We start from the raw sequence: 57,458 nt of genomic DNA on the forward strand, positions 1-57,458 counted from the left end.
TTTGCCGCTTAGTTTCTATTTTGCGTAGGGCTGAACGTAAAGTTCTTCGCCTGAGCGCCGATAACCTTTGACGAGTCCGGTCAGTCACACTCTTATTTACAGGACATCTCAGATGATAAAGCAGGTTACCCAGTAGCTAATTACGCTCGATGCGAGTATTGAAAACTTGCAGGAGAGACGCTATTGGCTGCAGTGCGAGCGTGCTTACACCTACCAGCCGATTTATCAGACCAACGGACGGCTGATGGCCGTTGAGCTGCTGACCGTCGTGAGCCATCCTGAAAACCCCTCCCAACGTATCGCGCCGGACCGCTATTTCGCCGAAGTGGCCGTACGACATCGTGTAGATGTGGTGAAAGAGCAGCTTGTACAGCTTGAACAAAAAGGGGCGTTTTTCAAAGCCCACGATCTGCTGGCATCCGTGAATGTCGACGGGCCAACGCTGATTGCAATGCGCCAGGATCCCGAAATCCTGAAAATCATCGAATGTCTGCCGTGGCTGCGCTTTGAACTGGTGGAGCATATCCGCTTGCCGAAAGGTTCGTCGTTCGCCTCAATGTGCGAGTTTGGCCCGCTCTGGCTGGATGATTTTGGTACCGGAATGGCAAACTTCTCGGCTCTGAGCGAAGTGAGTTACGACTATATCAAAGTGGCGCGGGATCTGTTTGTCATGCTGCGCCAGACGCCGGAGGGCCGCAATCTCTTTACGCTGCTGTTACAGCTGATGAACCGCTATTGCCGCGGTGTGATTGTCGAAGGCGTTGAAACGCTGGAAGAGTGGCGTGATGTGCAAAACTCACCGGCTTTCGCTGCGCAAGGCTATTTTCTCTCTCGTCCAGTGCCTCTGGATACCCTTGAAGACGTAATTCTGTCGCTTTGATAAGGATGTAGAACGCCTCCTTTTCCTCTGCTGGACTATCTTTAGGACAGGCAAGGAAGAAAGTAAGGAGGTTAAACATGACGAGAACAGGCAAAATAACCACTTCAGTAATAGGGGTTTTCTTGTTGTTGATCGTCGTACTCATCATCGTGATTGCGACATTTGACTGGAACCGGCTCAAACCGACCATCAACCAGAAAGTCTCTACAGAACTCAACCGGCCCTTCGCCATACGGGGTGACCTGGGCGTGGTTTGGGAACGCCAAAAACAGGAAACCGGCTGGCGTAGCTGGGTTCCGTGGCCGCATGTTCATGCTGAGGATATCATCCTCGGCAACCCGCCGGACATTCCTGACGTCACCATGGTGCATCTCCCGCGCGTTGAAGCCACGCTCGCCCCACTGGCATTGCTGACAAAAACCGTCTGGCTCCCGTGGATCAAGCTGGTAAAACCCGATGCGCGGCTTATCCGCCTGTCGGAGAAAAACAATAACTGGACCTTTAACCTGGCAGGGGATGAAAACCGCGATCCCAATGCGCCGCCATCAGCCTGGTCTTTCCGGCTGGATAACATTCTGTTCGACCAAGGTCGCATCGCCATTAACGATAAGGTGACGAAGTCAGAGATTGAGATCCTGGTCGATCCGCTGGGTAAGCCGTTGCCCTTTAGCGAAGTGACTGGCGCAAAAAGTAAAGAGAGCAACGCCCACATTGAGGACTACGTGTTTGGCCTGAAAGCGCAAGGCCGATATAACGGGGAACCGCTAAGCGGTAGCGGGAAGATAGGCGGAATGCTGGCACTGCGCGGTGAAGGAACTCCTTTCCCGATTCAGGCTGATTTCCGTTCGGGTAATACGCGTGTGGCGTTTATGGGTACGATAAACGATCCGATGAATATGGGCGGGGCGGATCTGCGGCTTAAATTCTCGGGAGATTCGCTAGGGGATTTGTACGATTTGACCGGCGTGCTGCTCCCGGATACGCCGCCGTTTGAAACCGACGGACATCTGATCGCGAAAATTGACCCGGAAAAATCCTCTGTTTTTGATTACCGCGATTTTAATGGACGAATTGGCGACAGCGATATTCACGGAACGCTGGCCTATACCACCGGTAAGCCGCGCCCAATGCTGAAAGGGGATGTTGAGTCACGCCAACTGAGGCTGGCTGATTTGGGGCCGCTGATCGGTGTGGATTCAGGCAAAGGGGCCGAGCGGGCCAAACAATCTGAACAGCGCAAAGGTGAGAAGAGCGTCCAGCCCGCGGACAAGGTCTTGCCGTATGACCGTTTTGAAACCGACAAATGGAACGTGATGGACGCTGACGTACGTTTCAAAGGACGGCGTATTGAGCACGGCAGTAGCCTGCCGATCAGCGATCTCTCCACCCATATCATCCTGAAAAATGCCGACCTGCGCCTGCAGCCGCTGAAATTTGGCCTCGCGGGAGGCAGCATTGTCTCCAGCATCCATCTGGAAGGGGATAAAAAGCCGATGCGGGGGCAGGCGGACATCCGGGCTCGCCGCCTGAAGCTAAAAGCGCTGATGCCGGATGTGGAGCTGATGCAGAAAACGCTCGGTGAAATGAACGGTGACGCCAGGTTTAGCGGGAGCGGAAACTCGGTAGCGGCGCTGCTTGGTAACAGCAATGGCAACCTGAAGCTGCTGATGAACGACGGTTTGATCAGCCGGAATCTGATGGAAATTGTTGGCTTGAATCTGGGCAACTATCTTGTTGGACAGATATTTGGTGATGACGAGGTGCGGGTGAACTGCGCGGCGGCGAATCTGGATATTGTTAACGGCGTAGCCCGCCCGCAGATTTTTGCCTTCGACACGGAAAACGCGGTCATTAATGTCACTGGTACGGCGAGTTTTGCGTCGGAGCAACTGGATTTAACCATCGATCCGGAGAGCAAAGGCATTCGTATTATTACCCTGCGTTCGCCGCTGTATGTTCGCGGCACCTTTAAGAATCCGCAGGCCGGTGTGAAGGCCGGGCCGCTGATTGCGCGCGGTGCGGTTGCTGCCGCGCTGGCAACGTTAGTGACGCCCGCGGCGGCCTTGTTGGCGCTGATTTCACCTTCTGAAGGAGACGCTAATCAATGCCGGACCATTTTGTCGCAAATGAAGAAGTGATTTTTGCCGTTGTCGGATGGCGCTAACGCTTCACTTCTGCGGCCTACATTTCATGCTCAACGTAGGCCGCAGACGGTGGTTACAGCCAAAGAATCACAATGACTGATGGCGGGTTTCGTGGGTTAACAGCAGCGCAATCAGCGTTAACGCCGCCATTGATGCCAGATACGTACCGACCGCCGCCAGACCGTAATTCGCCTGCAGCCATGCGGCAATGTAAGGGGCAACGGAAGCACCAAGAATCGACGAAACGTTGTACGAGAACGACGCCCCCGTGTAGCGCACTTCGGTCGGGAACAGCTCCGGCAGTAGCGCGCCCATCGGACCAAATGTCAAACCCATCAGGCTCAAACCAAGCAACAGGAAGGCGAACACCAGCACCGGATTGCCAGAGCCGAGCAGCGGTTTAAAGGCAAACAGCGCAAACAGAATAATAAGCGTGGTGATGATGAGCATGCTCTTGCGACGACCAAACGCATCGGCCAGCAGGCCCGCCACCGGCACCATGACGCCAAAGCCAATAACCGCCATCATCAGCATCCACAACACTTCATTACGCGGCAGGCCAAGCCCTACAGGCGCCGCGGCGGTGCTGAACGTCATGGAATAGACGGTCATGATATAGAACAGCGTATAGGTCGCCAGCATGATGAACGTGCCGAGGATCGTCACGCGGACATGTTTTGTCAGCAGGGTACCCAGCGGGATTTTCACCTGTTTTTTCGCCGCAGCCACTTTGGCAAAGACCGGGGATTCATGCAGCGAAACGCGAACGTACAGACCGATAATCACCAGCACCGCAGAGAAGATGAACGGTACGCGCCAGCCCCAGCTCATAAACTGCTCGTCGGTCAGCAGCCAGGAGAGCAGCAGGAAAGTGCCGTTGGCGAAGAAGAAGCCGATAGGTGCGCCCAACTGCGGGAATGATCCGTACAGCGCGCGTTTACGCGGCGGTGCGTTTTCCGTCGCCAGTAACGCCGCGCCGCCCCATTCACCGCCCAGTCCTAAACCCTGACCAAAACGCGCCAGCGCCAGCAGCAGCGGGGCGAAAATACCGATAGTTTCATAACCCGGCAGCAGGCCAATGACAACCGTCGAGATCCCCATAGTGAGCAGTGAGGCAACCAGCGTGACTTTACGCCCTACGCGATCGCCAAAATGCCCGAACACAGCAGAACCGATAGGCCGTGCCACAAAGGCGATAGCAAAGGTGGCGAGGGACTGCAGCGTTGCCGCGGTCGGATCCCCCTGCGGGAAGAAGATATGGGGGAACACGATCACCGCGGCGGTGGCGTAGATATAGAAGTCGAAGAACTCAATGGCAGTGCCAATGAGTGAGGCGACGACGACTTTATTGCGCGAGTTGACCGGGGTGTGTTCCTGTTCGTTGTCGAGCGTTGTGGCTGTTGCTTGCATAATATTTTCTTATTTTTGGTCGAACGAAAGGTCATATTACGCACAGCAAAAGAGACATTTCAATCTGTAACAAACCTTGCGATTGGTCAAAAACAGAGCAAAAAGGGGATAATTTTTAGGCTGGAGATTTCACTTCCATGAAATGCTTCACATAATTTAAAACTTGGATGATAAAACTGGTTTTTGGTTAAACAAAAGTTACGGGCTGGATTTTAATTCTGATAATGCGCAGAATTTCGACGTAAGCATTGGGTTGGCCGGATAAGCGCAGCGTTATCCGGCAGTTAACAAAGATTAGCGGTGGGTTTTCCCCGGCATTCGCGGGTCGTCTTTGTATTCCGCTGTGGCAATCCAGGCAGCGCAAAACAGAGTCAGACGGGCGAAGAAGTAGAAGAACGCCATCAAGCCAAGTACGGAACCAAACGCCGCGCCTGACGGCGATTGCACCAGTGATGGCAGCGTGTACGTCATGATCATTTTGATGACTTCAAACCCCAGTGCCGCGATAAACGTGCCGCGAATGAGCGCTTTTTTGCGCGGTCGGTGACGCGGTAGCCGCCAGAAAATCCAGAAGAACAGCAAGTAGTTGGCGAAAATAGAGATGGTCAGGCCGATCAGCCGCCAGGCGGGCTTCAGCCATTCGATGCCGTCGAGATACAGCGCAGAGATAATCATCTGCTGGGCGGAACCGGCGATGGAGGTAATGGACAGCGTAACAATCAGCGCAATCAGTAAACCAATCAATGAGACAAAATCACGCAGATATTTGACCCAAATTTTTTCCTGATCCTGTGGGGTCCGCTCCCAGACATCCCGCGACTGGGCACGAATAGCTTCGCGCAGGTTTCCCATCCAGTTAATTCCGGAATAGAGCGCGATGGCAAGACCCACCAGACCGACGGTGGTGCGTTGCTGAACGGCGGTATTGATGGTGTTTTTCAGCGTGGAGGCGAGCGTCGGATCGCTGACGTTGAGCAGGATTTTGCTGAAGATATCCTGCAACAGCGTAGGGTGCGAAGCGAGAATAAAACCCGCGGCGGCAAACGACACCATCAGGATAGGGATCATCGACAGAAACGAGAAGTAGGTAATGGCGGCGCCAAACTGATTTCCCATACGATCGTTAAATCTCTCCGCGGCGCGAATCAGATGGGCAATCATGGGCTGGCGTTGAATTTTATCGGCGAAGGTCAGGGCGGTTTTCAGCGCCTGGTTGGTCTTACCGTTGGTTTCTGTATTTTTACGCTCCAGGGTCTCAATTTTTGGGATTGGTGCGTGCTCAAGTTCCTGAATGGGGCGTTTAATCTCTTTTTCCTGCGTCATCAGGGCAGTAATCCTTGTTCTGTTCATTCTCAGGACAGTATAGCTTGTCAGTCCACATAGTCTTTCATCACGCCGGTCAGCCATTCCATAAACAGATGTACGCGGCGGGAGAGGTTACGGCGATGCGGATAGAGCAATGAAACCGGTAATGGTTCGGCGCGATATTGCGGCAATACTTCAATCAGCGTACCGGCGCGCAGGGCATCACGCACGCCCACGCGCGGTACCTGAATAATGCCCAGACCGGCAAGACATGCCGCATGATACGTTTCGGTACTGTTCACCGTCAGCATGCCGCCGGTTTTAACCCATTTAGCACCGTTGTCTGTCGCCACTTCAAAGCCTTGCGCACGTGTTCCCAAATTGACTGAGTAGTGCACCACCGCATGCGAGGCTAAATCCTCCAGGCTTTCCGGATAACCAAATCGGGCGAGGTATTGCGGGCTGGCGCAGTTAATCTGCGTGAGTTTTCCCAGCGGGCGCGCAATCAGCCCTGAATCTTTCAGCGTCCCCACGCGTACCACACAGTCGAAGCCTTCGCGGATCAAGTCTACCAGGCGGTCGCTGCTGCTAAGTTCGAGCTCAAGCCCCGGATACTGATGCAAGAAGGCCGGTAAGCGGGGCATCACCAGATTTCTCGCCACACCAACCGGCATATCGACGCGCAGCTTGCCGCTGATGCTGGCCGGGTCGTGATGGAATAGCCCATCCAGTTCATCGAGATTGCTCAACAAATCTTTCGCTCGTTCGTAATAGATCATGCCGTCTTGCGTGAGCTGAACGCGGCGGGTTGTGCGGTGCAACAACTGTGTGCCCAGGTGATTTTCCAGGGCCTGGATTTGACGCGATACGCTACCTTTAGGAAGTCCGAGGGTGTCTGCCGCGCGCGAAAAGCTCTCCAGTTCTGCGACGCGGATGAACAACTGCATTGCGTGAATTTTATCCATTCTCATGCCCTATTGTTGTTCTAAATGAAACAGTAATGCGCAGTTAGCGGTATTTATTGTTTTTCTACCACCTAATAAGCTTTGTCTCAATCTTCACAACACCTGAAATGAGGTTTCTTATGACGCAACGTATCGCATTGGTGACCGGCGGCGGCCGTGGACTCGGTAAAAACGCGGCGCTAAAGCTGGCGAGTAAAGGCATTGGTGTCATCCTGACGTGGAACAACAATGAAAAAGAAGCGCAGCAGGTTGTAGATGAAATTCGCCAATCTGGCGGTAAAGCTGCAGCATTACCGTTGAACGTCGGAAATATTTCCACTTTCCCTCAGTTTGTCAAACAGGTGCAGGAAACCCTACAAACGCACTGGCAAAGCGACACCTTTGATTATTTATTGAACAATGCCGGAGTTGGCATTAACGCACCGTATCCGGCGTTCACTGAAGCGCAATTTGACCAGCTTTTGGACATCCATTTTAAAGGACCTTTTTTCCTGACACAGAACCTGCTGGCGCTGATCAACAACGGCGGACGCATTCTTAATGTCTCGACCGGATTGTCGCGCTTTGCGCTACCGGGTTACAGCGCTTACGCTGCCATGAAAGGGGCGATGGAGGTGTTAACCCGTTATCAGGCGAAAGAGCTGGGAGAGCGCGGCATTACGGCGAATATTATTGCGCCTGGGGCAATCGAGACGGATTTTAGCGGCGGAAACGTGCGGGATAATGCGCAATTGAATGCCTACATTGCATCGCAGACGGCGCTGGGGCGTGTTGGGTTACCGGATGATATTGGCGACGCCATTGCTGCGTTGCTCAGCGATGAGCTGGCCTGGATGACGGCACAGCGTATCGAAGTCTCTGGCGGGATGTTCCTGTAATCGACCGCCTCTTACTTAGCCTTTTGAGCAAGAGAAAACTGGCGCGCTATCAGAGGTCAAAATATAGCTGATGGCGTTTGCCGGTATTATTTGGAATCTGATACCGCGGAAAGAGATCGGGGATAAACGTTCTGAAGAGTTCATTCTTCTTCGGGAGTGGATTTGTTGTATCAGAAACCATGATCACCTTCCCATTCTCATGCCCGAATGATCATTTAATGCGATATTTTGTTTTGTAACATATTTGTCTGTTATCGTGAGTTTCTTATTTTTAGCTAAGAATATAAACTCCGGGTTATTAATATTAGTAATCCAGTTTTGAACGTCAAATATTAAGGATTTTCTGAACATTTGACCCCGATTTTGATCCTTTGTGTGATTCTTTGGTTTCAGCTGTAACTATTTATAACGTCTGCTTCTTTCTTCTCCGTCTATCGGTAAAATGGCCTCCGCCAAATGGTGACTTCATATTTTGCCCCTCGGATAATACCCTTCCGCGTGTTAAGGCTAATATCTTATTCAGACGGAGATAAATAATGCAGTTAATAATGTTTGACAGGCAGTCAATATTTATTCATGGAATGAATGTAATTTTGCAAGAGCGTATTCCAGGAGTGAATGTTCAGGGTGTCAGTCAGGCAGATGATCTTTGGCGGACGCTGGAAGACAATCCTGATGCACTGGTAATGCTGGATGGAGATTTTGACGCTGAATTCTGCCGTAGCTTGCTGCAACAGATAGCAGAGCGCTTTGCGAAGGTAAAAGTGCTGGTAACCGCAACGGACTGCCGTAAAAAATGGCTACAGGAAGTCACGCAATTAAACGTGCTGGCCATTGTTCCGCGCGATTCTGATGCGGAAACCTTCACGCTGGCACTCAATAGCGTCGCGATAGGTATGATGTTTATCCCCAGAGATTGCATCACAGCGACCGAATGTGGCGGGCAAAATATCAGATTGCTCAGCGCGCGTCAGCGGGAGATTCTGACGATGCTGGCCGCCGGAGAATCTAATAAACAAATTGGTCGATTATTAAATATCAGCACTGGAACGGTAAAAGCCCATCTTGAATCGCTGTATCAGCGCCTGGAGGTAAAAAACCGTACGCAGGCGGCAATGATGCTAAACGACACCCTATAATGGGAAAATATTTCACAGTCAGACTGTTTCTGGCTGTGAAATAGCCCCCGGCCAGAATTCAGCAGTGCAAAACCGGCTAATCCCCACGCTGAGCATCCATGCAATTAACGCTTCCTGTTGAAACCGATCTTGTATTTGCGGCATTTCCTTATGGATGAATGCCTCGCAGATATTTATATCCGCGAGCAGCAATGTTTCGGCTTGCATTAGCATAATTGGGGCATCAAAGGATTCATCTGCGGTGATTTCGTGCCCGTAGCCAATGACCCAGATCCCCTTTTTGTCCTGATACTTTTCCAGCGACAGGCCCTGCCATTGCTTAATAAATGCGATACAGGCGGGCGTGAAATGCGTCGAATGCAGCGGCATAATAATCTCTGTACAAAGAGACCTATTTTAGGAAACACACCCCGTTACGCCAGCCGCCATCCAGCCATTTTTTACAGCAAAACGCCTGATGGCGCGGGCGGCTGATATTCATGTTTTAACAGGCCGAAAATCCAGTCATCATGCCAGGTTTGATGTAGCCAGTAGTTTTCGCGCAGCGTGCCTTCGAGAATGAACCCGACCTTTTCCAGTAGACGCCGTGAGGCATCGTTTCCTGCGGTGACGCAGGCCGTCAGTCGGCGTAGTCCTCCGGCGGTAAACGCATAATCGCAAACGGCATGCAGGGATTCAGCGCCATAACCTTTGCCCTGCGCCTCGGGAGTGAGCAGAAAGCCGACCTCGGCACATTCATTTTTATCCTGAATATATCCGGTTACCCCAAGCGGTACGCCCGATGCCTTATCGCACAGGACCAGGCACAGCCAGTGTGGACTGCCGGGAGACCATTCAGGCAAGCGGGAGTCAAAGACTGTCCGTATCTCCTCTTCGATACGCGAGTCAGCGATAAAGCGCATCACATCTGCGTTCTTCTGTAACGTTAAGAAAAACGCCCAGTCGTCATGTGTGAGCGGGCGGCAGATCAAACGCGAGGTTTTCAGTACAGGCACAGGCTTATCTCCAGAATAATTTTCAATGATTGTGTGGAAGTCACTGTAAAACATATTTATTTGCTATATGAATGTGTTTTAGTCTGTGGCGGCACAGCGCTGCATTTAAAAAAGATAACTACACACCATTGTGAGGCCGCACTTTTTGGGTCCTTTTAGGGAAGATAATGACCAATAGCGCGTTACAGGCGACATGTACACCATTCGAACATTGTTTGGGGATAATCCGGCAGGCCTCGGTAGAAATTTTGCTGATGCTTGGCGTGCGCGTCGCAGAGGGTAAAGATCCACGCTGGTTTCTCGAGCAGCTTGACCAGGCGCGATTGAATCTGGGAGGTTGGGGTGTTGTCGCCAGGCGGTTGCAGATGAATGACGCGCAATTGAGTCAGTTCACGTTGCGGCTACGCCATCTTCAGCAGAGCGTGCCGCAATATGAAAATGGCCAGGACGTCAGTGAAAACCAGCTGATTTCTGCGCTGCGCTTTGTCGCTTCTCTGGAACAGTTGCGCCAGCAACAGCCCCTCCTGAAGTATCCAACCGAGATTGAACGTGCAGAGCCGGATGCGCAGATGCGGGCGCAGCGTCAGCTTCGCGCAATAGAATTAACCCTCAAATCGCTGATTGCGCGGGTATGGCCGGATCAACATCCGCTCAACAGCTTCCTGAAACAGCACTTTGGCGGTGAACGTCTGCGTCGCTGGTTAAAGCTGGGGGAAAGTCGGGATGCGCTGGACGGCATGATGTTTAGCGAACTGGCGCTGATGGTTGTCGATAAGAAGTTATTCGTTCGGCATTTTAGCGAGATTTTTAACGATACCTCGGTACTCATGTCGTTTGTTGAGCCACGTATCACGCTGAGGATGTTCCTGGATGACTGCCGCCTGGCCCGTAACTGCGTTATCGCGCAGCAGCCGCTAACCTCAGTACAACTGCTGTTGCTGGATTGCCAGTACCGACAGATTACTCACCCTGTGCAGCGGGCATTTGAAGAACGGCGTACGCGCATTAATCCTGCGTCGTATCTGGCGTCCGATGAGGCGACGGTTCGCCAGTTTTGGGAAAACGCAAAGCAAAAAGACGAGCAGGCAGGGGGCGATAAACAGGAAATCGCAGACAGTATCGATCCGCCGGAGAAGCGCGCCAGGCGCACGGCGGAAGAACGTGAACAGCTGATTTCCGGCATGTTGTGGGTAGCGGTCGGCGTGATGGTGCTGGTGATTTCGCTGGGCGCGTTCTGGTTATTCACTTCGCCAGCGCCACAAGCGTCTTCCGGACAATCTGTTGAAATCGTGCAGGAGGAGCCACGGCGTGATGCCCCTGGTGCGCGGGAGTCGGTGACCCGAATGGGCATCACCTGGGATGCCTTTAACATGCGCGCGGCTATCGAGCGCAACGACACCCGTGTGACGTCACTTTTCCTGCAGGGCGGGATGGACTGGAAGCTGGCGTGGACGGAGCAGGCATTCTCGGCAGGCAATACCGAGGTGTTGAGGCTGCTGCTGCGTTACCCTTCGCAGATGAGTGAGAGTAAGCCATGTCGGCAGTTTATGACCACGGTCAGCCATGCGATGGCGAATGGGGCGTCACTCACATCGCTGCATAAAAGCTATCTGCAAAGTTTTTGCTCGGTGCCGGCGGTTGTCGCGCGTCAGCAGTATGACCTTGAACAGGCCGAGCTACGCGTTCGCGCGCAGCCAAGCCCAGAGAACAAGAAATGGCAGAAAATTCACGCCGAACTGTACGATGCGATTAACTGACGGTCTGATAATTCAGACTGTCAGCTGCTAGGGTTCGCCATACAGACCGATGAGTCGGCGCACCACGCCATTGGTCCAGCCAAAGCCGTCCTGTAACGGATATTCTCCGCCGCCGCCTTCGCGCGGCGCGGCGTCGGCGATGTGGTATTTTTCGATAAGCTTGTGGTGTTCCTGATAAAAGAGATTCACTGTTTTCAACCAGTTACGGGCGATTTCATCCCCAAGATGGTCGTCGCCGTAAAGTTTGAAACCCTGGATCGCCATCCACTGCAGCGGCGCCCAGCCGTTGGGTTTATCCCATTGCTCACCCGTTTCATGCTCTGTGGCTAAAATCCCTCCGGGGGTTAGCAGGCGACTGCGGACCGCATTGGCAAGTCGGTCGGCTTGTTCATGCGTTGCCATGCCGACATACAGCGGCACAATACTGGCGGCAGAGAACAGGGCCATTTGTTCGCGCCGCCAGTCGTAATCGCGATAGCAGCCGTTTTCATCGTCCCAGAGATAGCGATTCACCGCATCGCGGCGGTCATTGGCTTTCTGGCGAAACTGCGCTTCAGTGTCTTTGTCGCCTTTCAGTGCGGAAATATTGGCGATAGTGCTCTCCAGCTTGTAGAGGAACGCGTTCAGGTCAATAGGGATGAACTGAGTGGTGCGTATGCTGGCAAGACGGCCTGCATCGCGTAGCCAGCGCGAGGAGTAATCCCAGCCGGAGGCCGCGCCCGCGCGCAAATCCCGATACACTTCATTGGGTGGGCGACCCGAATGCTTGGCGGTCTCGACGTCTTCAAGCCACGACTCATCGCGCGGCGTATCACGATCGTCCCAATAGCGGTTGAGCAGGGAGCCGTCCGACATTCTGATCACGTGACGGTAGGCTTGGTTGAGTACCAGGGAATCTGCGCCATCCATCCAGAACGCGTACTCCATTTTTAGATGATCAAGGTAACGACGCGCGCCGCGTACGCCATCCTCTTCAAACAGTTCGACCATCAGCGCAAAGACCGGCGGCTGCGAGCGACTCAGGTAGTAAGTACGGTTACCGTTCGGGATATGACCATAGTTTTCAATCATCCAGGCAAAGTTATCCGCCATACATTTCAGCAGATCTTCGCGACCGCTCTCCGCCAGACCCAGCATGGTGAAGTAGGAATCCCAGTAGTAGGTTTCACTAAAACGCCCGCCGGGCACAATATATGACTGCGGTAACGCCAGTAGCGAGGACCAGGGAATGTGGTCCTGTGGTTCGCGCGTCAGCACCGGCCACAGTTGATCGATATGCTCTTTCAGCGAATTTGCCGGGTCAGAAACATATTCACTGGAGGGCGTTTCCGGGAGCCAGAAGTGGTTCTCGACGAAGCGTCGCAGATCAAAGTCGCGGTGGCGTTTAACCTTGCGATAGCGGATCAAAATATCCAGCGGATCCATTTTCGGCGCACAGTCGGGGAAGGTTTTGCTATCGGCAAACAGTTTCGACGACTGAACGTGTTCGAACAACTCGAGGTAACGATCGGCGGGAGTTAACGCATCTGAGGCGGGTAACCCTTCAATCATCTCCGGTTCAGGCTCCGCCTCAATCATTTCATCCAGCTTTAACTCGCACGGATCCATTTCATAAAGCAGATCGATGTCGATCGTCATTTCTTCAGAAGGGGCGTGGGGTAGTTTCTGGTTGAGCATAATGCGAAAGACCTCCGATGGACGTTGAAAGATTAAGGCTATTGCCCGCTCGTCAATTAAGCGTAGACATTCGCTTCGGTATCTGGTGAGTAAAGCGTGCGGTCGATCACATTTTAGTGCTGCGCAATATCCAAAAAATAAATCTATCCCAATGAAAATAATGCAGAATTCCGAATTCTGCACAACCTGAGGATATTCCATTTTCAGAACATTCGATTGCAACGAGGTGTGAACACAACCTGGTAACGTTTAACTCTATAATAGGCACAGGCTATTCTATCGATAGTTCTCCTCCATGTAATTGCTTGATACTTATCAAAATAGTAATCCCCTCATTTCCTATGATGGTCAGGTCTGACAAAGACTGTCTATTAATTATTCTAATTTTCTGGGTCACAATAACTCACAACGGTGAGGGTAAAATAATGAAAATCATTACCCGTCTTACCGTGATTGCCATAGCTGGCGTCGCGATTTGTTATTTTGGATTATCCGGTTATGTGTGGTATCACGATAATCAACGGAGTAAACAGGCTGATGTTCAGGCCTCTACGCTGGAAGAAAATAATAAAGTACTAGGGTTCTTACGTGAAAAAGGATGCGATTATTGTCACACTCCTTCGGCTGAATTACCTTTCTATTCTTCTTTTCCCGTCGCTAAGCAGTTGATGAATTACGATATTCAACTGGGATACAAATCATTCAATCTGGAGGCCGTTCGTGCGGCGCTGGTCGCGGATAAACCCGTTTCGCAAAGCGATCTGAATAAAATTGAGTGGGTGATGCAGTACGACACCATGCCGCCGACGCGTTATACCGCATTGCACTGGGCTGGCAAGGTAAGCGATACGGAGCGAGCAGAGATCCTGGGCTGGATTGCGAAACAGCGTGAGCAGTACTACGCCAGTAACGATACTGCCACGCAGCATCGTAATGAACCTGTACAGCCGATACCGGAAAGCATCCCGACCGATGCCCGCAAAGTAGCGCTTGGTTTTACGCTTTACCATGACCCGCGTATTTCCGGCGATAGCACGATTTCTTGCGCGCACTGTCACGCCCTGAATGCGGGCGGCGTGGATGGCCGGAAAACGTCAATCGGTGTAGGCGGCGCGGTTGGCCCTATCAATGCGCCAACGGTATTTAACTCGGTCTTTAACGTTGAGCAATTCTGGGATGGCCGTGCGCCAACATTGCAGGCGCAGGCCGGTGGTCCACCGTTGAACCCTATCGAAATGGCGTCTAAATCCTGGGATGAAATTATCCAGAAACTGGACAAGGATCCGCAACTTAAGCAAGAGTTCATTGCCGTTTATCCGCAGGGATTCAGTGGGGATAATATTACCGATGCGATTGCTGAGTTTGAGAAAACGCTGATTACGCCAAATTCGCCGTTTGATAAATGGCTGCGTGGTGATGAAGCGGCCTTAACCGCTCAGCAAAAACATGGCTATCAGTTGTTTAAAGATAATAAGTGCGCGACCTGTCATGGCGGTATTATTTTAGGCGGACGTTCATTTGAGCCATTGGGTCTGAAAAAGGACTTTAATTTCGGCGAGGTCACTGCTGCAGATATTGGCCGCATGAACGTCACCAATGAATTACGTGACAAGCTGCGTCAGAAAGTCCCTGGATTGCGTAACGTTGCGCTGACTGCACCTTATTTCCATCGCGGTGATGTGCCTACGCTCGACGGTGCGGTAAAACTGATGCTGCGTTATCAAGTGGGTAAAGAACTGCCGCAGGAAGATATCGACGATATCGTGGCATTCCTCGAAAGCCTTAATGGGGTATATACACCGTATATGCAGGGTAAATAATTACTCTCTGGTCCAGATTCGGACGTAAAAAAACCGACTTCGCGTCGGTTTTTTTACGCTTCAGCCCGAGTTGGTGGTTCTGGCCGAAGTGAGAGTTCCATCATCTAACGCTTCAATCGTATTACCTTACCGGTAGTATTGCAAGAATACGCTGGTTGTTTTGATTAAAATAACTGTATACTTATCCAGTTAGCTCTGAAGCATTTTCATTCCGGACGCGCGCTAAACGCTTTCTAAGTCCTGATCGGCTGTACGGGTGGTGCCGTTGGCCGATGCTCTGGCCGGAGTGAGAGTTCCATCATCTAACACTGGGACATGCGCCGTGACAGGCAATGGATGAGTAAGCGGATGCATTCTCACTCCATCTGATGGAGAAAACGGGTGATTGATAAAGCAATCATCGTTCTGGGAGCGTTAATCGCGTTGCTGGAGCTGATCCGCTATCTGCTGCAACTGCTGAACTGATAGCGGAAACGTAACTAAGGGCAAAGAGCTAACCCCTCTTTGCCCTTTAACATTCCTGAAGCGCGATTAACGCATGGTCACGAACTCTTCAGATGCCGTTGGGTGAATGGCAACGGTGTTATCAAAGTCTTTCTTGGTTGCGCCCATTTTCAGAGCGACCGCGAAGCCTTGCAGCATTTCATCCATCCCAAAACCAATGCCGTGAATACCGACAATCTTCTCTTCCGGGCCGACGCAAACCAGCTTCATGCGGCACGGCTGACGGTGGGTGGTGACAGCGGTATACATCGCGGTAAACGATGATTTATACACTTTCACCTGATCATCGCCGTGCTGTTCGCGAGCCTGCTGCTCGGTCAGGCCCACGGTACCAATAGGCGGATGGCTGAAGACCACGGTCGGGATGTTGCTGTAGTCCAGATGTTCGTCCGGCTTATTGTTAAACAGACGCTCGGACAGACGACGGCCCGCGGCAACGGCAACCGGCGTCAGCTCAACGGCCCCGGTGTTATCGCCGACGGCATAAATACCCGGCACGCTGGTGTTCTGGAATTTATCAACGACGATGTAGCCTTTTTCGTTGGTTTTCACGCCAGTAACCGCCAAGTTGAAGTTGTCGGTGGCAGGTTCACGACCGATCGCCCAAATCAGGCAATCTACCGTTTCGCTACGACCATCTTCCAGTTGCAGGGTCAGGCTACCATCAGCGTTTTTAACGACCGCTTTTGGAATCGCGTGAGTATGCAGAGTCGGGCCTTCGGCGTTCATCACCTCAACGAGCGTGTCGACGATCATCGGGTCGAAGCTGCGCAGCGGCGCGTGTTTACGAACGAACAGATGCGTTTGTGCGCCCAGACCGTTAATTACGCCCGCCAGTTCAACGGCGATGTAGCCTGCGCCAACAACGGCCACGCGTTTTGGCAGCGCGGGCAGCTCAAAGAAACCGTCGGAGTCGATACCGTATTCCACACCCGGAATGCTCGGATGGCTCGGGCGACCACCGGTAGCAATCAAAATATGATCGGCAGTAATGGTTTCACCGTTCACTTCAATGGTTTTGGCATCCACAAAGCGGGCAAAGCCTTTAATCACATCGACATTATTTTTGCCCAGCACGTTGTCGTACGAGGTATGAATGCGATCAATATAAGCGGTACGCGTGGCGATCAGTTTATCCCAATCGAACTTATTGATGGTGGTGTCGAAACCGTAATCCGGCCCGTACATGTGGATTGCTTCGCGGACCTGTGCGGCATGCCACATCACTTTTTTCGGTACGCAGCCAACGTTAACGCAGGTGCCGCCTAGCTCTTTGGCTTCAATCAGCGCGCATTTCTGGCCGTACATTGCTGCACGGTTAATGGAGGCAATACCGCCGCTGCCGCCGCCAATAGCGATGTAATCATAGTGCTTGGTCATGACCGCTCCTTCATGTTCATTGTAGGGCGGAGAAGCGTTACGCCATCCGCCAAAATATTCGCGATTGTATACCTGAAATTAAAAGGTTCCACCGATGACTGCGATTACTCCGGCACGATCCAGCTTACCGACGTATGACCGGTTCCTGCCGGAACCAGTTTGCTGTGCAACCACGGCAGGACACTGTTCATCTGCTGCTCCAGCTTCCACGGCGGGTTTATTACAATCATACCGGACGCCGTCATGCCGCGCTGATCGCTGTCCGGACGCACCGCCAGCTCAATTTGCAGAATTTTGCGGATACCGGTGTCTTCCAGGTCGTGGATCATGCGTTTGATTTGCTGGCGCAGAACTACCGGATACCACAGCGCATAGGTGCCGGTTGCGAAACGCTTATAGCCTTCGTTAATACCGGTCACCACCGCCTGGTAGTCGCTTTTGATTTCGTAGGGGGGATCGATAAGGATCAGCCCGCGACGGGAAACCGGCGGTAATTTTGCTTTTAGCTGCTGATAACCATCGGCTTTGGCCACGCGTGCGCGCTCATCTTTCTGGAATTCGCCGCGCAGCAAAGGAAAGTCGCTCGGGTGCAGTTCCGTTAATTGCAGGCTGTCCTGTTCTCGCAGCAGCTGGCGAGCAATTAACGGAGAGCCGGGGTAATAGCGCAACTGGCCGCTACGGTTGAAGTGCTTCACCACGCCAATGTAGGGTTCCAGTTCGGCAGGCAAATCGTCCTGCTGCCAGATACGGGCGATCCCTTCCAGATATTCACCGGTACGTTCGGCATGCTCACTGCTCAGCTGATAACGGCCTGCGCCAGCATGGGTATCCAGATAGAGAAACGGTTTTTCTTTCTCTTTAAGCGATTCGATGATCAGGCTCTGGACGGTGTGTTTAAGGACGTCGGCGTGGTTGCCAGCGTGATAACTGTGGCGATAACTCAGCATGGGTAAACGTGTTCCAGGTTATAAACGTAGGCCCGAAAACAGCGCAATATCGGGCGAAAATAAAGCGTATCGCCACAGTATACAGAAAAGTCGTCACTGCCGCGAAAGCGCAACGCCTGGCATTGAAATCCTCTACACTTAACCCCATTGTACAAATTAATATGCACAGCGCCGGATACGCGCTTCATTCACTCTTTTCAACAGGACCGCGCTAATGACCAATCCATTGCTGACCCCCTTCGAACTGCCGCCGTTTTCTAAAATTCAGCCTGAGCACGTCGTGCCTGCCGTGACTAAGGCGCTGAACGATTGCCGCGAAAACGTTGAGCGAGTGGTTGCGCAGGGCGCGCCGTACACCTGGGAAAATCTTTGCCAGCCGTTGGCGGAAGTTGACGATGTGCTGGGGCGTATTTTCTCTCCGGTTAGCCACCTGAACTCGGTGAAAAACAGCCCGGAATTGCGCGAAGCCTACGAACAAACGCTGCCGCTGCTGTCTGAATACAGCACCTGGGTTGGGCAACATGAAGGTCTGTACAAAGCGTACCGCGACCTGCGTGACGGCGATCATTACGCCACCCTGAACACCGCACAGAAAAAAGCGGTCGATAACGCGCTGCGCGATTTTGAGCTTTCTGGTATTGGTCTGCCGAAGGAAAAACAGCTGCGCTATGGTGAGATTGCCACCCGCCTGTCTGAGCTGGGCAATCTCTACAGCAATAACGTCCTCGATGCCACGATGGGCTGGACTAAGCTGGTGACTGATGAAGCTGAACTCTCCGGCATGCCGGAAAGCGCGCTGGCGGCTGCAAAAGCCCAGGCTGATGCTAAACAGCAGGAAGGCTACCTGTTAACGCTGGATATCCCAAGCTACCTGCCGGTGATGACCTACTGTGATAACCAGGGGCTGCGTGAGGAGATTTATCGCGCTTACTCCACTCGGGCGTCTGACCAGGGGCCAAACGCTGGTAAATGGGACAACAGCCCGATAATGGAAGAGATCCTCGCGCTGCGCCACGAGCTGGCACAGCTGCTGGGCTTTGAAAGCTACGCTTTTAAATCTCTGTCCACCAAAATGGCGGAAAACCCGCAGCAGGTACTCGACTTCCTGACGGACCTGGCGAAACGTGCCCGTCCTCAGGGCGAGAAAGAGCTGGCTCAACTGCGCGCCTTCGCGAAAGCGGAATTTGGTGTCGATGAGCTGCAGCCGTGGGATATCGCTTACTACAGCGAGAAACAAAAACAGCACCTCTATAGCATCAGCGACGAGCAGCTGCGTCCATACTTCCCGGAAAACAAAGCCGTTAACGGCCTGTTTGAAGTGGTTAAACGTATTTACGGCATTACCGCTAAAGAGCGCACTGATGTTGACGTCTGGCACCCGGAAGTACGTTTCTTCGAACTGTATGACGAAAACAACGAACTGCGCGGCAGTTTCTATCTTGACCTGTATGCCCGTGAACATAAACGTGGCGGGGCGTGGATGGACGACTGCGTCGGCCAAATGCGTAAAGCCGACGGTACGCTGCAAAAGCCTGTTGCCTACCTGACCTGTAACTTTAACCGCCCGGTGAACGGCAAACCCGCGCTGTTTACCCACGATGAAGTGATCACCCTGTTCCACGAGTTCGGCCACGGTCTGCACCATATGCTGACCCGTATCGAAACTGCCGGTGTTTCAGGTATCAACGGCGTGCCGTGGGATGCGGTCGAACTGCCGAGCCAGTTTATGGAAAACTGGTGCTGGGAGCCCGAAGCGCTGGCATTTATCTCTGGTCACTTTGAGACCGGTGAGCCGCTGCCCAAGGAGCTGCTGGATAAAATGCTGGCGGCGAAAAATTACCAGGCGGCGCTGTTTATTCTGCGTCAACTGGAGTTTGGCCTGTTTGATTTCCGTCTGCATGCGGAGTTTAACCCACAGCAAGGGGCGAAAATCCTCGAAACGCTGGCGGAAATTAAAAAGCAGGTCGCCGTGGTGCCGGGACCAACGTGGGGCCGCTTCCCGCATGCCTTCAGCCACATTTTTGCTGGTGGCTATGCGGCGGGTTACTACAGCTACCTGTGGGCCGACGTGCTGGCGGCGGATGCATTCTCTCGCTTTGAAGATGAAGGGATTTTCAACCGTCAAACCGGACAATCGTTCCTCGATAACATTCTCACCCGTGGTGGTTCTGAAGAGCCGATGGAACTGTTCAAGCGCTTCCGTGGCCGTGAGCCGCAACTGGATGCAATGCTGGAGCATTACGGGATTAAAGGCTGATTATTCACGTGAAAATCTGCTTAGTAGATGAAACAGGCGCCGGAGACGGCGCCTTATCTGTTCTTGCCGCCCGCTGGAATCTTACGCACGATGAAGATAACCTGATGGCGCTGGTGATGACACCGGAACATCTGGAACTGCGTAAACGTGATGAGCCCAAACTCGGCGGTATCTTCGTGGATTTCGTTGGCGGTGCGATGGCCCATCGGCGCAAATTTGGCGGTGGTCGCGGCGAAGCAGTGGCTAAGGCGGTTGGCATTAAAGGCGATTACCTGCCGGATGTGGTTGATGCGACTGCAGGGCTGGGGCGCGATGCGTTTGTGCTGGCCTCAGTAGGCTGCCGCGTGCGAATGCTGGAACGTAACCCGGTCGTGGCGGCGCTGTTGGATGATGGCCTGGCGCGAGGGTATGCTGACCCGGAAATCGGTCCGTGGCTGCAGGAACGTTTACAACTGATCCACGCTTCAAGCCTGACGGCGTTAACCGATATCACCCCGCGTCCGCAGGTGGTGTACCTCGACCCGATGTTCCCGCATAAGCAGAAAAGCGCGCTGGTGAAAAAAGAGATGCGCGTGTTTCAGTCGTTGGTGGGGCCGGACCTGGATGCGGATGGGCTGCTGGAGCCTGCGCGTCAGCTAGCCACTAAACGTGTAGTAGTGAAGCGCCCGGATTACGCGCCGCCGCTGGCGGATGTCGCCACGCCGAACGCGGTAGTCACGAAAGGGCATCGGTTTGATATTTACGCGGGGACCGCGTAGTTTGTAGGCCGGATAAGGCGTTAGCCGCTATCCGGCATTACTGCTTAAACAAACGGTGCGTATGGGTCAGCCATCTCAAATGCGACGGCTCTTTCCGCTTTCGGCGGATAAATCAGTTCACTGACAATCGATACTTTCAGTTTCTTCGCTTCTGCGCGAGTGAGTTTGACCTGCTGATCCCATCCTTCGGTATACACCGCGCCCCACGCGCCGAGATCCAGACAGGTGACGTACATCTCCTGACGGTACGGTGAAGGTTCTACTCCTAGCAGGCTTGCAGCGGCGTTATTACCGGCAAATTTACCCAACAAAATAGCGTGCTGGCAGGTCATTAACGCATGGTTGCCTTTGTCATCGGTGGCGGCGTAGGCCACATCGCCAGTGGCGTAGATATCATCATGACCCACGACCTGCAGATTGGCATTCACATGCAGGCGGCTCTGTCGATCGCGCGGGGCGTTAATCTGTGCTGTCAGGCTATTGGCCTGCACACCGACGGTCCAGATAACTGTTTGAGAGGCAATAACCTGCCCATCTTTCAGCGTTACGCCGCCAGCATCCACGCTTTCTACTTCTGCATTTACCAACCATTCGATACCCAGTTCAGTGGAGGCTTCGATTATTACGTCGCGTAATTCCTGGCTCCAGCGCCCGGCAGGCTGAGCACCGCGCTCAACTACGACCACTCTGGTCTTAGCATCGGCACCCAGAATCTCACGCAGACGACCAGGCAATTCCAGCGCCATCTCAATCCCGGTAAAGCCGCCGCCACAGACCACCACCGTATTGCGAGCCTCACTTTCCGGCTGTAATGCCAGGTCTGTAATGTGCTGCTCCAGTGCGGCGGCGCTCTCGAGCTGGTCGAGGTCAAACGCATGCTCGGCTGCACCGACAACGGCGTCGCGGTTAACGTGACTCCCGCTGGCGAGTACCAGGCGGTCGTAGCGGCGCAGATGAATTTCTCCGTTGGCATCTTTCCAGCTCACCTCTTTAGAGTCCGGGATGATCTGCTCGACGTGACCTTGCAGGAAGTTGACGCCGGTAACGTCAAACAAGGGTTGCAGCGGGGCGACCAGGGTTTGTACGGCGCGTTCATAAAAGCGTGGGCGGACACGCAGCTCTGGCTGTGGTGCAATTACTGTAATATCAATGGCCTGCTGATGTTTATCCGCCAGTCGTGCGGCGCTTAATGCTGCCCACATACCGGCAAAGCCGGCGCCCACGATCAGAATTCGTTTACGCATTGGGGGGTTCTCTCTGGTGACTACGAATAATTTACTCGGATTTTATTTGTCGGAGTTAAGAATTGCAATGCGATCAGGATCCTTTTTGTCCTGATGTCGTAGGGTTTTTGATTATCTATTTGATAAATATAAGATTAAAGTTTTTATATAAATATGGGTTGTGCTGCTGTCTGGAATGAATGAGACGAAAAAGCTACAATTAACTCAGATTCATTTTGGCTGAGATAAGAGAATGGCATTTTACAGTTCCGGGGTTGAGTACGGCATTCATAGCCTGATGTGTATGGTCGACAGCAAGGGCGACGCGCGGGATATGAGCGTGCGGGAAATTGCCGAGCTGCAAAGCGTGCCGTATGACTACCTGGCGAAAATTTTCACCCGTTTGTCGAAAGCGGGCCTGGTGCGCAGCATTGAGGGAAAGGGCGGCGGTTTCCAGTTGGCTAAACCTGCTGAACACATTACGGTGCTGGACGTGGTGAATGCCATTGATGGCGATAAGCGCATCTTTGAGTGTCGTGAGATTCGCCAACGGCTGGCGGTATTTGAGGAGCATCCGCCGGAGTGGGCCTGTGAAGGCATTTGTGGTGTGCGCTCGGTAATGGATATGGCTCAGCAGCGAATGGAAGAAGCGCTCGGTCAGCATACGATTCTGGATTTGGCGCGCAAAATGTACCGCAAAGCGCCGGACACTTTTGTGGTCGAAGTTCAGGAGTGGATTAACGCGCGCAAAGGGTAGCGATTGAAAATGCCCGGTGCTCATCCTCGGTTAGAAGCGTTTTCCACTGGCGTGATAAAACTGAAGTCTTAATCAACGCAATATCGTTCATGGTCATGTCCATGCATGATGACCTGTTTGTATAAACTACGCTCTTACAATGCAGGACTTAAAAGGCAAAAAAAACCGCGATGTGACTCGCGGTTAATGATAAAAAAGCTTATTTACTGCTATCTGGCGTATTAATCATTCGGTTCAGCCAGGGCACCATAATCGCCATCACCACCGTGACAGCCAGGGTGACCAGGCCTATCTTACTGAAGACGTTGGTGTAGATCGGCAGCGTTTGCAGCGGGTCGGTGATGTTCTCCGGTACGGCAGTGAACGTGGCGACATACCCGCCCATCAGGAAGGCAGCGGCTTGCGTCAGGAACCACATCCCGAGAATAAAGCCCATCAGGTGCTGCGGCACGAGAGCGGCGACCATCGCCAGTCCCAGGGCACTAATCAGCAGTTCACCCAGGCTCTGGAACAGATATACCAGCACGATAAACCACGGCGACGTCAGCCCCTGCGCATCCGCAAACCACATCCCGGCAGCGGCTGCCGTCAGGAAGCCCAACGAGCACAGGAACATACCGAGCGTAAATTTCATCGGCATAGTCAGGTCTTTGCCTTTGTTTCCCAGACGGGTATAGATCGCGGCCAGTACCGGACTTGCCAGCACCACCCAGAACGGGTTCAGCGCCTGGAAGCTCACTGGGTTAATGGCGAAACCGAGAATTTCATGGTGCACGTTATTGATAGCAAAGAAGTTCAGCGATGTCGGCATCTGCGCGTACAGCACGTAGAACACAACCGCTTCCAGCATCAGGATGAAGGCCACGAACATCTTGTTGCGCCCGGTTTTATCCAGTTTGAATGCCTGACGGAAGAAGATGATAGTCACGGCAATCGACAGGACGATCAGCACCAGGTTGGCAATCTGCACGTTGTGCATCAGCCAGGCGCAGATAAATACCATCACTACCGTACCGGCCAGCACGTAAAGTAGGTTACGGAAATTCAGCGGCTTATGGTCTGGCTCAGAACCGATATTTTTTACCATCCCACGGCAGGCAAAGTAGACCAGCAGCGCGACGATAAGCCCGGCCCCGCACAGGTTGTAGGTCACCGCGTAGCCAAACTTATCGGCAATCACCGGCGCCAGCGACAGTGACAGCAACGAACCGATGTTAATCGACATATAAAACAGGGTGAAAGCACCGTCCAGACGGGCGTCTTTTGGTGGATAGCATTTTGACAACAGGCTTGCCGGGTTGGCTTTAAACAGCCCGTTACCGACGGCAATGGTACCCAAAGCAATAAAGATCAGATCGGGCTTGAGCAGCGACATCCCGGTCATGAAGTAGCCGATTGCCAGCACAATGGCACCGAGAACCAGCGTGCGCTTGGTGCCTAACAGGTGGTCGCCGACGTAGCCGCCGATCGAGATCAGGCCGTAGACCAGCGCAGCAAAGGCACCAAAGGTGACAAATGCCTGTTCCTGTGAAAATCCTAGCTGCTTAACAAAGAATACCGCCAGGATGCCCTGAACGCCGTAATAGCCAAATCGTTCCCATAATTCTACAAAGAAGATCATGAAGAACGGACGAGGTTGCTGCAGCAAGCCCGTAGGTGCAGTTTTATTCATATTCCATCGCCTTTCAAAGCCATCCCGAAAAGTATGAACGCGTATGCTTAAACGCGCCGAAAAAGTCTTATTTTGTTATAGACTGCGGCTATTGGCCGCGAGAGTAGAGTATTATAGAGATGGTTTTCGATCCAATTAGTTGATCACACTAATTATGATTTGTTTGTTGGATTGATGTACTAATTGTGTCCGAATGATAAAAACAAAAACGCCCGCACAGGCGGGCGTTTACAGGCTTAACTACTTGCAGCAGGCCGGGCTATTTCCCGGCGGCAAGCATTTTATGCTTCTTCGTCGTCACGCAGCGGAACAATCAACATGTCGACGTGGACGGTGTTGATCAGTTGGCGCGCGGAGGACATCAGTTTGCTCCAGAAATCCTGGTGGTGACCACAAACGACCAGATCCATGTCGTATTTTTTGATGGCATCAACCAGAACCTGACCCAGGTCGCCGCTACCGCTCAGGGTTTCGGTGATTGGGTAGCCTGCGTTGGTGGACAGCTCGGTTAACGCGTGGTGGGTTTCTTCAGAAATGCGTTTCTGCATGTCGCCCAGATTCACGTCGATAAGGCCGGTGTACAGGTCGGAATAGTTTACGTCAACGTGGATAAGGGAAACTTTAGCATTGTAAGGCCGCGCCATAGAGACCGCTTTTTCAACCAGAACTTTGCTTTCCGGAGAAAGATCAACCGCGATAAGAATGTGTTTATAAGCCATAGTGTTACTCCTTCCATAAGTTGTCGATGACTAGCCTGCTGGCGTTTCTCTGCCGCCGCGTCATCCGCGTCCTGCGAACCTTGTGCGCGGGGCTAGCCCAGTCGTAAAAACGTACCATATAAGGACTATCCTTACATTATAGCGACCAGAATAATCCGTCAATCCGCCTTGCTTGCCAAGCAGTTAAACAAATTTTTTAGTTAATTGCATTGATAGCGATTAACCTTCTGGCAAAAAAATTAACTAATCTCCTACACTATCTAGAGGGGCGTTCGAATGCGTGATACTAATACGAACGGTTTCTTCAGTACTCTTCACTGAATGGTTTGGCAGGGTATCGGGGAGCGGTAGTCCCGGAAAGGAGTTCCGTGGGCGGGTCGCCGGGGAGGGGGTATGATAAGCACCATTGCATTGTTCTGGGCTTTATGTGTCGTTTGCATTGTTAATATGGCGCGCTATTTTTCTTCGCTACGCGCACTGCTAGTAGTACTTCGTGGTTGCGATCCATTGCTTTACCAGTATGTAGATGGAGGGGGCTTTTTTACCTCGCATGGGCAACCGAACAAGCAGATGCGTCTGGTGTGGTATATCTACGCTCAGCGTTACCGCGATCATCATGATGATGAATTTATTCGCCGCTGTGAGCGGGTTCGCGGTCAGTTCATTCTCACCAGCGCGCTATGCGGCCTGGTGCTAATCAGCATGGTTGCGCTGATTATCTGGCACTGATTCCAACGACAGATACAAAAAAAGCGGGCCAGTTTCCTGACCCGCTTTTTTACCGCGCATTCTCTTAGATAAGCTTCAGGGAGAGCCAGTACAGCCCGCCGGAAAGAAGAATTGCTGCTGGCAGGGTGAAGACCCAGGCCATCAGAATGCTGGTCACCGTTTTACGCTGCAAACCGCCGCCATCAACAACCATCGTTCCCGCAACGGAAGAGGAGAGAACGTGTGTGGTGGAAACGGGCATACCGGTGTAGCTGGCAAGACCGATAGAGACTGCGGCGGTCATCTGCGCCGACATCCCCTGGGCATAGGTCATGCCTTTCTTACCGATTTTCTCACCGATAGTGGTTGCCACGCGACGCCAGCCAATCATCGTACCAATACCCAGTGCCAGTGCGACGGCCATAATGATCCAGATAGGCGCGTACTCAATGGTGCTCAGCATGTCAGATTTCAGTTTCTTCAGCAGACGCTGATCGTCAGCGCTTACGCCAGGCAGCTTAACCACTTTATCGGTGGTATCAGAGATGCACAGCATAATACGGCGCAACTGACCACGCTGTTCGACGCTTAACTTGTCGTAGGTTTCCAGATTCGCCAGCATACCTTTCGCACGTTCCAGCGCGTTGATGGTATTCGCCGGGTGGCAATGGAACTCGGTCGGCGTCGCTGGTGCCGCGTCCGTCGGGGACGGAATCAGCTGGTCTACGCCTGTGGCCTGTTTAAGCAGGTCAGGGCGCTGCTGGAAGAAGACTTCGACGTTATTGATTGCATCGCGGGTACGGGTAATTTCGTAACCGGAAGCATTCATATTCACCACGAAACCTGCTGGCGCTACGCCAATCAGCACTAGCATCACCAGACCAATGCCTTTCTGACCATCGTTCGCGCCGTGGGAGAACGCCACGCCGATAGCGGAGAGGATCAGTGCAATACGCGTCCAGAACGGCGGCTTTTTCTTTCCGTCTTTCTTTTCACGTTCTGCCGGCGTCAGGTGGATACGGGCACGTTTTTTCGTACCGCTCCAGTAGCGACGCAGAATGAAAATAAGACCACCTGCAACCACCAGACCGACAATAGGTGAGATGATAAGCGAGGCAAAAATACCGATAACTTTCGGGATGTTAAGTGCATCCACCACCGAGGTGCCGTTCATCAGCGCATTGGTTAAACCAATACCGATAATGGCGCCAATCAGCGTGTGGGAGCTGGATGCAGGCAGACCAAAGTACCAGGTACCCAGGTTCCAGATAATTGCCGCCAGCAACATGGAGAACACCATGGCGAGGCCATGTGACGATCCCATATTAAGCAGCAGATCCGTTGGTAACATATGCACGATGGCATACGCCACGCTGAGACCACCCAGCAAAACACCAAAGAAGTTGAACACCGCAGCCATGACCACCGCCAATTGCGAACGCATTGCACGGGTATAGATCACAGTTGCGACAGCATTGGCTGTATCATGGAAGCCATTAATTGCTTCGTAGAACAGCACGAAAGCCAGAGCAAGCAATAGTAAAAGCCCGGTATGTAAATCCAGGCCAGCAAACAAATGTAGCATAGGACGTTACGCCATTTTGAGGACATGAACGCGGCGCATTATCAGTGACTTTGGCGGCGCGGGCAAAGTGAAATATAGAGTTTTTTTGATTTGTCTCCTGCTTTGTTTTACACCACTAAAGAATTATCCTATATATTTCAGATAAATACCCTTTATCGGTAGTTTGGTGCTGGTGCGACCACTGAGGAATCTTTACAATTCACTCCCGCTTTTTAGAGAGGATCGCAACGTGGAAAGGTTTGATACCGTTATTATAGGCGCTGGCGCAGCGGGTATGTTTTGTGCCGCGCAGGCAGGACAAGCAGGTAGTCGCGTACTGCTGATTGATAATGGTAAAAAGCCCGGGCGCAAGATTCTCATGTCTGGCGGGGGCCGCTGCAACTTTACCAACCTTTATGTCGAGCCGGCTGCGTATTTAAGTCAAAACCCGCATTTTTGCAAATCGGCGCTGGCGCGTTATACACAGTGGGATTTTATCGATCTGGTGGGTAAGCACGGTATTGCCTGGCATGAAAAAACGCTAGGCCAGCTTTTCTGCGATGATTCCGCCCAGCAAATTGTCGATATGCTGGTGGATGAGTGTGAAAAAGGTAACGTAACTATGCGGTTACGTAGCGAAATCCTGAGCGTTGAGCGAGATGGTGACGATTTTGTCCTGGAATTGAATGGGATGAGTGTCGGCACGAAAAAGCTGGTTATCGCCTCCGGTGGTCTCTCTATGCCGGGTCTGGGCGCGACGCCGTTTGGTTATAAAATTGCGGAACAGTTCGGCCTGAACGTTTTGCCTACGCGCGCAGGGCTGGTGCCTTTCACCTTACATAAGCCGCTACTGGAGCAGCTTCAGGTGCTCTCTGGCGTATCCGTTTCTTCCGTTATCACCGCCGAGGACGGCACCGTATTTCGTGAAAACCTGCTCTTTACGCACCGCGGGCTTTCTGGTCCGGCCGTGCTGCAAATTTCCAGTTTTTGGCAGCCAGGCGAATTTGTCAGCATTAATTTGTTGCCGGATGTTGACCTCGCAAGCTTCCTCGATGACCAACGTAGCGCACACCCTAATCAAAGCTTAAAGAACACCCTGGCAATGCAGTTGCCAAAGCGTCTGGTGGAATGTTTACAGCAGTTAGGTCAAATCCCGGATGTCTCGCTGAAGCAGCTTAATGTGCGCGATCAGCAAACGCTGGTTGAGACGCTGACCGAATGGCGGGTGCAGCCGAACGGTACGGAAGGGTATCGTACCGCTGAAGTCACGTTGGGCGGCGTCGATACCAACGAGCTGTCATCGCGCACGATGGAAGCGCGCAAAGTGCCGGGACTCTACTTTATCGGCGAAGTCATGGACGTCACCGGCTGGCTGGGCGGCTATAACTTCCAGTGGGCGTGGTCGAGCGCCTGGGCATGCGCGCAGGATTTGACACCTGCCTGACCGTGGTGCCCGACAACCTGGGCTGCCGGGCGTTATCATTAGTTCAGACCAAGAAAATACTGGGCGATTTTAAAGTAGATAATCAACCCGGTACCGTCGATAAGCGTGGCGATAAACGGGGCGGAAACCACGGCGGGATCAATGCCGATACGCTTGAGCACCATGGGGATCACTGATGACACCACGGCGCTCCACAACGTAATGCAAACCAGCGTCAGGCTGACGATTAGCGTGATTTCCACTCCGATACCCATCATCCACGCGCGCAAGCAGCCTGCCAGACCCAGCGTCAGGGCGATCAGCAGCGAAGTTGAAACTTCTTTGCGGATCACCCGACCCATATCGCGCAGCCGTACTTCTCCCAGCGCCATTGAACGTACCAGCGTTGAGGTGATCTGCGTACCGCTGTTGCCGCCAGTACCAATTAATAGTGGAATAAAAAAGGCCAGTGCAATAGCAGATTCCAGCGCCTCTTCAAAATGTTGAAGAACGCTGCTGGTATAGGCTTCTGCGACAAAAAGCAGCAGGAGCCAGACAGAACGTTTTTTCCACAATGTCCACGGGCTAATCTCCAGGTAGGGTTTTTCCAGCGGCAACGTTGCCCCCTGAAGCTGAACATCTTCGGTAACATCATCTTCCTGTAGATGAGCAATCTCTTTTTCCATCAGACAACCGACCAGCTCACCTTTCTCAACGACAGCCACCAGATCGAGTTCGCGTTCGGCTAACTCGGCCACGACCTGTGCCCGTTCATCATCAGGCTTTACATGAAACAAACAACTGTCCGTAAGATGGTTGATGCTCAACGTTGTATCTTTTTCCTGCAATAAGCGCTTGATGGATAACACCCCGCGCAGCGCTTTTCCAGCCACAACAAAGACCTGGCCTGGAATATCATCCGTTGTGAGCTGGGAGACAAAGTATTCACGAGCGCCGTTCACGCTGAGATGATCCGGCAGGGTAATAAAATCGGTGCGCATATATTGCGCGATAGCATCGCCATTGAAATCCGGCATAGGATGATGGGCGGCGCAGAGTGGCATAGATGACATGGTGTAATTCCCTATAAAAATCTCTCATAGGGGCGAACAAGACAGGGTTAGCGCAGGCGGATCCCTACGTCCTGGTTTTAGCACTGAACAACGTATCTGCCCGATGGTGAAATCGTCAGAAGTTACCTTGGCAACACCTTGATTCGATGGATGCCTGTATTTCCCTGAGTGGCCTCTCTCGATACCAGCAGGGCGGTAACTTGTATTTGTACAGGAGCCTCGCCATAACGAGATCGGTAAATGAGCCACTATTATAGCGATGTCTAATTATTGATTATGTTTATAGTTGTGAATGTTTATCAATCGTTGATATACGAAATATTCCCTGTGCCAGAGCGCGATAGGGCTGAAGTGGAAACTACAACCGAATAGACATATTGAATCCAGGTGTTAGTATTCAATAGACAGCAGTTATGAGTATGCGTGTTTCATTTCCGGCCAGGAACGCTGATGATGACAACATTACTACCCGATTTCACAGCATTTTCGTCATTCACTTCCTGCGCGGCGCAGGTTGCCTTAGCGCCTGTCCGCTCTCTGGCCATGGTTTCTTATTCCTTCTTATCCCGGATGGAATCTCCCGCTGAATAGCTATTCAGCGGGCTTTGTGACACGCATCGTTTGATAACAGGGATTACGGCGGGTCGAATATGGATAAGTTTAAGCGTCATGTGATGTGGTGGGGGGCGGGCATCCTGGTCGTGGTGGCCGCGATAGCATGGTGGATGCTCCGTCCTGCCGGAATACCGGAGGGGTTCGCAGCCAGCAACGGCAGAATTGAAGCCACCGAAGTGGATATTGCTACCAAGATTGCCGGGCGAATTGACACGATCCTTGTGTCGGAAGGGCAGTTCGTTCGTCAGGGCGAGGTGTTGGCGAAAATGGATACTCGCGTGCTGCAGGAGCAGCGGCTGGAAGCGATCGCGCAAATCAAAGAGGCCGAAAGCGCGGTGGCGGCGGCGCGAGCGCTGCTGGAACAGCGGCAAAGTGAAATGCGCGCCGCGCAGTCGGTAGTAAAACAGCGCGAGGCGGAGCTGCAGTCGGTTTCTAAACGCCACGTGCGTTCCCGTTCGCTATCCCAGCGTGGGGCCGTGTCTGAGCAACAACTGGATGACGATCGGGCCGCGGCAGAAAGCGCACGTGCGGCGCTGGAATCCGCAAAGGCGCAGGTCTCAGCGGCAAAAGCCGCAATTGAAGCCGCTCGCACCAGCATCATTCAGGCGCAAACCCGCGTAGAAGCTGCGCAGGCCACCGAACGTCGTATTGCGGCTGATATTGATGACAGCGAGCTGAAAGCCCCGCGCGATGGTCGCGTGCAGTACCGCGTTGCTGAGCCGGGTGAGGTGCTTTCTGCGGGTGGGCGCGTCCTGAATATGGTCGATCTCAGCGATGTCTACATGACGTTCTTCTTGCCTACCGAACAGGCTGGCTTACTGAAGATTGGCGGCGAAGCGCGCCTGGTGCTGGATGCCGCACCGGATCTGCGTGTTCCGGCGACCATCAGCTTTGTGGCAAGCGTTGCGCAGTTCACACCGAAAACGGTCGAAACCAGCGATGAGCGGCTGAAGCTGATGTTCCGCGTTAAAGCGCGTATCCCGCCAGAGCTATTGCAGCAGCATCTCGAGTACGTGAAAACCGGTCTGCCGGGCATGGCGTGGGTGCGTGTCGATGAAAATCGAGCCTGGCCTGACGACCTGATGGTGAGGTTGCCGCAATGACGCATCTGGCGCTGGTTCCTGTTCCTCCCGTGGCGCACCTTGACGGCGTGAGTCAGCATTACGGGAAAACGGTAGCGCTGAACAATATCACGCTGGATATCCCCGCCCGCTGTATGGTGGGGCTGATTGGCCCGGATGGCGTCGGAAAATCAAGCCTGCTGTCGCTCATCTCCGGTGCGCGTGTCATTGAACACGGTAACGTGATGGTGCTGGGCGGCGATATGCGCGACCCGAAACATCGCCGGGATGTCTGCCCACGCATTGCCTGGATGCCGCAGGGGTTGGGGAAAAACCTGTACCACACGCTGTCGGTGTATGAGAACGTCGATTTCTTTGCCCGGCTGTTTGGCCATGACAAAGCGGAGCGCGAAGCGCGGATTACCGAGCTGCTGAACAGCACCGGACTGGCGCCGTTTCGCGATCGTCCGGCCGGGAAACTCTCGGGTGGGATGAAGCAAAAGCTGGGGCTGTGCTGCGCGTTAATCCATGACCCGGAACTGTTAATTCTCGATGAACCTACCACCGGGGTCGACCCGCTGTCCCGCGCCCAGTTCTGGGATCTGATTAACAGCATTCGCCAGCGGCAGACCAACATGAGCGTGCTGGTTGCGACCGCCTACATGGAAGAAGCCGAGCGCTTTGACTGGCTGGTGGCGATGAACGCCGGGGAGGTGCTGGCCACCGGGAGCGCGCAGCAGCTACGCGAAAAAACCAACTCCGACACGCTGGAGCAGGCGTTTATCGCGCTGTTACCCGAAGCCCAGCGCCAGGCGCATAAGCCAGTGGTGATCCCGCCGTATCACGCTGAGCATGAAGAGATTGCCATCGAGGCGAAAGATCTGACCATGCGCTTCGGCAAGTTCGTGGCCGTTGACCACGTTAACTTTCGTATTCCGCGCGGGGAAATCTTCGGTTTTCTCGGCTCCAACGGCTGCGGTAAATCCACCACCATGAAAATGCTCACCGGGCTGCTACCCGCAAGTGAAGGTGAGGCGTGGCTGTTTGGGCAAGCGGTTGACCCGAAGAATATCGATACCCGTCGCCGGGTAGGTTATATGTCGCAGGCGTTTTCGCTCTACAGCGAGCTGACCGTACGGCAAAACCTCGAGCTACACGCGCGGTTGTTCCATATCCCCGAAGCAGAAATCCCGGGGCGGGTACAAGAGATGAGTGAGCGCTTTTCGCTGACCGAAGTCGAAGACGCGTTGCCCGGCGCGCTGCCGTTGGGGATCCGCCAACGCCTGTCGCTGGCGGTGGCGGTGATCCATCGCCCGGAGATGCTCATTCTCGATGAACCAACCTCCGGGGTCGATCCGGTGGCGAGAGACATGTTCTGGCAACTGATGGTCGATCTGTCGCGTCAGGATAAAGTGACCATTTTTATCTCCACCCATTTTATGAACGAAGCGGAGCGCTGCGACCGCATGTCGCTGATGCACGCCGGAAAAGTCCTGGCCAGCGGTACGCCGCAGGAGCTGGTGAAACAGCGTGGTGCCGCCAGTCTGGAAGAGGCGTTTATCTCCTGGTTACAGGAAGCGGCAGGTCCGGCGCCGGAGGCTCAGTTACCGCCAGCCAATGTCCCGGCAGTGCATGAAAACAGTCAGCCGCCGCACCAGGGATTTAGCCTGCGGCGCTTGTTCAGCTACAGCCGCCGCGAAGCGCTGGAGCTGCGACGTGACCCGGTACGTTCAACGCTGGCGCTGATGGGCACGGTGATCCTGATGCTGATCATGGGCTACGGCATCAGCATGGATGTGGAAAACCTGCGTTTTTCGGTGCTCGATCGTGACCAGACAGTCAGCAGCCAGGCGTGGACGCTGAATCTGGCGGGATCGCGCTATTTTATCGAGCAGCCGCCGCTCACCAGTTATGACGAGCTGGACAAACGGATGCGCTCGGGCGAAGTCGCGGTAGCCATAGAGATCCCGCCAAATTTTGGCCGCGATATCGCGCGTGGAACGCCGGTGAAGATTGGCGTCTGGGTCGATGGCGCAATGCCGAGCCGTGCGGAAACGGTCAGAGGTTACGTGCAGGCGATGCACCAGACCTGGCTGCAGGATGTGATGGCGCGTCAGCCAAATACCAGCGGGCAAAACGGATTGATGACCATTGAAACTCGCTATCGTTACAACCCGGATGTGAAAAGCCTGCCAGCGATTGTTCCGGCGGTGATCCCGCTGCTGTTGATGATGATCCCCTCCATGCTCAGCGCTCTGAGCGTGGTGCGTGAGAAAGAGCTGGGGTCGATTATCAACCTGTACGTGACGCCCACTACCCGCAGCGAGTTTTTACTCGGCAAGCAGTTGCCTTACATCGTGCTGGGCATGCTGAACTTCCTGCTGCTGTGCGCGCTGTCGGTGTTTGTATTCGGCGTCCCGCATAAGGGGAGTTTTGTGACCCTGACGCTGGCCGCGTTGCTGTACGTCACCATTGCCACCGGGCTGGGATTGTTAATTTCCACGTTTATGAAAAGTCAGATCGCCGCCATTTTTGGTACGGCGATTATTACGCTGATCCCGGCGACGCAGTTTTCCGGAATGATCGACCCGGTCGCCTCGCTGGAAGGGCCTGGACGGTGGATTGGCGAAATTTACCCGACCAGCCATTTTCTGACCATCGCGCGCGGGACGTTCTCTAAAGCGCTGGATCTGACCGATCTCTGGCCGCTGTTTATTCCGCTGGCGGTAGCCATTCCAGTGGTCATTGGTCTGAGCGTATTGCTGCTGAAAAAACAGGAGGGGTGATGCGCCGATTACGGAATATTTATAACCTCGGCATCAAAGAGTTACGCAGCCTGCTGGGTGACAAAGCGATGCTGACGCTGATCGTCTTCGCCTTCACGGTCTCGGTTTACTCTTCCGCGACCGTTCTGCCAGGGTCGCTGCACCTGGCGCCGATTGCCATTGCCGATATGGACCAGTCGCAGTTGTCGAATCGCATTGTGAACAGTTTTTATCGTCCGTGGTTTTTACCACCGGAGATGATTACCGCCGATGAGATGGATGCCGGGCTGGATGCCGGGCGCTATACCTTCGCTGTGAACATTCCGCCTGATTTTCAGCGCGATGTACTGGCCGGGCGGCAGCCGGATATTCAGGTTAACGTCGATGCCACGCGGATGAGCCAGGCCTTTACCGGCAACAGCTATATCCAGAATATCATCAGTGGCGAGGTGAACAGCTTTGTGTCGCGTTACCGCGATAACAGCGAGCTGCCGGTGGCGCTGGAAATGCGTATGCGCTTTAACCCTAATCTGGAACCCGCCCGCTTTGGCGCGGTGATGGCGATCATCAACAACATCACCATGCTGGCGATTGTGCTTACCGGGTCGGCGCTGATTCGCGAGCGTGAGCACGGGACCATTGAGCACCTGCTGGTAATGCCGGTGACGCCGTTTGAAATCATGATGGCAAAAATCTGGTCGATGGGGCTGGTGGTGCTGGTGGTTTCCGGTCTGTCGCTGATGCTGATGGTAAAAGGGGTGCTTGGCGTACCGATTGAAGGCTCGATACCGCTGTTTATGCTGGGAGTGGCGCTGAGCCTGTTCGCCACCACGTCAATCGGCATTTTTATGGGCACGCTGGCGCGCTCCATGCCACAACTGGGGCTGCTGATGATTCTGGTACTGCTGCCGTTACAGATGCTCTCCGGCGGCTCTACACCGCGTGAAAGCATGCCGCAGGCGGTGCAGGACATTATGCTGACGATGCCGACTACCCATTTTGTTAGCCTTGCGCAGGCGATTCTTTACCGCGGCGCAGGATTTAATATTGTCTGGCCGCAGTTCCTGACGCTGCTGGCGATTGGCAGTACGTTCTTCGTGATAGCGCTGCTGCGTTTCAGAAAGACGATTGGCACGATGGCGTAAATATTATTGCCGGGTGGCGGCTGCGCCTTATCCGGCCTACAAACGGAAACGAGTGTAGGCCGGGCAACATAACAGGCAATTACTCTTCTTTCGGCAGGCACTGCAGATGACCGTGGCGCACGCCGCGCTGGGAAATCACGTCATCGGCAAAATGCTGCACATCGCCCATGTCACCTTTTAGCACAGCGATTTCCAGACAGTCGTCATGGTTGATGTGCACGTGCAGCGTGGCGACTGATAAATCGTGGTGGTGATGTTGGGTGGAAACAATACGGCTCGCCAGGTCACGCTTCTCATGCTCATAAACATACGAGAGCACTGCGAATCCCTGAGTGCCGTGCTCCTGGGTGGTTTCCTGCGCCAGTGCGCCGCGCAGAATATCGCGGATCGCTTCGGAACGGTTGTTATAGCCACGGCGCTGGCTCAAGCTGTCGAGCGTTTCCAGTAAATCGTCATCGAGGGTAATGGTGACTCGTTGCATCTGCAATTAACCTTTCATGTGGCGCGTGGGCGCACAGGGAGTAAGGGGAATAGCGTATTTTGTAACACACGTCCGGCATCCGGGGAAAAGGTTAATGCTCTCGCAATAAACGCAGCAGGGTTGTTACCTGTTCATCCAGCGGCGCGAGCGTGTCTTTGACGATCAGATGCAGCGGGGTGGCACGGCGAGCGCCATGGCTTAACGGCAGCGGTCGTAATAGCCCCTGCTCAAGCTGCTGCTGAATTCGCTCCTCAGGCAACCAGCCGTAACCGACCTGATACATCACCGCCTCAATCGCGGCATCAATGGTCGAGAAGGTCCAGGCATCGCGCACCGCTTGCTGCGGGGTGTCGCGATCGGCAATGCGAATCAGCGGCCACGCGCGTAACGCGTCTTCATCCAGCGGCGCATCCAGCATGCAGAGCGGGTGATCGCGGTGGGCAACGGCCACGAAGTCAATATTCATCAGCCATTCGCCGCGGCCGGTGATATCCTGGCGTCGGGTCAGGACCATCACGTCCGCATCGGCATGCGCTGCCAGTCGATCGTCAGCATTCTCCAGCACTTCGGTCAAACGCACCTGCGTCTGCGGCCACGCCTGCTGAAACTGCTTGAGGATCGCGAACAGGCGTTTGCGTGGGAAGATGCTATCTACCATGAAATCCAGCCGCGTTCGCGTGCCGTTTTGCAATGTTGCTGCCCGGGTTTCCACCCATAAAAAGGCCTTCAGTAACGGTTTGACCTGGCCCAGCAGTAGCTCTCCCGCAGGGGTTAATACCGCCCTGCGACCTTCCGGCGTCAGCAGCGTCACGCCAAGCCGCTCCTGCAGTAGCGCCAGATTGTAACTCACCGAAGACTGGCTACGGTTGGTCTCTTCTGCAGCTTTCGCAAAGCTGCCCAGCTCCACGACTTTCTCCAGTAAGGCCCATTGCTCCAGCGTTGTCTTGTGCATAACTCATCTAAAAATTGAATGAATATGATGTAAACATAGCGTTATTCATCCAATTTTTGAAGCGGTAAGATCCTCGCATCAAGTAAGAGGAGAACGAATATGAGCACTTTTGATAAACATGATTTGAGCGGCTTTGTCGGCAAACATCTGGTCTATACCTACGATAATGGCTGGAATTACGAGATCTACGTGAAAAACGACACCACTCTGGATTACCGTATTCACAGCGGCATTGTGGGGAATCGTTGGGTGAAAGATCAGCGGGCGTACATTGTGCGGGTTGGCGAGAGTGTTTATAAAATTTCATGGACCGAACCGACCGGGACCGACGTCAGCCTGATCGTAAATCTGGGCGACAAACTCTTTCACGGCACCATCTTTTTCCCACGCTGGGTGATTAACAATCCGCAAAAAACGGTCTGTTTCCAGAATGACCATATTCCGCTGATGATGTCATATCGCGATGCGGGTCCGGCATATCCAACTGAGGTGATTGACGAGTTTGCGACCATCACCTTCGTGCGTGACTGTGGGGCGAATAATGACAGCGTTATTGCCTGTGCGGCGAGCGAATTGCCGGAAAACTTCCCGGAAAATTTACGCTAAGGCTTCCAGACGCTGCACGGCGTCTGCGGTCAGGGTAAACGGCGTGGGGGTACACACCGCCAGGCTCAGGGTATCGAGCTGGCACTGGCTGACTGAGAGTGAGGAGGTTAGCGCGGTGCTGTCGACACTGACAATTTGCCAGGCGCTGCCGCCACGCTGTTTCACGATAGCTTCTTTACGCGTCCAGATGCGCCAGAACGCCGCCAGCTGTTGCTCCGGGCGTTCGGCCTCAACTTCGGCATGTTCCCTGAGACTGAACACCGTATTTGCCAGCGTCTGCCAGTTATCGCGCGGGCGAACGACTTCAATATCACAGCCGACTTCCCCTTCGTCGCTGAGCAGCAGGGCAATATCATCACCGCTGTGGCTGAGATTGAACCACAGCGGTGTGTCAGCGGAAAAGGCCGGTTTTCCTTGCTCGCTGTAGACGATGTCCGGTAATGGCGAAAGAGTATGGGAAAGCAGCACGCGACCTGCCAGCCAGCGCGCACGACGAGCGCCTTGCGGGGCCTGATCATGCAATGCGGCAGGCAGTGTGCCAGCGCTTAAAACAGAAACTTTCCCAAGAACGATCCGGTACATATCAGGGCCAACGTTTAATGATGATAGAAGTATTTATGCCGCCAAACGCAAAGTTATTGCTCTGCAAAAATTCGCAATCAATCTTGCGGGCTTTACCCATAATGTAATCCAGCGCTCCACAATTAGCATCTGGCTGACTCAAATTTAGCGTAGGCGCAAACCAGCCTTCTCGCATCATTTGCAGACTCATCCAGGCCTCTAGTGCGCCACAAGCGCCAAGGGTATGTCCAAAATAGCTTTTAAGCGAGGATAGCGGCACATTATCACCATAAATTGCAGCGGTTGCCTGACTTTCTGCAATATCACCGCGATCGGTTGCGGTACCGTGCGCTGAAATATATCCGATATCACGGGCGCTAATACCGGCCATATTCAGCGATTTTTCCATGCAAATCTGCATTGTTTCGCGCTGTGGCTGGGTGATATGGGCAGCATCGCAGTTAGTGGCAAAGCTAACGATTTCACCATAAATCGTTGCTCCGCGCGCTTTAGCGTGTTCCAGCTCTTCCAGCACCAGCGTACCTGCGCCTTCTCCGATGACCAGACCATCGCGTTTTTCATCGAACGGGGAGGGGGTGGTTTTCGGCTCGTCGTTGCGCTGGCTAGTAGCGAACAGTGTATCAAACACGGCGGCTTCGGAAGGACACAGTTCTTCTGCACCGCCGGCGACCATCACTGTTTGATAACCGTGCCGAATGGCTTCCCATGCGTAACCAATTGCCTGGCTACCGGATGTGCAGGCGCTGGATGTCGGAATGACTCGCCCCCGAAGACCAAAAAATAATCCAGTGTTAACGGCAGTGGTGTGCGGCATCATTTGCACGTAGGTCGTGCCGGTGATGTTATTAGTATGCTTCTCGGTCAGCATGGTCGCGAACTCGCTCACTGGACCGGTACTACCGGTTGATGAACCATAAGCGATCCCGGTTTCACCATTAGTCAGTACCCGATCGCCAATCAGCCCGGCCTGCTCAAGCGCCAGCTCTGTTGCGCGGGTGGACATCAGCGATACGCGACCCATGGCGCGAATTCGCTTGCGGGTATAGTGTTCCGGCAGAGTGAAGTCGTCGATCGGCGCACCCAGCAGTGTGTGCAGTCCGTCATAAACCTGCCACTCCGGCATTTTGCGTACCGCATTTTCATATGCCAATAACCTGGCGGAGACAGCCTGCCAGTTTTCCCCAAAGGCGGTGACGCCGCCCATGCCTGTAATCACGACACGACGTGTCATAACATCCCTCCATTGATGGAAATCACCTGGCGAGTTACATAGCCCGCCACATCCGACATTAAATAACTGGCAAGCCCGGCCACTTCTTCAGCCTGACCTATCCGTTTCATGGGGATCATCGACATCGCCTCTTTCAATGCGGCTTCTTCCATCTCGATCATCCCGGTATCAATGAGTCCCGGTGCAATGCAGTTTACGGTAATTTTGCGTTTTGCCAGTTCGATGGCCAGCGCTTTAGTGGCACCAATAATTCCGGCTTTTGCCGCACTGTAATTGACCTGACCGCGGTTGCCCATCACGCCCGAAACCGAAGACAGTGTGATGATACGGCCCCCCTTGCGTGCGCTGATCATCGGCATAATGCACGGATGAATGACGTTGTAAAAGCTGTCGAGGTTGGTATGGATCACCGCATCCCAGTCGTTATCACTGAGCGCAGGGAAAGCGGCATCACGAGTGACCCCTGCGTTGCTAACAATGCCGTACCATGCGCCGTTTGCCTCAATATCTTGCAACAGTATTTCACGGCACTGCTCGCGATTGGCAACATCAAATGTCAACAGGCGCCCTGCGCCGCCAGCGGCGAGGATAGCATCCAGCGTTTCTTGTGCTCCTTGCACATCGCGATGATAGTGTACGCCGACCACAAAACCGTCCGCGGCCAGTTGTCTGGCGATGGCGCGACCGATACCTTTGCTGGCACCCGTAACTAAAACTGAACGGCTCATGTGGACGCTCCTTGTTGAAATAGCGTGTTAATTTCTTCTGATGTCGGCTGGAAGGTGTTGACGCGACCGGTTGCCAACGTCTCGTTGTCTGCCTGGATGGCACATTCAAAGCTACCGAATCGTGCATCCTGCATCAGCAATTTGACATGGATGCTCAGCTTCTTCCCGGCAGGCAGAACACCTGTGGCACAGACTAACTCACGTGCGCCCAGTACCATGCCTAACGTAATACTCGCCTGACCTTGTTGCTGGCGGTGCCAGCCAGACCAGACGCCAATGGTCTGCGCCATCAGTTCCAGTGCGAACCAGCCAGGTAGATTGCCATCGGGGTCGAGGAAAGGGGCCAGTACGCTGTTTGCTGATACCGTCACGTGGCAGATGGCGGTTTCGTCCGCCACACTGACGACCTCTTCAAGGAGCAGCATTGGCGCATCATGCGGCAAATAGTCGCCCGGTGATAAATAGTGGCTCATGAGATTCTCCCGAGCAGGATGCTGGCATTATTACCGCCGAAGGCAAACGAATTTGACAAGATAACCGGGCGAGTCAGCGACTGCGGCTGTTCAATGATGCCGCAGGCTGGCAATGTTTCATCGCGTGGTGACTGGCTAAAATCCTGCGGTGGTAGCGGCAGGTCGCGTTGCAGAATCAACACACCGATAGCTGCTTCGGTGATCCCCGCGGCACCCAGTGTGTGCCCGGTCAGGTGTTTGGTTGAACTGCACGGGACCGTTTCGCCAAATAGCGCGCTCACGACGTTGGACTCAATCTGATCGTTTAGCGGTGTGGCGGTACCGTGCAGATTGATATAGCCCACGTGTTCCGGCGTCATTCCTGCGTCGTTAAGTGCCTGGTCGATGGCGCGAATGGCACCTTCCCCCTGTGGATGGGGAGCCGAAATATGGTACGCGTCGCTGGATTCGCCGACGCCAAGGAGCGCGATAGGCTGTGGCTCGCGGGTTAATACCATCAAGGCGGCGCCTTCGCCAATGGTGATCCCACAACGGTCACGGCCAAACGGCTGACACAGCGTTGGGGAGAGTGATTCCAGACTGTGGAATCCGTTGATTGGCATTCGGCTTAGCGTATCCGCACCGCCGACAATGGCGATATCGACCAGACCAGATTCGATCAAACGACGTCCGCTCATAATAGCCCTTGCACTGGACGAGCAGGCGGTTGAGAGCGTAAAGGCCGGGCCATCCAGCGCCAGCCAGTGGCTAAGAAAACGCGACGGATCGCCTAGTTCCTGTTGCGGATAGCGCCAGTCAGTGCTCTCTTTGCCGTTGAGCATCAAATCAACGTGAACGTCACCCTCATCCAGGCCGGAGGTGCTGGTGCCGAGAACAACAGCAATACGATCGCGACCAAATCGGGCGATAGCGTCGTCCACCTGCGGCTGGATTTGCATCAGTGCTGCCAGCAATAGCTGGTTGTTGCGCGAACGATGAGCGCTAAAGTGCTGAGGAATAGCGGGTAACTCACCGTCAACGCCTGCTAACACGGCGGATGGGTGTCCTTGCAGCCAGCCCGTGCGCGGGCGCATTCCCGGCGCTATGCCACGAGTGAGGTTGGCTGCGATTTCATCAGTGTTATTGCCCAACGCGTTAATCATGCCAACGGCAGAAATGTAGATCATCTCAGTCACCCAGATATTGAATGGTGATGTGGTATTTAAAAACGTGCTGCTCAATGCTGATCGGTTCGCGTTTTCCTCTTCGATTCAGATACGTGATTTCCGTGACCACTTTGCCGCGTGCATTGCGCAGCTCACGCTTATCACCCGTATCGACGAGCGTCCAGCCTGTGGGTAATTGCGGTTGCCAGGTGCTAATCGGCCAATGGCTAAGCATCACGTCAGCCAGCACCTGGCTGGCTGGCGGCAATTGTGGAACGATGATCGATTGCTCGGTGTGCAGTCCTTTTTCATCGTAAGTCACGAGGAACAGGCGAATGCCGACTGATGACAGCCCGGCAAGTGTGATTTTCTTGTCATCAGCATTGAGCATGACCAACAGTGACTGAGTTTTGCCGTTAAAACTTCCGGTTAGTAGTTGTTGCGAATTCACCGCGGGAGAAATACCCGGAGCAGGTAGCGTTACACGAGTACCCGGCTCTAACCAGGCTTGCGGGCGGCCTTTCTGTTCCGGCTGTGAGTGGCTGCAACCTGCCAGCAGCAACGTGGCGACGAGCAGGCCCCGTCGGATGGCGCTGCGCTTATCCGGTCTACAAATGGTGTGCTGACGTAGATCGGATAAGGCAATGCCGCCATTCTGCAAAAGCCCACTCAACCAACGAAATATCGGTTTACTCATCGTTTTTTCTTCTCTCTTTTCGTTGGCATCGCCAGCGGTGACAGCAAAAATGCGGTGAAAATACCGCTTACTAGCACAATGCCAAAACTGCTGATTGCCTGAGTGGCACTAAAGACCAGCATGCCGAGCGTCAGGAGCGTGGTCATCATCGCCAGCGTGATAGCCAGCAGCGACGTCAGTGGCGTACCGCGTGGATTACTGAAAAACAGCGTGTAGTTAATGCCAATTCCCAGTACCAGCACCAGTGCCAGCAGCGAGAACAAGTTGAGCGCATGACCGCTCAGGGCCAGTACTGCCAGACCACAACCTAAAGACAGCACTGAGGGCACCAGGCTAATTAAGCCCTTACGCCAGCCAAGCCGAATGATGGCGCCACAGGCAATCACCGCCAGCGCAATGCACAGCAGGCCGGTCAGAATATGGCGATAAAGGGCAAACAGGTTGTCAAAGCTGCTCTTGCGATCCACCCACGCCACGCCGGAATATTTCACGCTGAGCGTATTTAAAGCATCACTTTGTTTCACCCCTTCAACGGGAACCAATACGCTGCTTTCGCCATCAGCCAGAGACAGCCATAGCAAGCGCCAGCCTTCACTGGCTGGGCTGGCAAGCCAGGCATCGACGGTTACAGGCATGGCGCTAAGATCGGGGTTCACCGTTGCCAGCCCGGCGTTGTTTAGGGCTTTCGTGATGGCGGGAGAAGCATCTTTTAGCAGAGAGAGATCCTGGTGTTGCCGGGCGAGTGAATTGAGCGGAATAGTGCGATATCCGCTGAGTAACCCGTCTTTTTTTGCCTGTTCCAGCGCGGGGGTAAAGGTTTCCAGCCGCTCCAGCGTTTGCTGAGCGGATTTGCCGTACACCACAAACCACTTCTGGTCGACGCTTTGCCCGGTCAGGGCGGTAATCGCTTTTTCCTGAGCGAGAATTTCCTGCGGCAGCGCCTGTAACTGGGAGATATCATCATCTACGCGCAGCGTCGCTATTCCTGCCAGCGAGAACAACGCCAGTGCCACCGGCAGGCCAACGGAGAGTTTTTTATTGCGTCGCCATGCAGCAAGCCAGCGTAGCATGAGTACCATTGCCGGCACCGGGCGTACCGGCAACCGACGACACAACCACGGGTGCCAGAAAATGACCGTCAGGCAGGAGGCACTCAGACCTACCGCCGCGAATACCGCCATCTGGCGAATACCGGGGAAGGGGGCCAGCATCATAATCAGATAAGCCGCTACGGTGGTGAGTAGCGCCAGGAGCAGGGCATTGCGCACTTTGGCAAGGCTTTGCCATGGCGATGTTTCCGCACCGTGCACCATCCGTTCGGTCAAATAGTAGAGCGTATAGTCGGCGGAAATACCGATGATGCTCATGCTCATCACCAGCGTCATCAGATGGAGCTCGCCAAAAATCAGCAGCGTGACGACGGTCCCCGCCAGCGCACCAATGCCAATCGAAATCAGGCACAGCAGCAGCGGACGCAGCGAACGAAATACAGCCACGATGAGCAGGATCACCCCGAGCACAGTGGCTATGCCGAGAGTAGAGATATCTTTTTTCGCCTGCTGGCTGGCGTAATCGCTATAGAACAGCGTCCCGCGAGACAGCAGTTGAGCCTGTGGATAGTGGGCTTTGAGCTCACCTTCCAGCGTATTCAACGTGGTGACCAATTGGTGCGTCTGTTGCATATCAAACGATGAACCGGTCAGTTCGCCATGTAACAGATACCAATAGTTGCCTTGTTCATCCTGGGTGACCAGCCAGCCGTCCATCAGGCGCAGACGCTGCCCAGTTTTGGCCATGGCCAGCTGCGAGCCACGCATCAGCATGAAGGGATCGTTTTGTAGCTCTTTGCCACTGACGCCAGAGAATGCGGAGTAAAGTTGGGACAGGATCCACTGGCCCTGCGCTTCGCCGCCGTTTTGCAGCCGGGCGCGGGTCTCGTTATCTATCAGGCCGTTACGATGTTGCCAGAAGAATGCCCCCCAGGCCTGCTGGCTGTCGGCATCCATTGGACCTTTTACCTGGGCTAGCGCGTGCGATTTTTGCAGTAAAGCCAGCCAGTCCCGGGCTATCGCTGGGTCCGGTTGCTTACCGGGACTTACCAGCCAGACCACCTGACGGTCAAGGCGCTGCATAAATCCCTCGTTCAGACCCGGAGGTATAGCGCCCAGCGTCTGCTTTGGCAACATGGCCAGCACGCTGCTGTTAAGGCGGGCCTGAGGTAGCAGCGTCAGAAAGATGCCCAGCAGAAGCAGGCAGATGACTCCCCATAACAGCGCGGGACGTTTACTGGGCGGCAAAGCGTTGGCGTTCGTCATCGGTCAGTTGCGCTGGCGTTAGTTGGTGTTGGGAAAGCGCGATATCGGTGCGATCGCCCTGTTTATCATTGAGCTGAATGCTCTCCAGGTAGGTCTTTCCTGCTAAATCAATCGTCGCAAAAATCTTATCCAGCGGTGTGGTGATTGGCGTCAGGCGTAGCGTCCAGCGACCTTCTCCTAAGTCTGCGAACTCCACGCGGAAGTTTTGTTCCAGCACTTTACGATCCGCCTGGAATAACGCCCGCAGCAGATGATTAAACTGGAACATTTGCGGGTTATTCTCAGCGGTAACGGTCTGCGGTGGTTGACCGTTAATTGCCTGAACCATCCGTTTGTCATCCAGCAGCAGCTGCATCGGGAACGGGGACGTTTGATCCCACAGCAACCCCTTGTCGCGGGCGATCAACATCTTGCCCTGAGATCGCAGCGGTTGTGGTAGATCCTTTATCGTCCGGGTTTGATCGAAGTGGGCGCGAACCACCGGTTGCTCGGTAAAACGCTGTTGTAGGGAGTCGAGCGTCAGGGCACTGACGAAAGGGCTGACGAGCAGCACGAGCAATGGCCATAATTTCATGGTGTCACTCCCATCCGTTCAAACAGAATATCCGGGCTGACAAAGCACAGTTCACGGCTTTTTTCGTCGACGGCGACCTGGATGGTGTAGCCTGTTGTAGCACGTTTACCTGTTTCGGCATCAAAAATTTCGTAGCCGATTCGCAGGCGATTTTCGTACTCTTTAATTTGGGCGCGTACACGGATACGCTGCTCGAAAGTCAGCGCATTGCGATACTTCACCCGAGTGTCGACCACGGGCCACAGATAGCCAGATTCTTTCATCTGCCGATAGCCATAATCGAATTGGTTCAGCAGTGCCTCACGGGCAATCTCGAAGTAACGGAAGTAGTTACCATGCCACGCTACGCCCATCATATCGACGTCGTGAAACGGAATAGTTAGCTCGACTTCAGCCGTAAAACGGGGATCGTTAAGCACCCTTTACTCCTTGTCATTGGTGTCCGGCAGTTGCCAGAAATCGAAAAAGTTAAACCAGTCGAGGGGCGACTGAAGCGCATAGTGCTCAAGGCGTTCGGCGTAGCGATCGACAGTATTCTGTAATGCCTGTTGTCGTGTGGCGCGCGGTAAGAGCAGCGGGTCGGCAAACGGTTCGCAGTAGATGTGGAGTTTCTCCTGCTGGCGCAGGGCAAAAATCAGATCTACAGGGCAGCGTAAAATAGACGCAAGAATAAACGGGCCCTGAGGGAATGGCGCGTTTTGCCCCATAAAGCGGCTCCAGCACACACGCCACTCGCCGCCGCGTTGGGGATTGACTGCGATGCGATCGCCTACGATGGCTACCCATTCACCGCGCTCCAGTTTCTCTTTGAGCAGAATGGCAGTATCTGGACCAATACTGTTCACCGGGAGCAGATTTAATCCAGCCTGCGGCGCCATCTCTTGCATGATCTGTTTAAAGCGTTGGGCGTTATCGCTAAATACCAGCGCATTGATTGTTTTACTGCCCTGTAGCTGGGCCAGTGCCCGACAGGCTTCGACATCGCCAAGATGTGAAGCCAGCAGCAGTTTTCCCCGAGGATCGCTGACATTTAGCGTTTTTTCTGCGCCTGGTGCAAAAATTACATCGCGACCGAAGTGCAGTTCACCGCGCCAACTGGCAATCTTATCCAGCATCGCGCTGCCAAAACGCAGGAAATGCTGATAACTGGTCAGGTTTGGCGGTACTGGCATCCGGCGTGTGATCAGTTGCGCTCTTACGCGGCTAATCCAGCGTTGAGAGGCTTTTCGGGCAGTTGAAGCGCTGAGCCAGTATACGCCGACGACCGGATACAGCAGCAGGGAGAAGGCTTTGCGACCCAGTACACGCCAGACCAGCAGCATCAGACGCATTCCCCACAACCCTTTGACTTCCTGCTGCTGCGCCCAGTGTGTCGATGAGCGACGACACAGCAGGGAGGGGATGCGCGGTAACATGCCAAAGAACAGGCGAGTGTGCATCAGTGAAATGTGCAGATTGTCTTTAAGCGCGTCGAAATGGGATAGCCCGTCCTGCGGATAGGTGACTCGCGTGGGGATAAAATAGCTGGTGTTGCCTTGCCAGTAGAGGCGCACCATCACTTCAGTATCAAAATCCATCCGTTTGCCAAGCGTTACACGCTGTGCCAGTTGCAGCGTGGGGGCCACCGGATACACCCGGAAGCCGCACATACTGTCTTTGAGCTGCAACGAGAGCGTTTCTATCCACACCCAGATATGGGTTACCCAACGACCGTACAGGCGCGAGCGAGGGACCGAATCATCGTAAATCGGTTGTCCGGAAATCAGTGCTGTCGGATGTTCTTTTGCCAATGCAAGCAGCCTGGGAATATCTTCAATGGCATGTTGCCCGTCGGCATCGACCTGCACTGCATGACTGAACCCGGCATCTGCTGCCGTCTGCATTCCGCGAATAACCGCCGCGCCTTTGCCTGCGTTGATGGGCAGGCGAATTAACGTCAGATTGCTGTATTCTGCCGCCAGGCGTGCCAGTTCATCTCGTGTAGTCTCGTCGCTGCCATCGTCCACCACAATGCAGGGGAGATTGAACGGCCGAAGACGATCCAACACGTCCGACATCATCGCGCCGTGGTTGTAGCAGGGGATCAACACGCATGGGGAAAAGGTCAGCGGCATAACCGAATCTTCCCGCTGCTGGCGGTATGGCGCACGTCACCGTCGTGGCGCTGGTAGCTAAAAGTGAGCATCTGACGCGCTTCCTGCCAGCTCAGACTCAGGGTGACGGTGGCCTCTGGCAATAGCGGTGACTGGAACTTCACGTTTTGAATACTGTGAAAACGCCAGCCAGGGACCAGCAGCGTGGTGGCGTAATCCATCGCCCAGTTTAGCTGTGCAACGCCCGGCAGCAGTGGCTGCACGCTAAAATGCCCGCTGAACCAAAACAGAGAAGGGTCGAGTTGTAAAACAATCTCAGCCTGATGAGGCAGTGCCTGATGGCGCTCAATTTCATGGGGTTTCATGAAATAACTCCTGTAATTGCGCATAGACACGCTTGTTCATACTGTTGACCGGAATCTCATCAATCACCCGCCAGTAGCGGGGAACAGCGACCGGCTCCAGCCAGGGCAGCAGCGAACGTCGCCAGGTCAGTTCTTGCGGTTTACCACCGCACTCAAGCCAGCGTTGCCGGGCTTCGTCATCCAGTACCAGCAGGACACCAACGCCCTGACGACCTCCGCGTGAGACGGGCAATGCTGCGACTTCACGGATACCGTCCAGTGCCAGTAAACGTTGCTCCACTTCGCTGAGTGAAATGCGTTTCTCTTCAATCTTGACCACCCGCCCGCGTCTGCCCATCAGGCGGAACTGTCCGTTTTCGATAAACTGAAGAATATCATCGAGTAACAGGCCATCATCAGCTGCAATTAGTGGTGAAAACACACGAAACGCGTCGTCTTCTGACTGGAATCTGACTCCGGGAAAAGGCAGCCATGTCACATCATCCTGATGGCGATAGCGCCACGCGAGGATTCCGGTTTCAGTGCTGCCGTAGATCTCATCGGGCCAGACATTCAGCCAGTCAGCAGCCTGCTTGACGTCCTGCCAGGACAGCATGCCGCCCGCGGAAAGAATCAACTCGATTGGCGGCGGTGTCAGGTGGTGGTCGAGGCGTTTCAGAAACGCCGGACTGCTGATAAACGCATACCGATGATCAGGGCTCAGTGCCGCCAGTTGTTCGGCATACCAAAGCATCGCCGCATGCAGCGGGAGGCCTAAAGCCATCGGCAAGAAGATACGAAACGTCAGACCATACAGGTGTTGCGGTACCACTGACGCGACGACCCGGCAACCTGCCAGACGATCAGCAAAACGCGTAGCGAGCAATGCTGCTTCGCTATCCAGACGAGCAATCGGTTTGATTACGCGTTTCGGCTGGCCGGTCGAACCGGAAGTGAATAGCTCCACAAAGGCGTCACTGCGTATTATCGGGAACGTGATGTCGTGGGCCACAGATGTCATGGCAGAGCTGACCACTCGCAGCGTTCCCTGCCAGTCCAGCGCTTTATCGCTCAGTACGCCATCAAACAGCAAGTGCTGCTCGTTTAACAACGAGACGCGACAATGTCCCGGGATCACCGGTGTTTTGCCAGCATGGAGCGTTGCCAGCAACGCGACGATGAATAAATAGCTGTTCTCGAAGCATAATGCCCAGCGTTCACCTTCCTGCTGCTGCAGTTGCGTTATCAACTGGGCCACATCATGGCGCAGATGGCCAAGTGTCCACGTATGATCTTCTTGCCACGCAACAGGAATGTCGTCCGGTCGTGGGGCACAGAGCCATTGAGCAAGTGTGAGGGGCTGCTTCATTGGGTATCTCGCTTTATCACCAGTTGGCGAACTAACCACTCGCCTACCATCAATGTTCCCATCAGCAGATAGGAAACCATACCGTTCCAGGTCGTCCACAGGGTCATATCGCCATTCAATGCAGTAAAGAGCGCAACGCTGCCATTGATGATGAAAAAGGCGCACCAGATTAGTGTCACAAGGTACGTGTAGCGCACGCCTGCTTCGGGCAGATTTGGTTCGCGCAGCCGCGCCAGACGTTCAACGATGGGCATCGCTGACCACAGAGAACCACCAAAAACCGACAGCATGACGGCGTTTACCACTACGGGATAAAACAGCAGCAGCTGGTGCGTTTTGAGCAGATAACTGGTAATGCATAAGGTGATACCCGCGATCACCACTACCTGTGTCACGACGCGCAACGGTCCCGCCTGTCGCCGGACCTGGCGAAAGCGTAAAAAAAGGAGTAGCGCCATTAACGGCAGCAACCAGTGCAGACTGTTATGCGCCAGGCCAAACCAGATCAAAAACGGCCAGGCCAACAACAGTAGACCTGTCAGCAGTTGTACGACTGGCAGGGAGCGAGTGCCTGACACGGTGAATTACGCTTCTATGAGAAGGCGTTCAACCGCATCGACGACATCTTGTACGGTGCGTACTGCTTTGAACTCTTCCGGCTTGATTTTCTTACCAGTTTTCTTTTGAAGATGCACGATCATGTCGACTGCGTCGATGCTGTCGAGTTCCAGATCTTCGTACAGGCGCGCCTCAGGCTTAATATCTTGCGGGTCAACTTCAAACAGCTTGACCAGCAGTGAGGAGACTTCATCGTAAATGGCTTTTTGTTCGGTCATAACGGACTATCCTCAGGCACGTTGCGCGTGAATGAAAGATGCCAGCGTGGCGACGGAGAAGAAGTGCTGACGCATTTCTTCGCTCTCCGCTGAGAGGACCACGCCATACTCGTTTTTCACCGCCAGACCCAGCTCCAGGGCATCGATTGAGTCCAGGCCTAAGCCATCGCCAAAGAGTGCCGCTTCGGTTTCAATATCGTCAGCTGTTAGTTCGTCGAGATTCAATGTCGTTATAATGAGATTTTTGATTTCAAGATAAAGCGCTTGCATCATTAATTCCTGAAAGAGGTAAAGTACCTGGTTGTAATTGAAGCAAAAGATGCCGGTTCAACTGCCTTGCGGCCAGCGCCGGTTCTTGTGAATTTGCGTCGTAAAATTGGTCGATCTTAACCCGCTCGTGTACTGAAATGGTAAACATGGGTTTTACCGATGGGACGTCGTACCATTGGCTTTCTTTGTTCAGCATTTGTTCGCTGCATTTAATGGTCACTATGCGTAAATCACTGCTGCAGCGCACGGCGATATTCGCCGCACCACGCTGTAACGTCATTTCCTCTCCGGGGCGTGTACGGGTTCCCTCGGGGAAAATTAAAATAGTATCGCCTTGTTCCAGACGTTGCTGGCACGCGGGCAATAGCGCGTCAGCCTGGCTGTTAATCAGATAATCTGCCGCCCGGACCCACGCCGCTGAGGAACGGATTTTTTAGTAGTGCACTTTTCACCAGACAGTCGGTTTCGGGCATTACCGATGCCAGTAGCACGTAATCGATGAGCGTCGGGTGGTTGGCGACGACCAGGCATCCTTGTTCATTGCGTAAAATATCTCGTCCTTCAATTTGGTAATCCAACACACCAAGCCGTTTCGCCACCGTTAAAAAGAGGCGAAAACTGGCGGCGATGCTGCGTCTGGCGATACGCCGACGTCGGGCTTTATCCCATATCGCGATCAGCAAGACGTTAAACCAGAACGTAGAAAGAAGGAGTCCGCCGAGGCCAAACAGGGCAAAGCAAAGACCGGTCATCACCAGTCGCCATACCCGGTTAAGCCGCAGGAGCATCGTGTTCATCCCTGACTCCACTGCCATTGTACGCGTTCGCCAGACAGGGTAAACGCCTTGGTATCTTGCAAGTAATGTTGTAAAAACAATAGGCTTTGCGGCAACGTTGTCTCACCCCGCCCGCAGTGCGGACGGGTTTCACATTGCCAGCTATCACCGGATTCAATGACCAGCGCGACGGCAAACGGCCATGTTGGCATGTCTGGTGGTAACTGTGGGTGATAAAACTCGGGCAGAAAACCGTCGAAATCGACCATCAATACGCGCTGATATCCCGCCTGCAACAGCCCGATGACTTCACATAGCCCTTGCTGGAACGTATCCCTGCCAGCAGAAAGCGAGGAGGAGGCAATCGGTTTTTTCGCAGCGATCGTCAGGTTACCCACAGCAGAGTTATGTACAGAGAGGGCAAAATCGGTTGGTGAGAGTGCCTGCCCAGTCGCCAGGGCGTGCAGGATCCTGTAGTTACGCTCCAGTTCACCATGGCGGCTTGTATACAAAACAGCATTGATATCATGGCGGCGTAGCATCGCCAGCCCACAATCGACGGCCAGTTTGCTGCCGGAACTGAGTCGGCGAGCCGTCATCATCGGTAACTCGTTGAGCTTAGCCAATGGCGCAGTGGGATCGATGGCGTGCGAAAGCCGTGACCATTCATGCCACTGTTCTGTTTCGCTTAACCCTGGCGCCCTGGCCTGCCAGTCTATAATGTTGAAAGCAAATTTCATCAACGCGTATCCGCGGTAAATCGGTTGTTCCGATTGTTTCTTATTTTTTCTTCTGACATATCAATAAAGTATGCCCAACACCTAAGTTGTCGTGGCGTTCATCTACCTGAAAACCTGCCAGATTCAGATAGTGATAAAACCTCTCTACGCTGTAGAAACGGCTGTTGCCATTCGCCATACAGGTAAAATAAAGCGAAGACGCATTCAGGCTAAATGAGGCCGCTTCAAATTTTTGGGCATCCCAAAACAGTTCCATAATGAACAGCTTCGCGCCCGGTTTCATCACCCGGGCAACGTTGCGCAGCATAGCGATAATTTGTTCCGGAGAAAAACAGTCCAGAAATTGACTCATCCACCAGATATCAGCGCCGGCAGGTAAAGGCGAGTCGCTAAGCATATCCACAGCATGGAAATTTATGCGATGAGATAATCCTGCATTTTCTATATTTTCGCGGGCAAGTGCAATTTGTTGCGGCAAATCTAATAGGGTGACAGTAATATTGTCATCATGTTGACAACAACGTAATGCCCATTTCCCGGTATTTCCGCCGACATCGTACAGGGTTGCAGGGGCGCTGGCGAATACATATGGCAATGCGGCATCAAATGCTCCATCTGAATAGTAATGATCGAAAGCAAACCAACTTTCACGCGCAGCCAGCGGTAATTGTGATAGTGCAGGATAGATTGTTGACCAGTCGCCAAAAGTTTTTAACCCTACGGGTTTTCCTTCTTTAAGTGCATTTTCCAGATAGAACAGCCCCTGATAACAAACATCCTGGGTGAAGTCCATATTCACACGCGTCATCGTGTCATGTAAAAGAAAATGACCGACTTTAGCGAGGTAATAATATCCCTCTTTGTGGGTAATGATGCGCCCACTTAACCCCATATCCAACAGGATGCTGGCGGCATATTCGTTGATGGTGCTGTTTGCGGTAATCTCGTCGAGCGTGGCGCCGCGTTTACCTTGCTTGTCCAGCCAGGTGAGTACTCCAGCATTTCGCAGACACAACGCGGTTTGAAATAGCATAGGGGCAAAGGCGATACGTTGTGCTTCAGTAATGGCATCCAGTGCGCTAAGCGAATCCTGTTCGTACATGTGGGGACAACCTGTTAAATGGCAGATAGTAAGAGTATCGGGCCTTTTCGGCCCGACTTTAGGCGTAATTACAGATTGGCGCCGGCTGACAGATTAAGCTGGATGTCTTTATCCAGATTGCGTACCCAGCGGTTGTAGTTTTTGTGAATCTTTCCACCAGAAGCCTGCAGGTTGAGGCTGCTGTCATATTTGATGTCATAGCTGGTGGCGGTATAAGTGATACGGACTTCAGCCACATGATCGCGGGTTTGTTGGCGAGCTTTAATAATACCTGGTCCGGCTTCGGACATGACCCATTGGCGTTGAATACCGGCTTTCAGGATCGCGGTTTTAACCTGGTCCTGAGTATGTCCCGCGCTCACACTGGTGTGAACTTGATCAATCGGCGCAGTACGTGCACAACCCGCTAGTGCACCGACAACGGCAATGGCTGCAAACCACTTAATATACTTTTTCATTAAAACTCCCTCTCAAAGTACCGTTTATACATGTTAACTTATAAGCTCCAGAATCATGATGCACCCTTTATCACCTGAAATTTTATTTAAACTAAATTAGCGTTTTATTTCACTCTGTTGATAGCGAGGCAATGAGATGACCAGATGATAATATTCTATGACTTTCTTCAACAGAAATTTTTCAGCGTCATCATCGGCGAGAAGTATAGATTTTTAGAGAAAACGTATCAAATAAAATAACCTTTAAATCTAAGTGGATAGTTTAAGTTAAATGCTTTGGAGGTGTTCGTTATTTTTATGTGTTTTGGCAAAGAATAATGCATGTGGATTATATGTTTCCTTTATAAAAGAATGAATTCCTTTTCACTCTTTATTTAAGATAAGCCACTTTATATAGCTGTGTTGACGTCATTTTAACGTCAATATGGAAATATAATAACTACCTCGGTTGGTAGTTTTCAGGGTAGCCGACTTTTGGGCCTGCCGGGTCCCAGCAAAATTGCCAGTTTGCTACCGCCTGTGGTGGTTTCCATCCAGATTTTACACACGCTGGTTAACGGCACGGAGAGCAGCATACCTACCGGACCAAGCAGCCATCCCCACACCAACAGAGAGAGAAACACGATTAGCGTCGATAATCCCAGTCGGTGCCCCATCATGCGGGGCTCAAGGATGTTGCCAATTACCATATGCACCACCAGAAACAGCGCCCCAACCAGCACGCATTCGTAAACGCCGTTGAACAGCAGCGCCTGGATCATGGGTGGAACGGCGGAAATGACCGAGCCAATGTTGGGCACGTAGTTTAGCAGGAATGCCAGCACACCCCACATCAGAGCAAACTGAATACCCATTAGCGCCAGTCCGAGCCAGACGATGGCACCGGTCCATAAGCTGAGCAACGTTTTCAGCGCCAGATAGTGAGAAACACCTTTCAGCGCCCGATGCAGCCCCGCAATATGGATTTGGGGGTTGTTCAGCGCAAAGCGCAGTTTATAGGGGACATGACGCACCTCAAACAACATAAAGACCACCGTCATCACCAGCAGAACGACGCTGGCCATGGCACCAGAAAGACTTGTCATCAGCGTGGTTGTGAAGGTCATCAGCTTGTCGGAGTCCATACGTTGCAGCATGCGCTCCGGGGACATATGCAGATTTAGAAAAGGCACCATCTCTTGCAGATACAGAACCTTGCGCGTCAGCTCCTTATTGTATTTTGGCAGCATGGCCATGAATTCAGTGATGGATGACGCCAGAACGCCGATTAACGCCGTAAGAACGATCAGCATCACCACCACGACTAACGTTATCGCGACCGGCCGACGTACACCCCGGCGAATAAACCAGATGACCAGCGGATTCAATACAATGGCAAAAAAAAGGGCCAGCAGAAGCTGTACGATGATATCCGCCGCGGCATGAATACCCGCGAGGATCACCACCAGAGCGGCCAGTTTGAGCAGAATGTGCAAACCCGTTTTATCGGGCTGGGCGGTTGTCATGTCGTCTTCCTGTTTGCGTTTTTGCATTAAGTGTAGCGGCTGGCTTGCGACTGATATTCCTAAACTGACTACTGATTTCTGCCCGGCAACATGGTAGAAATGAAACACTGTTGTGAAAACGTGGTGATCCTCCATGCCCGAACCCGTCGCTGAACCGACGCTTAGCGGTTTACGCCTTAATCTGCGTATTGTCTCTGTGGTGATGTTTAACTTCGCCAGCTACCTGACCATTGGTCTGCCGCTCGCTGTATTGCCAGGCTATGTCCATGATGTGATGGGATTTAGTGCTTTTTGGGCAGGGCTGGTCATCAGCCTGCAATATTTCGCTACGCTGCTGAGCCGTCCACATGCCGGTCGCTATGCCGACCTGCTGGGGCCAAAGAAGATTGTGATATTCGGACTGTGTGGCTGTTTTTTAAGTGGTCTGGGCTACTTCCTGGCGGGCTTCACGAATGGCTGGCCGCTGGCCAGCCTGCTGCTGTTATGCCTGGGGCGCGTGATTCTAGGGATCGGGCAAAGCTTTGCCGGGACTGGCTCTACGCTGTGGGGGGTTGGGGTCGTTGGTTCAATGCACATCGGACGGGTGATTTCGTGGAACGGCATCGTGACCTATGGCGCGATGGCGATAGGCGCTCCGCTGGGTGTACTGTTTTATGCCTGGGGTGGCTTACAGGGACTGGCGCTGACCGTGATGGGCGTGGCGCTGTTGGCAATACTGCTGGCGCTCCCTCGTCCGGCGGTGAAGGCCAGCAAAGGCAAACCGTTGCCGTTTCGCGCGGTGCTTGGGCGTGTCTGGTTGTACGGCATGGCGCTGGCCCTGGCCTCAGCCGGATTTGGCGTGATCGCCACTTTCATTACCCTGTTTTATGATGCCAAAGGCTGGGACGGTGCCGCTTTCGCGCTGACGCTTTTTAGCTGCACGTTTGTGGGGACCCGCCTGTTGTTCCCAAATGGTATCAACCGTTTAGGTGGACTAAATGTGGCGATGATCTGCTTTAGCGTCGAGATTATTGGGCTGCTGCTGGTGGGGATGGCTTCCATGCCGTGGATGGCGAAAAGCGGCGTCCTGCTGGCCGGTGCAGGGTTCTCGCTGGTATTCCCGGAGCTGGGCGTGGTGGCGGTAAAAGCCGTCCCGCAGCAAAATCAGGGCGCTGCGCTGGCGACGTATACGGTGTTTATGGATTTATCACTGGGAGTTACGGGGCCGCTGGCCGGGCTGGTTATGACGTGGGCGGGCGTGCCGGTTATCTATCTGGCGGCGGCAGGGCTGGTGGCGGTGGCGTTATTGCTGACCTGGCGATTAAAAAAACGGCCTCAGGTGGTGTCACCGGAGGCCGAGTCATCGTCTTAACCGTTACTGGATAACCAGCGTGTTAATGATGTTTTCTGCGGTAGTCTGCGCTTTTTGCTGATCGTCAGCAGGCAGCGTGATTTGCAGAGTCAGCAGTTGGTTATCGACTTTACCCAACACCACGGAAGAGTAAGCGGTCTGGCCTTTGGCCGAGATGATGCTGTCTAACTGCTGCAGCGTGTGGCCTTTCAGCTCAATAGATTTATTGGTGACGACCTGCAACTGCGGGTCGCGGCTACGCTGCTGATCTTCCAGGCGTTTTGCCAGCACAGCCAGGTCTTCGTTGGTATTGTCGCCAACAATCACAATCACCGCTTTCTGGCCGGTTGCGTCAGAATAAACGTGCATATTGTTCGCCTGGGTGCCCAGTTTGCCGCTCTGATCGGTCATATCCGCTGGCAGGGAAAAACTGAGTTTACCGTCCAACAGGCTGACCGGTTGTCCAGTGGCGCTACTTTCTGCGGCAGCACCCTCTGCTGGCGCTTTTGTATCGCTATTATCACAGGCCGCAAGCCCCATAACCAGCAGGCCAATACCGACATATTTAACCAGATTGCGCATTGACTTCTTCCTTTCGATAAACGGCCATAACGGCTCATTCGTCCATCTTATCACAACTCGGAAAATGAACCTTTAACTCGTCTGCAATGCAGAGATTTCGGATTTATCTGCCAGCCTTTTCAGTAACATATTCAGCAGCACGCCGTACATCGGCAGGAAGAAAATAATGCTGATCAGCACTTTGAAGCAGTAGTCGACCAGCGCGATTTCCATCCAGTGCTCGGCCATAAAGGCATCCGGGCTGCGCCAGAAAGCGATAAAGAAGAAGGCTAACGTATCGCTGATGTTGCCAAACAGCGTGGAAGCCGTTGGCGCCAGCCACCAGCGACGGTTCTGACGCAGGCGGTTAAAGACATGCACATCCAGAATTTGACCCAGCGCGTAAGCCATAAAGCTGGCGGCGGCGATACGGGCGACAAACAGATTAAAGTGCAGCAGTGCGCCGAATCCCTGCCACGATCCCATATAGAACAGTGATGAAACGACATAGGAGATCAGCAGCGCGGGGATCATTACCGCAAAGATGATACGTCGTGCCAACGGAGCGCCAAAAATACGCACGGTCAGATCGGTCGCGAGGAAAATAAACGGAAAGCTGAAAGCGCCCCATGTGGTATGGAAACCAAAAATGGAGATCGGTAGCTGCACCAGATAGTTGCTGGAGGTGATCACCAGCAGATGAAATAGCGATAGCCAAAACAACGCTTTTACGCGTTGAGATTGTGTAA

53 protein-coding genes, 1 pseudogene and 1 riboswitch (1 of these 55 running past the window's edge) are annotated in these 57,458 nt (G+C 53.5%); of the genes and pseudogenes, 17 read left to right on the plus strand and 37 right to left on the minus strand.

The window, feature by feature from the left end; all coding sequences use genetic code 11:
- Nucleotides 1–139: 139 nt before the first annotated feature.
- Nucleotides 140–880 (plus strand): cyclic-guanylate-specific phosphodiesterase, encoded by a 741-nt coding sequence (gene pdeH / locus HV311_RS01110; protein WP_191221176.1) that lies wholly within the window; start codon nucleotides 140–142, stop codon nucleotides 878–880.
- A gap of 77 nt (nucleotides 881–957) precedes the next feature.
- Nucleotides 958–3,018: an AsmA family protein gene (locus HV311_RS01115; RefSeq protein WP_191220622.1), complete on the plus strand. Its 2,061-nt coding sequence runs from the start codon at nucleotides 958–960 to the stop codon at nucleotides 3,016–3,018.
- Nucleotides 3,019–3,111: 93 nt separating this feature from the next.
- Here the strand turns inward: HV311_RS01115 and HV311_RS01120 are convergent, their stop codons facing one another.
- From HV311_RS01120 to HV311_RS01130, 3 genes are all read right to left on the minus strand, one after another.
- Nucleotides 3,112–4,434 (minus strand): MFS transporter, encoded by a 1,323-nt coding sequence (locus tag HV311_RS01120; protein ID WP_003023312.1) that lies wholly within the window; start codon nucleotides 4,432–4,434, stop codon nucleotides 3,112–3,114.
- Between the two features lie 294 nt (nucleotides 4,435–4,728).
- A complete protein-coding gene (yhjD, locus tag HV311_RS01125; protein ID WP_016154892.1) occupies nucleotides 4,729–5,757 on the minus strand; it encodes an inner membrane protein YhjD in 1,029 nt (342 codons plus the stop codon).
- Between the two features lie 47 nt (nucleotides 5,758–5,804).
- Nucleotides 5,805–6,704 carry a LysR family transcriptional regulator gene (locus HV311_RS01130; protein ID WP_016157706.1) on the minus strand — a complete coding sequence of 300 codons (900 nt, stop codon included), beginning with the start codon at nucleotides 6,702–6,704 and terminating at the stop codon, nucleotides 5,805–5,807.
- Nucleotides 6,705–6,823: 119 nt separating this feature from the next.
- Between HV311_RS01130 and HV311_RS01135 the strand changes: the two genes are divergently transcribed.
- On the plus strand, nucleotides 6,824–7,582 hold the full coding sequence (locus HV311_RS01135; protein ID WP_191220623.1) for an SDR family NAD(P)-dependent oxidoreductase: 759 nt from the start codon (nucleotides 6,824–6,826) through the stop codon (nucleotides 7,580–7,582).
- Nucleotides 7,583–8,118: 536 nt separating this feature from the next.
- On the plus strand, nucleotides 8,119–8,721 hold the full coding sequence (locus tag HV311_RS01140; RefSeq protein WP_016154889.1) for a helix-turn-helix transcriptional regulator: 603 nt from the start codon (nucleotides 8,119–8,121) through the stop codon (nucleotides 8,719–8,721).
- An 18-nt stretch (nucleotides 8,722–8,739) separates the two neighbouring features.
- Here the strand turns inward: HV311_RS01140 and HV311_RS01145 are convergent, their stop codons facing one another.
- A complete protein-coding gene (locus tag HV311_RS01145; RefSeq protein WP_016154888.1) occupies nucleotides 8,740–9,090 on the minus strand; it encodes a glycoside hydrolase family protein in 351 nt (116 codons plus the stop codon).
- 71 nt (nucleotides 9,091–9,161) lie between these two features.
- Nucleotides 9,162–9,716: a GNAT family N-acetyltransferase gene (locus tag HV311_RS01150; RefSeq protein ID WP_191220624.1), complete on the minus strand. Its 555-nt coding sequence runs from the start codon at nucleotides 9,714–9,716 to the stop codon at nucleotides 9,162–9,164.
- 167 nt (nucleotides 9,717–9,883) lie between these two features.
- On the opposite strand from HV311_RS01150, the gene HV311_RS01155 reads away from it, so the two are divergent.
- Nucleotides 9,884–11,473 carry an STY4199 family HEPN domain-containing protein gene (locus tag HV311_RS01155; RefSeq protein ID WP_141875778.1) on the plus strand — a complete coding sequence of 530 codons (1,590 nt, stop codon included), beginning with the start codon at nucleotides 9,884–9,886 and terminating at the stop codon, nucleotides 11,471–11,473.
- 27 nt (nucleotides 11,474–11,500) lie between these two features.
- On the opposite strand, the gene HV311_RS01160 is transcribed toward HV311_RS01155, so the two are convergent.
- Nucleotides 11,501–13,150 carry an alpha,alpha-trehalase gene (locus HV311_RS01160; RefSeq protein ID WP_029139724.1) on the minus strand — a complete coding sequence of 550 codons (1,650 nt, stop codon included), beginning with the start codon at nucleotides 13,148–13,150 and terminating at the stop codon, nucleotides 11,501–11,503.
- Nucleotides 13,151–13,575: 425 nt separating this feature from the next.
- Here HV311_RS01160 and HV311_RS01165 point away from each other — a divergent pair, with 425 nt between their 5' ends.
- Entirely contained in the window at nucleotides 13,576–14,970 is a 1,395-nt protein-coding gene (locus HV311_RS01165; RefSeq protein ID WP_016154884.1) for a cytochrome-c peroxidase, read from the plus strand.
- A gap of 381 nt (nucleotides 14,971–15,351) precedes the next feature.
- Nucleotides 15,352–15,435 carry a damage-inducible type I toxin DinQ gene (gene dinQ, locus HV311_RS01170; protein WP_003837776.1) on the plus strand — a complete coding sequence of 28 codons (84 nt, stop codon included), beginning with the start codon at nucleotides 15,352–15,354 and terminating at the stop codon, nucleotides 15,433–15,435.
- Between the two features lie 66 nt (nucleotides 15,436–15,501).
- Here dinQ and gorA read toward each other — a convergent pair whose 3' ends face one another.
- Complete coding sequence (gorA, locus tag HV311_RS01175) at nucleotides 15,502–16,854, minus strand: glutathione-disulfide reductase (RefSeq protein WP_046274489.1); 1,353 nt, start codon at nucleotides 16,852–16,854, stop codon at nucleotides 15,502–15,504.
- A 104-nt stretch (nucleotides 16,855–16,958) separates the two neighbouring features.
- Complete coding sequence (locus HV311_RS01180) at nucleotides 16,959–17,801, minus strand: 23S rRNA (adenine(2030)-N(6))-methyltransferase RlmJ (protein ID WP_016154881.1); 843 nt, start codon at nucleotides 17,799–17,801, stop codon at nucleotides 16,959–16,961.
- 214 nt (nucleotides 17,802–18,015) lie between these two features.
- Here HV311_RS01180 and prlC point away from each other — a divergent pair, with 214 nt between their 5' ends.
- Nucleotides 18,016–20,058, plus strand: coding sequence for an oligopeptidase A (gene prlC, locus HV311_RS01185; protein WP_191220625.1), 2,043 nt, complete (start codon nucleotides 18,016–18,018; stop codon nucleotides 20,056–20,058).
- Nucleotides 20,059–20,066: 8 nt separating this feature from the next.
- The gene (rsmJ, locus tag HV311_RS01190) at nucleotides 20,067–20,816 is read left to right on the plus strand and encodes a 16S rRNA (guanine(1516)-N(2))-methyltransferase RsmJ (RefSeq protein ID WP_047358192.1); all 750 of its coding nucleotides are present in this window, start codon (nucleotides 20,067–20,069) and stop codon (nucleotides 20,814–20,816) included.
- 44 nt (nucleotides 20,817–20,860) lie between these two features.
- Here the strand turns inward: rsmJ and HV311_RS01195 are convergent, their stop codons facing one another.
- Nucleotides 20,861–22,060, minus strand: a complete 1,200-nt coding sequence (locus HV311_RS01195) for an NAD(P)/FAD-dependent oxidoreductase (protein WP_191220626.1) — start codon at nucleotides 22,058–22,060, stop codon at nucleotides 20,861–20,863.
- Between the two features lie 232 nt (nucleotides 22,061–22,292).
- On the opposite strand from HV311_RS01195, the gene HV311_RS01200 reads away from it, so the two are divergent.
- The gene (locus HV311_RS01200) at nucleotides 22,293–22,796 is read left to right on the plus strand and encodes an RrF2 family transcriptional regulator (RefSeq protein ID WP_016154877.1); all 504 of its coding nucleotides are present in this window, start codon (nucleotides 22,293–22,295) and stop codon (nucleotides 22,794–22,796) included.
- Between the two features lie 199 nt (nucleotides 22,797–22,995).
- On the opposite strand, the gene dtpB is transcribed toward HV311_RS01200, so the two are convergent.
- A complete protein-coding gene (gene dtpB, locus HV311_RS01205) occupies nucleotides 22,996–24,468 on the minus strand; it encodes a dipeptide/tripeptide permease DtpB (RefSeq protein WP_019078104.1) in 1,473 nt (490 codons plus the stop codon).
- Between the two features lie 281 nt (nucleotides 24,469–24,749).
- Nucleotides 24,750–25,187, minus strand: coding sequence for a universal stress protein UspA (gene uspA, locus HV311_RS01210; protein ID WP_003023368.1), 438 nt, complete (start codon nucleotides 25,185–25,187; stop codon nucleotides 24,750–24,752).
- 393 nt (nucleotides 25,188–25,580) lie between these two features.
- Between uspA and uspB the strand changes: the two genes are divergently transcribed.
- Nucleotides 25,581–25,916, plus strand: a complete 336-nt coding sequence (gene uspB / locus HV311_RS01215; protein WP_003023371.1) for a universal stress protein UspB — start codon at nucleotides 25,581–25,583, stop codon at nucleotides 25,914–25,916.
- A gap of 64 nt (nucleotides 25,917–25,980) precedes the next feature.
- On the opposite strand, the gene pitA is transcribed toward uspB, so the two are convergent.
- Entirely contained in the window at nucleotides 25,981–27,480 is a 1,500-nt protein-coding gene (gene pitA, locus HV311_RS01220) for an inorganic phosphate transporter PitA (RefSeq protein ID WP_016154875.1), read from the minus strand.
- A 229-nt stretch (nucleotides 27,481–27,709) separates the two neighbouring features.
- Between pitA and HV311_RS01225 the strand changes: the two genes are divergently transcribed.
- The gene (locus tag HV311_RS01225) at nucleotides 27,710–28,903 is read left to right on the plus strand and encodes an NAD(P)/FAD-dependent oxidoreductase (protein ID WP_016154874.1); all 1,194 of its coding nucleotides are present in this window, start codon (nucleotides 27,710–27,712) and stop codon (nucleotides 28,901–28,903) included.
- 38 nt (nucleotides 28,904–28,941) lie between these two features.
- Here HV311_RS01225 and HV311_RS01230 read toward each other — a convergent pair whose 3' ends face one another.
- Nucleotides 28,942–29,955: a magnesium transporter gene (locus tag HV311_RS01230; protein ID WP_191220627.1), complete on the minus strand. Its 1,014-nt coding sequence runs from the start codon at nucleotides 29,953–29,955 to the stop codon at nucleotides 28,942–28,944.
- A 55-nt stretch (nucleotides 29,956–30,010) separates the two neighbouring features.
- Nucleotides 30,011–30,194: riboswitch (M-box (ykoK) riboswitch) on the minus strand.
- A 411-nt stretch (nucleotides 30,195–30,605) separates the two neighbouring features.
- Between HV311_RS01230 and HV311_RS01235 the strand changes: the two genes are divergently transcribed.
- Genes HV311_RS01235 through HV311_RS01245 form a run of 3 tightly spaced genes read left to right on the plus strand, consistent with a single transcriptional unit; the run spans nucleotide 30,606 to nucleotide 35,541 of the window.
- Nucleotides 30,606–31,673 (plus strand): HlyD family secretion protein, encoded by a 1,068-nt coding sequence (locus tag HV311_RS01235; RefSeq protein WP_049042423.1) that lies wholly within the window; start codon nucleotides 30,606–30,608, stop codon nucleotides 31,671–31,673.
- Nucleotides 31,670–34,417, plus strand: coding sequence for a ribosome-associated ATPase/putative transporter RbbA (gene rbbA / locus HV311_RS01240; protein WP_169329697.1), 2,748 nt, complete (start codon nucleotides 31,670–31,672; stop codon nucleotides 34,415–34,417). Before HV311_RS01235 ends, rbbA begins: the two co-directional genes overlap by 4 nt.
- A complete protein-coding gene (locus HV311_RS01245; RefSeq protein WP_016157684.1) occupies nucleotides 34,417–35,541 on the plus strand; it encodes an ABC transporter permease in 1,125 nt (374 codons plus the stop codon). The genes rbbA and HV311_RS01245 overlap by 1 nt, the downstream gene beginning before the upstream one ends.
- Nucleotides 35,542–35,620: 79 nt before the next feature.
- Here the strand turns inward: HV311_RS01245 and nikR are convergent, their stop codons facing one another.
- Both nikR and HV311_RS01255 read right to left on the minus strand, forming a co-directional pair.
- Entirely contained in the window at nucleotides 35,621–36,022 is a 402-nt protein-coding gene (nikR, locus tag HV311_RS01250) for a nickel-responsive transcriptional regulator NikR (protein WP_005121550.1), read from the minus strand.
- Between the two features lie 91 nt (nucleotides 36,023–36,113).
- Nucleotides 36,114–36,974 (minus strand): LysR family transcriptional regulator, encoded by an 861-nt coding sequence (locus HV311_RS01255; RefSeq protein WP_049271824.1) that lies wholly within the window; start codon nucleotides 36,972–36,974, stop codon nucleotides 36,114–36,116.
- A gap of 99 nt (nucleotides 36,975–37,073) precedes the next feature.
- Here HV311_RS01255 and HV311_RS01260 point away from each other — a divergent pair, with 99 nt between their 5' ends.
- Nucleotides 37,074–37,580 carry a phenolic acid decarboxylase gene (locus tag HV311_RS01260; RefSeq protein WP_016157682.1) on the plus strand — a complete coding sequence of 169 codons (507 nt, stop codon included), beginning with the start codon at nucleotides 37,074–37,076 and terminating at the stop codon, nucleotides 37,578–37,580.
- Here HV311_RS01260 and acpT read toward each other — a convergent pair.
- The 20 genes and pseudogenes from acpT to HV311_RS01360 all read right to left on the minus strand — a co-directional run bounded on the left by acpT (nucleotide 37,572) and on the right by HV311_RS01360 (nucleotide 54,818).
- Complete coding sequence (gene acpT, locus HV311_RS01265; protein WP_181636171.1) at nucleotides 37,572–38,162, minus strand: 4'-phosphopantetheinyl transferase AcpT; 591 nt, start codon at nucleotides 38,160–38,162, stop codon at nucleotides 37,572–37,574. The two genes, HV311_RS01260 and acpT, sit on opposite strands and share 9 nt — an antisense overlap.
- A 1-nt stretch (nucleotide 38,163) precedes the next feature.
- Nucleotides 38,164–39,393 carry a beta-ketoacyl-ACP synthase gene (locus HV311_RS01270; protein WP_016157680.1) on the minus strand — a complete coding sequence of 410 codons (1,230 nt, stop codon included), beginning with the start codon at nucleotides 39,391–39,393 and terminating at the stop codon, nucleotides 38,164–38,166.
- A complete protein-coding gene (locus tag HV311_RS01275; RefSeq protein ID WP_103283355.1) occupies nucleotides 39,390–40,121 on the minus strand; it encodes a 3-ketoacyl-ACP reductase FabG2 in 732 nt (243 codons plus the stop codon). The genes HV311_RS01270 and HV311_RS01275 overlap by 4 nt, the downstream gene beginning before the upstream one ends.
- Nucleotides 40,118–40,594: an ApeP family dehydratase gene (locus tag HV311_RS01280; RefSeq protein ID WP_016154864.1), complete on the minus strand. Its 477-nt coding sequence runs from the start codon at nucleotides 40,592–40,594 to the stop codon at nucleotides 40,118–40,120. The genes HV311_RS01275 and HV311_RS01280 overlap by 4 nt, the downstream gene beginning before the upstream one ends.
- A complete protein-coding gene (locus HV311_RS01285) occupies nucleotides 40,591–41,760 on the minus strand; it encodes a beta-ketoacyl-[acyl-carrier-protein] synthase family protein (RefSeq protein ID WP_046274502.1) in 1,170 nt (389 codons plus the stop codon). The genes HV311_RS01280 and HV311_RS01285 overlap by 4 nt, the downstream gene beginning before the upstream one ends.
- Before the next feature lies 1 nt (nucleotide 41,761).
- The gene (locus HV311_RS01290) at nucleotides 41,762–42,436 is read right to left on the minus strand and encodes a DUF3261 domain-containing protein (protein ID WP_223952430.1); all 675 of its coding nucleotides are present in this window, start codon (nucleotides 42,434–42,436) and stop codon (nucleotides 41,762–41,764) included.
- The gene (locus HV311_RS01295) at nucleotides 42,433–44,751 is read right to left on the minus strand and encodes an MMPL family transporter (protein ID WP_191220628.1); all 2,319 of its coding nucleotides are present in this window, start codon (nucleotides 44,749–44,751) and stop codon (nucleotides 42,433–42,435) included. Before HV311_RS01295 ends, HV311_RS01290 begins: the two co-directional genes overlap by 4 nt.
- Nucleotides 44,720–45,325: a LolA family protein gene (locus HV311_RS01300; RefSeq protein ID WP_019078114.1), complete on the minus strand. Its 606-nt coding sequence runs from the start codon at nucleotides 45,323–45,325 to the stop codon at nucleotides 44,720–44,722. The genes HV311_RS01295 and HV311_RS01300 overlap by 32 nt, the downstream gene beginning before the upstream one ends.
- Complete coding sequence (locus tag HV311_RS01305; RefSeq protein WP_003827529.1) at nucleotides 45,322–45,744, minus strand: acyl-CoA thioesterase; 423 nt, start codon at nucleotides 45,742–45,744, stop codon at nucleotides 45,322–45,324. Before HV311_RS01305 ends, HV311_RS01300 begins: the two co-directional genes overlap by 4 nt.
- 3 nt (nucleotides 45,745–45,747) lie before the next feature.
- Nucleotides 45,748–47,439, minus strand: coding sequence for a glycosyltransferase family 2 protein (locus HV311_RS01310; RefSeq protein ID WP_191220629.1), 1,692 nt, complete (start codon nucleotides 47,437–47,439; stop codon nucleotides 45,748–45,750).
- Nucleotides 47,430–47,783: an ApeI family dehydratase gene (locus HV311_RS01315; protein WP_016157672.1), complete on the minus strand. Its 354-nt coding sequence runs from the start codon at nucleotides 47,781–47,783 to the stop codon at nucleotides 47,430–47,432. The genes HV311_RS01310 and HV311_RS01315 overlap by 10 nt, the downstream gene beginning before the upstream one ends.
- On the minus strand, nucleotides 47,770–49,131 hold the full coding sequence (locus HV311_RS01320; protein ID WP_016154857.1) for an AMP-binding protein: 1,362 nt from the start codon (nucleotides 49,129–49,131) through the stop codon (nucleotides 47,770–47,772). Before HV311_RS01320 ends, HV311_RS01315 begins: the two co-directional genes overlap by 14 nt.
- Nucleotides 49,128–49,709 (minus strand): hypothetical protein, encoded by a 582-nt coding sequence (locus tag HV311_RS01325; RefSeq protein ID WP_191220630.1) that lies wholly within the window; start codon nucleotides 49,707–49,709, stop codon nucleotides 49,128–49,130. The genes HV311_RS01320 and HV311_RS01325 overlap by 4 nt, the downstream gene beginning before the upstream one ends.
- A gap of 6 nt (nucleotides 49,710–49,715) precedes the next feature.
- Entirely contained in the window at nucleotides 49,716–49,967 is a 252-nt protein-coding gene (locus HV311_RS01330) for an acyl carrier protein (RefSeq protein ID WP_047415920.1), read from the minus strand.
- Between the two features lie 12 nt (nucleotides 49,968–49,979).
- A complete protein-coding gene (locus HV311_RS01335) occupies nucleotides 49,980–50,237 on the minus strand; it encodes a phosphopantetheine-binding protein (protein WP_016154854.1) in 258 nt (85 codons plus the stop codon).
- Nucleotides 50,218–51,052 (minus strand): annotated as a pseudogene (locus HV311_RS01340) (lysophospholipid acyltransferase family protein). The gene HV311_RS01335 and the pseudogene HV311_RS01340 overlap by 20 nt, the downstream one beginning before the upstream one ends.
- Nucleotides 51,031–51,753: a beta-ketoacyl synthase chain length factor gene (locus HV311_RS01345; RefSeq protein ID WP_019078117.1), complete on the minus strand. Its 723-nt coding sequence runs from the start codon at nucleotides 51,751–51,753 to the stop codon at nucleotides 51,031–51,033. The pseudogene HV311_RS01340 and the gene HV311_RS01345 overlap by 22 nt, the downstream one beginning before the upstream one ends.
- Before the next feature lie 40 nt (nucleotides 51,754–51,793).
- A complete protein-coding gene (locus tag HV311_RS01350; RefSeq protein ID WP_016154851.1) occupies nucleotides 51,794–52,855 on the minus strand; it encodes a class I SAM-dependent methyltransferase in 1,062 nt (353 codons plus the stop codon).
- Nucleotides 52,856–52,923: 68 nt separating this feature from the next.
- On the minus strand, nucleotides 52,924–53,301 hold the full coding sequence (locus HV311_RS01355) for a hypothetical protein (protein WP_029139728.1): 378 nt from the start codon (nucleotides 53,299–53,301) through the stop codon (nucleotides 52,924–52,926).
- A 470-nt stretch (nucleotides 53,302–53,771) separates the two neighbouring features.
- Nucleotides 53,772–54,818, minus strand: coding sequence for an AI-2E family transporter (locus HV311_RS01360; protein WP_019078118.1), 1,047 nt, complete (start codon nucleotides 54,816–54,818; stop codon nucleotides 53,772–53,774).
- A 133-nt stretch (nucleotides 54,819–54,951) separates the two neighbouring features.
- On the opposite strand from HV311_RS01360, the gene HV311_RS01365 reads away from it, so the two are divergent.
- Nucleotides 54,952–56,169 carry an MFS transporter gene (locus tag HV311_RS01365; RefSeq protein WP_191220631.1) on the plus strand — a complete coding sequence of 406 codons (1,218 nt, stop codon included), beginning with the start codon at nucleotides 54,952–54,954 and terminating at the stop codon, nucleotides 56,167–56,169.
- A 3-nt stretch (nucleotides 56,170–56,172) separates the two neighbouring features.
- Here HV311_RS01365 and HV311_RS01370 read toward each other — a convergent pair whose 3' ends face one another.
- Together HV311_RS01370 and HV311_RS01375 are read right to left on the minus strand one after the other, a co-directional pair.
- Nucleotides 56,173–56,730: a DcrB family lipoprotein gene (locus tag HV311_RS01370; RefSeq protein ID WP_016154847.1), complete on the minus strand. Its 558-nt coding sequence runs from the start codon at nucleotides 56,728–56,730 to the stop codon at nucleotides 56,173–56,175.
- A 72-nt stretch (nucleotides 56,731–56,802) separates the two neighbouring features.
- Nucleotides 56,803–57,458 carry the 3' portion of a 7-cyano-7-deazaguanine/7-aminomethyl-7-deazaguanine transporter gene (locus HV311_RS01375; protein ID WP_019078120.1) on the minus strand. 10 nt of this gene lie beyond the right edge of the window, so only the last 656 of its 666 coding nucleotides appear in the window; its start codon lies beyond the right edge, outside the window; its stop codon occupies nucleotides 56,803–56,805.

This window comes from Citrobacter sp. RHBSTW-00881, from assembly GCF_013728515.1.
Taxonomy (GTDB): domain Bacteria; phylum Pseudomonadota; class Gammaproteobacteria; order Enterobacterales; family Enterobacteriaceae; genus Citrobacter; species Citrobacter braakii.

Excerpts from the sequence above, each read along its gene's own strand:
- HV311_RS01335 (WP_016154854.1), bottom strand. The coding sequence starts at position 50,237 with ATGCAAGCGCTTTATCTTGAAATCAAAAATCTCATTATAACGACATTG.
- HV311_RS01260 (WP_016157682.1), top strand. The coding sequence starts at position 37,074 with ATGAGCACTTTTGATAAACATGATTTGAGCGGCTTTGTCGGCAAACAT.
- HV311_RS01160 (WP_029139724.1), bottom strand. The coding sequence starts at position 13,150 with ATGCTCAACCAGAAACTACCCCACGCCCCTTCTGAAGAAATGACGATC.
- HV311_RS01145 (WP_016154888.1), bottom strand. The coding sequence starts at position 9,090 with ATGCCGCTGCATTCGACGCATTTCACGCCCGCCTGTATCGCATTTATT.
- uspA (WP_003023368.1), bottom strand. The coding sequence starts at position 25,187 with ATGGCTTATAAACACATTCTTATCGCGGTTGATCTTTCTCCGGAAAGC.
- dtpB (WP_019078104.1), bottom strand. The coding sequence starts at position 24,468 with ATGAATAAAACTGCACCTACGGGCTTGCTGCAGCAACCTCGTCCGTTC.
- HV311_RS01195 (WP_191220626.1), bottom strand. The coding sequence starts at position 22,060 with ATGCGTAAACGAATTCTGATCGTGGGCGCCGGCTTTGCCGGTATGTGG.
- acpT (WP_181636171.1), bottom strand. The coding sequence starts at position 38,162 with ATGTACCGGATCGTTCTTGGGAAAGTTTCTGTTTTAAGCGCTGGCACA.
- HV311_RS01255 (WP_049271824.1), bottom strand. The coding sequence starts at position 36,974 with ATGCACAAGACAACGCTGGAGCAATGGGCCTTACTGGAGAAAGTCGTG.
- HV311_RS01295 (WP_191220628.1), bottom strand. The coding sequence starts at position 44,751 with ATGACGAACGCCAACGCTTTGCCGCCCAGTAAACGTCCCGCGCTGTTA.
- HV311_RS01365 (WP_191220631.1), top strand. The coding sequence starts at position 54,952 with ATGCCCGAACCCGTCGCTGAACCGACGCTTAGCGGTTTACGCCTTAAT.
- HV311_RS01320 (WP_016154857.1), bottom strand. The coding sequence starts at position 49,131 with ATGAAGCAGCCCCTCACACTTGCTCAATGGCTCTGTGCCCCACGACCG.
- HV311_RS01270 (WP_016157680.1), bottom strand. The coding sequence starts at position 39,393 with ATGACACGTCGTGTCGTGATTACAGGCATGGGCGGCGTCACCGCCTTT.
- HV311_RS01360 (WP_019078118.1), bottom strand. The coding sequence starts at position 54,818 with ATGACAACCGCCCAGCCCGATAAAACGGGTTTGCACATTCTGCTCAAA.
- HV311_RS01285 (WP_046274502.1), bottom strand. The coding sequence starts at position 41,760 with ATGATCTACATTTCTGCCGTTGGCATGATTAACGCGTTGGGCAATAAC.
- HV311_RS01315 (WP_016157672.1), bottom strand. The coding sequence starts at position 47,783 with ATGAAACCCCATGAAATTGAGCGCCATCAGGCACTGCCTCATCAGGCT.
- HV311_RS01135 (WP_191220623.1), top strand. The coding sequence starts at position 6,824 with ATGACGCAACGTATCGCATTGGTGACCGGCGGCGGCCGTGGACTCGGT.
- HV311_RS01245 (WP_016157684.1), top strand. The coding sequence starts at position 34,417 with ATGCGCCGATTACGGAATATTTATAACCTCGGCATCAAAGAGTTACGC.
- pitA (WP_016154875.1), bottom strand. The coding sequence starts at position 27,480 with ATGCTACATTTGTTTGCTGGCCTGGATTTACATACCGGGCTTTTACTA.
- HV311_RS01130 (WP_016157706.1), bottom strand. The coding sequence starts at position 6,704 with ATGGATAAAATTCACGCAATGCAGTTGTTCATCCGCGTCGCAGAACTG.
- HV311_RS01230 (WP_191220627.1), bottom strand. The coding sequence starts at position 29,955 with ATGTCATCTATGCCACTCTGCGCCGCCCATCATCCTATGCCGGATTTC.
- nikR (WP_005121550.1), bottom strand. The coding sequence starts at position 36,022 with ATGCAACGAGTCACCATTACCCTCGATGACGATTTACTGGAAACGCTC.
- HV311_RS01370 (WP_016154847.1), bottom strand. The coding sequence starts at position 56,730 with ATGCGCAATCTGGTTAAATATGTCGGTATTGGCCTGCTGGTTATGGGG.
- HV311_RS01350 (WP_016154851.1), bottom strand. The coding sequence starts at position 52,855 with ATGTACGAACAGGATTCGCTTAGCGCACTGGATGCCATTACTGAAGCA.
- rbbA (WP_169329697.1), top strand. The coding sequence starts at position 31,670 with ATGACGCATCTGGCGCTGGTTCCTGTTCCTCCCGTGGCGCACCTTGAC.
- HV311_RS01275 (WP_103283355.1), bottom strand. The coding sequence starts at position 40,121 with ATGAGCCGTTCAGTTTTAGTTACGGGTGCCAGCAAAGGTATCGGTCGC.
- uspB (WP_003023371.1), top strand. The coding sequence starts at position 25,581 with ATGATAAGCACCATTGCATTGTTCTGGGCTTTATGTGTCGTTTGCATT.
- HV311_RS01165 (WP_016154884.1), top strand. The coding sequence starts at position 13,576 with ATGAAAATCATTACCCGTCTTACCGTGATTGCCATAGCTGGCGTCGCG.
- HV311_RS01345 (WP_019078117.1), bottom strand. The coding sequence starts at position 51,753 with ATGAAATTTGCTTTCAACATTATAGACTGGCAGGCCAGGGCGCCAGGG.
- HV311_RS01180 (WP_016154881.1), bottom strand. The coding sequence starts at position 17,801 with ATGCTGAGTTATCGCCACAGTTATCACGCTGGCAACCACGCCGACGTC.
- HV311_RS01330 (WP_047415920.1), bottom strand. The coding sequence starts at position 49,967 with ATGACCGAACAAAAAGCCATTTACGATGAAGTCTCCTCACTGCTGGTC.
- yhjD (WP_016154892.1), bottom strand. The coding sequence starts at position 5,757 with ATGACGCAGGAAAAAGAGATTAAACGCCCCATTCAGGAACTTGAGCAC.
- HV311_RS01115 (WP_191220622.1), top strand. The coding sequence starts at position 958 with ATGACGAGAACAGGCAAAATAACCACTTCAGTAATAGGGGTTTTCTTG.
- HV311_RS01155 (WP_141875778.1), top strand. The coding sequence starts at position 9,884 with ATGACCAATAGCGCGTTACAGGCGACATGTACACCATTCGAACATTGT.
- HV311_RS01280 (WP_016154864.1), bottom strand. The coding sequence starts at position 40,594 with ATGAGCCACTATTTATCACCGGGCGACTATTTGCCGCATGATGCGCCA.
- HV311_RS01235 (WP_049042423.1), top strand. The coding sequence starts at position 30,606 with ATGGATAAGTTTAAGCGTCATGTGATGTGGTGGGGGGCGGGCATCCTG.
- gorA (WP_046274489.1), bottom strand. The coding sequence starts at position 16,854 with ATGACCAAGCACTATGATTACATCGCTATTGGCGGCGGCAGCGGCGGT.
- HV311_RS01310 (WP_191220629.1), bottom strand. The coding sequence starts at position 47,439 with ATGCCGCTGACCTTTTCCCCATGCGTGTTGATCCCCTGCTACAACCAC.
- HV311_RS01140 (WP_016154889.1), top strand. The coding sequence starts at position 8,119 with ATGCAGTTAATAATGTTTGACAGGCAGTCAATATTTATTCATGGAATG.
- HV311_RS01290 (WP_223952430.1), bottom strand. The coding sequence starts at position 42,436 with ATGAGTAAACCGATATTTCGTTGGTTGAGTGGGCTTTTGCAGAATGGC.
- prlC (WP_191220625.1), top strand. The coding sequence starts at position 18,016 with ATGACCAATCCATTGCTGACCCCCTTCGAACTGCCGCCGTTTTCTAAA.
- HV311_RS01200 (WP_016154877.1), top strand. The coding sequence starts at position 22,293 with ATGGCATTTTACAGTTCCGGGGTTGAGTACGGCATTCATAGCCTGATG.
- HV311_RS01300 (WP_019078114.1), bottom strand. The coding sequence starts at position 45,325 with ATGAAATTATGGCCATTGCTCGTGCTGCTCGTCAGCCCTTTCGTCAGT.
- HV311_RS01120 (WP_003023312.1), bottom strand. The coding sequence starts at position 4,434 with ATGCAAGCAACAGCCACAACGCTCGACAACGAACAGGAACACACCCCG.